The 57,424-nt window shown below is 71.0% G+C and carries 46 protein-coding genes and 6 pseudogenes (1 of these 52 cut by a window edge); 33 read left to right on the forward strand and 19 right to left on the reverse strand.

The features are described from left to right. Window positions 1-211 precede the first annotated feature (211 nt). Window positions 212-1,258 (forward strand): magnesium transporter CorA family protein, encoded by a 1,047-nt coding sequence (locus Pflav_RS10855; RefSeq protein ID WP_173035885.1) that lies wholly within the window; start codon window positions 212-214, stop codon window positions 1,256-1,258. A gap of 6 nt (window positions 1,259-1,264) precedes the next feature. Here the strand turns inward: Pflav_RS10855 and Pflav_RS10860 are convergent, their stop codons facing one another. The 4 genes from Pflav_RS10860 to Pflav_RS10875 form a co-directional block, all read right to left on the reverse strand. Further along, the gene (locus tag Pflav_RS10860) at window positions 1,265-2,056 is read right to left on the reverse strand and encodes an ABC transporter permease (RefSeq protein WP_173035887.1); all 792 of its coding nucleotides are present in this window, start codon (window positions 2,054-2,056) and stop codon (window positions 1,265-1,267) included. Then, window positions 2,053-2,994, reverse strand: coding sequence for an ATP-binding cassette domain-containing protein (locus Pflav_RS10865; protein ID WP_173035889.1), 942 nt, complete (start codon window positions 2,992-2,994; stop codon window positions 2,053-2,055). The genes Pflav_RS10860 and Pflav_RS10865 overlap by 4 nt, the downstream gene beginning before the upstream one ends. A 29-nt stretch (window positions 2,995-3,023) precedes the next feature. Then, the gene (locus tag Pflav_RS10870) at window positions 3,024-3,869 is read right to left on the reverse strand and encodes a DUF4097 family beta strand repeat-containing protein (protein WP_173035891.1); all 846 of its coding nucleotides are present in this window, start codon (window positions 3,867-3,869) and stop codon (window positions 3,024-3,026) included. 71 nt (window positions 3,870-3,940) lie between these two features. Next, window positions 3,941-4,465, reverse strand: coding sequence for a hypothetical protein (locus Pflav_RS10875; RefSeq protein ID WP_173035893.1), 525 nt, complete (start codon window positions 4,463-4,465; stop codon window positions 3,941-3,943). A 221-nt stretch (window positions 4,466-4,686) separates the two neighbouring features. Here Pflav_RS10875 and Pflav_RS10880 point away from each other — a divergent pair, with 221 nt between their 5' ends. Together Pflav_RS10880 and Pflav_RS10885 are read left to right on the forward strand one after the other, a co-directional pair. Further along, on the forward strand, window positions 4,687-5,088 hold the full coding sequence (locus Pflav_RS10880) for a hypothetical protein (RefSeq protein WP_173035895.1): 402 nt from the start codon (window positions 4,687-4,689) through the stop codon (window positions 5,086-5,088). Between the two features lie 628 nt (window positions 5,089-5,716). Next, window positions 5,717-6,787 carry an IS110 family RNA-guided transposase gene (locus tag Pflav_RS10885; protein WP_173035897.1) on the forward strand — a complete coding sequence of 357 codons (1,071 nt, stop codon included), beginning with the start codon at window positions 5,717-5,719 and terminating at the stop codon, window positions 6,785-6,787. An 85-nt stretch (window positions 6,788-6,872) separates the two neighbouring features. Here the strand turns inward: Pflav_RS10885 and Pflav_RS47330 are convergent, their stop codons facing one another. After that, complete coding sequence (locus tag Pflav_RS47330) at window positions 6,873-7,331, reverse strand: diaminopimelate decarboxylase family protein (RefSeq protein ID WP_269474616.1); 459 nt, start codon at window positions 7,329-7,331, stop codon at window positions 6,873-6,875. Next, a pseudogene (locus Pflav_RS47335) lies at window positions 7,314-7,958 on the reverse strand (diaminopimelate decarboxylase family protein); the annotation flags it as partial. The pseudogene Pflav_RS47335 and the gene Pflav_RS47330, both read right to left, overlap by 18 nt. A gap of 320 nt (window positions 7,959-8,278) precedes the next feature. Between Pflav_RS47335 and kdpF the strand changes: the two are divergent. From kdpF to Pflav_RS10920, 6 genes and pseudogenes are all read left to right on the forward strand, one after another. Continuing rightward, entirely contained in the window at window positions 8,279-8,368 is a 90-nt protein-coding gene (gene kdpF / locus Pflav_RS45250) for a K(+)-transporting ATPase subunit F (protein WP_173035901.1), read from the forward strand. Beyond that, complete coding sequence (gene kdpA, locus Pflav_RS10900) at window positions 8,368-10,011, forward strand: potassium-transporting ATPase subunit KdpA (RefSeq protein WP_173035903.1); 1,644 nt, start codon at window positions 8,368-8,370, stop codon at window positions 10,009-10,011. The genes kdpF and kdpA overlap by 1 nt, the downstream gene beginning before the upstream one ends. Next, window positions 10,008-12,091 (forward strand): annotated as a pseudogene (gene kdpB / locus Pflav_RS10905) (potassium-transporting ATPase subunit KdpB). Before kdpA ends, kdpB begins: the two are co-directional and overlap by 4 nt. 2 nt (window positions 12,092-12,093) lie before the next feature. Next, window positions 12,094-12,950: pseudogene (locus tag Pflav_RS10910) on the forward strand (potassium-transporting ATPase subunit C). A gap of 17 nt (window positions 12,951-12,967) precedes the next feature. Continuing rightward, window positions 12,968-15,502: pseudogene (locus Pflav_RS10915) on the forward strand (sensor histidine kinase); the annotation flags it as partial. A 117-nt stretch (window positions 15,503-15,619) separates the two neighbouring features. Further along, window positions 15,620-16,291, forward strand: a pseudogene (locus Pflav_RS10920) (response regulator); the annotation flags it as partial. Between the two features lie 68 nt (window positions 16,292-16,359). Here the strand turns inward: Pflav_RS10920 and Pflav_RS45255 are convergent. Continuing rightward, window positions 16,360-16,701 carry a hypothetical protein gene (locus Pflav_RS45255; RefSeq protein WP_232071237.1) on the reverse strand — a complete coding sequence of 114 codons (342 nt, stop codon included), beginning with the start codon at window positions 16,699-16,701 and terminating at the stop codon, window positions 16,360-16,362. A 138-nt stretch (window positions 16,702-16,839) separates the two neighbouring features. Here Pflav_RS45255 and Pflav_RS10925 point away from each other — a divergent pair, with 138 nt between their 5' ends. Next, window positions 16,840-17,262 carry a hypothetical protein gene (locus tag Pflav_RS10925; RefSeq protein WP_173035905.1) on the forward strand — a complete coding sequence of 141 codons (423 nt, stop codon included), beginning with the start codon at window positions 16,840-16,842 and terminating at the stop codon, window positions 17,260-17,262. 28 nt (window positions 17,263-17,290) lie between these two features. Here Pflav_RS10925 and Pflav_RS10930 read toward each other — a convergent pair whose 3' ends face one another. Continuing rightward, window positions 17,291-20,281 carry a 3-keto-alpha-glucoside-1,2-lyase-like domain-containing protein gene (locus Pflav_RS10930; protein ID WP_173035907.1) on the reverse strand — a complete coding sequence of 997 codons (2,991 nt, stop codon included), beginning with the start codon at window positions 20,279-20,281 and terminating at the stop codon, window positions 17,291-17,293. A 380-nt stretch (window positions 20,282-20,661) separates the two neighbouring features. On the opposite strand from Pflav_RS10930, the gene Pflav_RS10935 reads away from it, so the two are divergent. Then, complete coding sequence (locus tag Pflav_RS10935; RefSeq protein WP_377310742.1) at window positions 20,662-21,186, forward strand: hypothetical protein; 525 nt, start codon at window positions 20,662-20,664, stop codon at window positions 21,184-21,186. Window positions 21,187-21,378: 192 nt separating this feature from the next. Here Pflav_RS10935 and Pflav_RS10940 read toward each other — a convergent pair whose 3' ends face one another. Both Pflav_RS10940 and Pflav_RS10945 read right to left on the reverse strand, forming a co-directional pair. Continuing rightward, complete coding sequence (locus Pflav_RS10940) at window positions 21,379-22,101, reverse strand: acetoacetate decarboxylase family protein (RefSeq protein ID WP_232071239.1); 723 nt, start codon at window positions 22,099-22,101, stop codon at window positions 21,379-21,381. 433 nt (window positions 22,102-22,534) lie between these two features. Then, a complete protein-coding gene (locus tag Pflav_RS10945; protein ID WP_173035911.1) occupies window positions 22,535-23,443 on the reverse strand; it encodes a cyclase family protein in 909 nt (302 codons plus the stop codon). 155 nt (window positions 23,444-23,598) lie between these two features. Between Pflav_RS10945 and Pflav_RS10950 the strand changes: the two genes are divergently transcribed. Then, window positions 23,599-24,753: a magnesium and cobalt transport protein CorA gene (locus tag Pflav_RS10950; RefSeq protein ID WP_232071241.1), complete on the forward strand. Its 1,155-nt coding sequence runs from the start codon at window positions 23,599-23,601 to the stop codon at window positions 24,751-24,753. Window positions 24,754-24,893: 140 nt separating this feature from the next. Here the strand turns inward: Pflav_RS10950 and Pflav_RS10955 are convergent, their stop codons facing one another. Further along, a complete protein-coding gene (locus Pflav_RS10955) occupies window positions 24,894-27,689 on the reverse strand; it encodes an immune inhibitor A domain-containing protein (RefSeq protein ID WP_232071243.1) in 2,796 nt (931 codons plus the stop codon). Between the two features lie 358 nt (window positions 27,690-28,047). Between Pflav_RS10955 and Pflav_RS10960 the strand changes: the two genes are divergently transcribed. The 3 genes from Pflav_RS10960 to Pflav_RS10970 all read left to right on the forward strand — a co-directional run bounded on the left by Pflav_RS10960 (window position 28,048) and on the right by Pflav_RS10970 (window position 30,728). After that, window positions 28,048-28,230 (forward strand): hypothetical protein, encoded by a 183-nt coding sequence (locus Pflav_RS10960; protein ID WP_173035915.1) that lies wholly within the window; start codon window positions 28,048-28,050, stop codon window positions 28,228-28,230. Between the two features lie 138 nt (window positions 28,231-28,368). Further along, window positions 28,369-29,754 (forward strand): hypothetical protein, encoded by a 1,386-nt coding sequence (locus tag Pflav_RS10965; protein ID WP_173035917.1) that lies wholly within the window; start codon window positions 28,369-28,371, stop codon window positions 29,752-29,754. A gap of 140 nt (window positions 29,755-29,894) precedes the next feature. Then, window positions 29,895-30,728 carry an alpha/beta fold hydrolase gene (locus Pflav_RS10970; RefSeq protein ID WP_173035919.1) on the forward strand — a complete coding sequence of 278 codons (834 nt, stop codon included), beginning with the start codon at window positions 29,895-29,897 and terminating at the stop codon, window positions 30,726-30,728. 66 nt (window positions 30,729-30,794) lie between these two features. Here the strand turns inward: Pflav_RS10970 and Pflav_RS10975 are convergent, their stop codons facing one another. Beyond that, window positions 30,795-31,463, reverse strand: coding sequence for a phosphoribosyltransferase (locus Pflav_RS10975; protein WP_173035921.1), 669 nt, complete (start codon window positions 31,461-31,463; stop codon window positions 30,795-30,797). Next, window positions 31,456-32,145, reverse strand: coding sequence for a dienelactone hydrolase family protein (locus tag Pflav_RS10980; RefSeq protein ID WP_173035922.1), 690 nt, complete (start codon window positions 32,143-32,145; stop codon window positions 31,456-31,458). Before Pflav_RS10980 ends, Pflav_RS10975 begins: the two co-directional genes overlap by 8 nt. 95 nt (window positions 32,146-32,240) lie before the next feature. Here Pflav_RS10980 and Pflav_RS10985 point away from each other — a divergent pair, with 95 nt between their 5' ends. The 10 genes from Pflav_RS10985 to Pflav_RS11025 all read left to right on the forward strand — a co-directional run bounded on the left by Pflav_RS10985 (window position 32,241) and on the right by Pflav_RS11025 (window position 40,342). Beyond that, window positions 32,241-32,594 (forward strand): glyoxalase superfamily protein, encoded by a 354-nt coding sequence (locus Pflav_RS10985; protein WP_173035924.1) that lies wholly within the window; start codon window positions 32,241-32,243, stop codon window positions 32,592-32,594. A gap of 12 nt (window positions 32,595-32,606) precedes the next feature. Beyond that, window positions 32,607-32,948, forward strand: coding sequence for an ArsR/SmtB family transcription factor (locus Pflav_RS10990; RefSeq protein ID WP_173035926.1), 342 nt, complete (start codon window positions 32,607-32,609; stop codon window positions 32,946-32,948). Next, window positions 32,941-33,417 (forward strand): SRPBCC family protein, encoded by a 477-nt coding sequence (locus Pflav_RS10995; RefSeq protein ID WP_173035928.1) that lies wholly within the window; start codon window positions 32,941-32,943, stop codon window positions 33,415-33,417. Before Pflav_RS10990 ends, Pflav_RS10995 begins: the two co-directional genes overlap by 8 nt. A gap of 68 nt (window positions 33,418-33,485) precedes the next feature. Next, window positions 33,486-33,815, forward strand: coding sequence for a Gfo/Idh/MocA family protein (locus tag Pflav_RS43495; protein ID WP_197938327.1), 330 nt, complete (start codon window positions 33,486-33,488; stop codon window positions 33,813-33,815). Then, on the forward strand, window positions 33,770-34,561 hold the full coding sequence (locus tag Pflav_RS11000; protein ID WP_197938329.1) for a Gfo/Idh/MocA family protein: 792 nt from the start codon (window positions 33,770-33,772) through the stop codon (window positions 34,559-34,561). The genes Pflav_RS43495 and Pflav_RS11000 overlap by 46 nt, the downstream gene beginning before the upstream one ends. Continuing rightward, window positions 34,552-35,448 (forward strand): DUF6807 domain-containing protein, encoded by an 897-nt coding sequence (locus Pflav_RS11005; protein WP_173035930.1) that lies wholly within the window; start codon window positions 34,552-34,554, stop codon window positions 35,446-35,448. Before Pflav_RS11000 ends, Pflav_RS11005 begins: the two co-directional genes overlap by 10 nt. Beyond that, window positions 35,445-36,158, forward strand: a complete 714-nt coding sequence (locus tag Pflav_RS11010) for a cupin domain-containing protein (RefSeq protein ID WP_173035932.1) — start codon at window positions 35,445-35,447, stop codon at window positions 36,156-36,158. Before Pflav_RS11005 ends, Pflav_RS11010 begins: the two co-directional genes overlap by 4 nt. Before the next feature lie 56 nt (window positions 36,159-36,214). Continuing rightward, complete coding sequence (locus Pflav_RS11015; protein WP_173035934.1) at window positions 36,215-36,688, forward strand: GNAT family N-acetyltransferase; 474 nt, start codon at window positions 36,215-36,217, stop codon at window positions 36,686-36,688. 202 nt (window positions 36,689-36,890) lie between these two features. Beyond that, window positions 36,891-38,153 (forward strand): pectate lyase, encoded by a 1,263-nt coding sequence (locus Pflav_RS11020; protein ID WP_173035936.1) that lies wholly within the window; start codon window positions 36,891-36,893, stop codon window positions 38,151-38,153. Window positions 38,154-38,263: 110 nt separating this feature from the next. Further along, window positions 38,264-40,342, forward strand: coding sequence for a cellulase family glycosylhydrolase (locus tag Pflav_RS11025; RefSeq protein WP_173035938.1), 2,079 nt, complete (start codon window positions 38,264-38,266; stop codon window positions 40,340-40,342). Window positions 40,343-40,738: 396 nt separating this feature from the next. On the opposite strand, the gene Pflav_RS11030 is transcribed toward Pflav_RS11025, so the two are convergent. Next, entirely contained in the window at window positions 40,739-41,266 is a 528-nt protein-coding gene (locus Pflav_RS11030; RefSeq protein ID WP_173035940.1) for a hypothetical protein, read from the reverse strand. A gap of 189 nt (window positions 41,267-41,455) precedes the next feature. Here Pflav_RS11030 and Pflav_RS11035 point away from each other — a divergent pair, with 189 nt between their 5' ends. Together Pflav_RS11035 and Pflav_RS11040 are read left to right on the forward strand one after the other, a co-directional pair. Continuing rightward, window positions 41,456-42,694: an SAM-dependent methyltransferase gene (locus Pflav_RS11035; protein ID WP_232071245.1), complete on the forward strand. Its 1,239-nt coding sequence runs from the start codon at window positions 41,456-41,458 to the stop codon at window positions 42,692-42,694. Window positions 42,695-42,782: 88 nt separating this feature from the next. After that, window positions 42,783-43,307 (forward strand): hypothetical protein, encoded by a 525-nt coding sequence (locus Pflav_RS11040; RefSeq protein WP_173035942.1) that lies wholly within the window; start codon window positions 42,783-42,785, stop codon window positions 43,305-43,307. A 4-nt stretch (window positions 43,308-43,311) separates the two neighbouring features. Here Pflav_RS11040 and Pflav_RS11045 read toward each other — a convergent pair whose 3' ends face one another. Further along, entirely contained in the window at window positions 43,312-43,629 is a 318-nt protein-coding gene (locus Pflav_RS11045) for an STAS domain-containing protein (protein WP_173035944.1), read from the reverse strand. Then, the gene (locus tag Pflav_RS11050) at window positions 43,626-47,348 is read right to left on the reverse strand and encodes a SpoIIE family protein phosphatase (protein ID WP_232071247.1); all 3,723 of its coding nucleotides are present in this window, start codon (window positions 47,346-47,348) and stop codon (window positions 43,626-43,628) included. Before Pflav_RS11050 ends, Pflav_RS11045 begins: the two co-directional genes overlap by 4 nt. A gap of 167 nt (window positions 47,349-47,515) precedes the next feature. Here Pflav_RS11050 and Pflav_RS11055 point away from each other — a divergent pair, with 167 nt between their 5' ends. After that, window positions 47,516-47,686 carry a hypothetical protein gene (locus tag Pflav_RS11055; protein WP_173035948.1) on the forward strand — a complete coding sequence of 57 codons (171 nt, stop codon included), beginning with the start codon at window positions 47,516-47,518 and terminating at the stop codon, window positions 47,684-47,686. Here Pflav_RS11055 and Pflav_RS11060 read toward each other — a convergent pair. Genes Pflav_RS11060 through Pflav_RS11070 form a run of 3 tightly spaced genes read right to left on the reverse strand, consistent with a single transcriptional unit; the run spans window position 47,683 to window position 53,167 of the window. Next, on the reverse strand, window positions 47,683-50,724 hold the full coding sequence (locus Pflav_RS11060) for an alpha-mannosidase (protein WP_173035950.1): 3,042 nt from the start codon (window positions 50,722-50,724) through the stop codon (window positions 47,683-47,685). The two genes, Pflav_RS11055 and Pflav_RS11060, sit on opposite strands and share 4 nt — an antisense overlap. A gap of 9 nt (window positions 50,725-50,733) precedes the next feature. Continuing rightward, complete coding sequence (locus Pflav_RS11065) at window positions 50,734-52,071, reverse strand: 6-phospho-beta-glucosidase (RefSeq protein WP_173035952.1); 1,338 nt, start codon at window positions 52,069-52,071, stop codon at window positions 50,734-50,736. Between the two features lie 4 nt (window positions 52,072-52,075). Beyond that, a complete protein-coding gene (locus tag Pflav_RS11070; RefSeq protein ID WP_173035953.1) occupies window positions 52,076-53,167 on the reverse strand; it encodes an AI-2E family transporter in 1,092 nt (363 codons plus the stop codon). A gap of 197 nt (window positions 53,168-53,364) precedes the next feature. On the opposite strand from Pflav_RS11070, the gene Pflav_RS11075 reads away from it, so the two are divergent. From Pflav_RS11075 to Pflav_RS11095, 5 genes and pseudogenes are all read left to right on the forward strand, one after another. After that, entirely contained in the window at window positions 53,365-53,706 is a 342-nt protein-coding gene (locus Pflav_RS11075) for a YciI family protein (RefSeq protein WP_173035955.1), read from the forward strand. A 404-nt stretch (window positions 53,707-54,110) separates the two neighbouring features. Continuing rightward, window positions 54,111-54,551 (forward strand): annotated as a pseudogene (locus Pflav_RS48625) (transglutaminase-like domain-containing protein); the annotation flags it as partial. 103 nt (window positions 54,552-54,654) lie between these two features. Further along, entirely contained in the window at window positions 54,655-54,987 is a 333-nt protein-coding gene (locus Pflav_RS11085; protein ID WP_173035959.1) for a YciI family protein, read from the forward strand. Next, entirely contained in the window at window positions 54,980-56,224 is a 1,245-nt protein-coding gene (locus Pflav_RS11090; protein WP_173035961.1) for an RNA polymerase sigma factor, read from the forward strand. The genes Pflav_RS11085 and Pflav_RS11090 overlap by 8 nt, the downstream gene beginning before the upstream one ends. 169 nt (window positions 56,225-56,393) lie before the next feature. Continuing rightward, on the forward strand, window positions 56,394-57,424 hold the 5' portion of the coding sequence (locus Pflav_RS11095; protein ID WP_173035963.1) for a vWA domain-containing protein. The gene runs 445 nt beyond the window's last position; the window shows 1,031 of its 1,476 coding nt (coding positions 1-1,031); the start codon lies at window positions 56,394-56,396; its stop codon lies beyond the right edge, outside the window.

Here is a 57,424-nt window from a genome sequence, read left to right on the forward strand (position 1 = left end):
CCCCGGGAGCCCGGGGCAGGAGGGGTCCGCGAAGGACCCGCTGATCTCTGCCCGGCTCACCGCGGAAATCAGCGTAGGTCAATGCGCCAGCCGCGCGCAACGCCCCCATCTGGGCCAGACCGCCGGTTAGGGTCTGGGATCATGCGCAAGAGCGAACCACGCACCGACCGACGCGCCCGGATCCACGTGGGCGGCTGACAGGGGTACAGCCATGGACGTCCGACTCATCACCGAGGACGGGATCGAGCAGCGGCCGGCCGCCGACCTGCCCGCGCTGCTCGCCGACGACACCGCGCTGATCTGGGTCGACGTGCCGAGCTGCGACCCGACCGCGGCGAAGGTGCTCCGGGACGTCTTCAAGTTCCACCCCATGGCCGTGGCCGACTGCGTCGAGCGCAACCGCGTACCGAAGGTGCACGCGTACCCCGACCACGTCTTCGTGGTACTGCACGCACCTGAGCGCGGCAGCCGCGGCCACGTGCACTACCTGGAGCTCGACCAGTTCGTGGGGGAGAACTACCTGGTCACCGTCCACGGCCCGCTCAACCCGGCGGTCGAGCCGCAGGCCGCGCTCCGCGAGACCGGCGCGGTGCTGGCCCGTATCGAGTCGGGGCGGCTGCGCCCGCGCACCCCGTTCGACCTGTCGCACGCGATCGCCTCCGCGCTCACCCGTAACCAGGAGGCGTACATCGAGACGGTCACGACCGACGTGTGGCAGCTTGAGCAGCGGGTAACCGGCGGCAACGTCGGCGAGCCCGAGGAGTTTCTCAACGAGCTCTTCCGGGCCCGGCACGGCCTGCTCGCGGTACGCACGATGAGCGCGCTGAGCAGCGCCATCTACGGCCGGATGGCGGCTTTCACCGGGATCTCCGAGGACGGCCACCAGCGGGTCGCCGACATCGCCGACCGCTTCGAACGGGTCCGCAGCCTCGCCGACGGGGAGCGTGAATACCTGCAAGGCGTCATCGAGTTCTACCAGACGATCCTCGTCATCAAGGCGGCGCTCGTCGGCCAGGCGCAGAACGAGGAGGTCAAGCGCCTGACCGAGGCGAGCTACGCGCAGAACGAGGAGGTCAAGAAGATCTCCGCGTGGGCGGCGATCCTTTTCGCGCCGGCCCTGGTCGGCACCGTGTACGGCATGAACTTCGAGCACATGCCCGAGACGAAGTGGCTGCTCGGCTATCCGGCGGCGCTCGCGGTGATGTTCATTGCCTCGTTCGTCCTCTATCGCGTCTTCAAACGCCGTGGGTGGCTCTAGGACTTGTCAGCGCGCGGTGTTGCGGTTGTACCGCGACTTGGCCCACCAGAAGCTGAGCACCGTGATGGCCGCGCACCAGGCGGCCGCGCCGATGGCGTTGGCGCCGATCCCGGTACCGAGCAGCAGCCCGCGCAGGGTTTCCATGATGGGTGTGAACGGCTGGTACTCGGCGAACCAGCGCACCGCCGTGGGCATCGAGTCGGTGGGGACGAAGCCGCTGCCGAGGAATGGCAGCAGCACCAGCGGCATGGGCAGGTTGCTGGCCGACTCGACGGTCTTGGCGACGAGGCCGAGGGCGACCGACAGCGAGGTGAGTGCGAGGGCGGTCATGGCCAGTACGCCGGCCGCGGCGACCCATTCGACCAGGTTGGCGTTCGGGCGGAAGCCGACGAGCAGGGCGATGCCGACGACGACCGCCAGGCCGAGCATGGTCTGGATGACGGCGCCGACGACGTGGCCGGTCAGCACCGACGGGCGGAAGATCGCCATCGTACGGAACCGGGCGATGATGCCTTCGGTCATGTCCATGGCCACCGTTATCGCTGTTCCCTGCGCGGTGCCGGCGATGGCCATGAGCAGGATGCCGGGTACGACGTAGTTGGCGTAGGCCGCGCGGCCGCCCGAAGCTCCGCCGAGGCCGTTGCCGAGCGTGCCGCCGAAGACGTAGACGAACAGCAGCAGGAAGATGACCGGCATACCGATCACCATGAACGTCAGCGACGGGTAGCGGCGCATGCGCAGCAGGTTGCGCCGCAGCATCGTGTTGGAGTCGCGCACGGCGAGGGGCAGCGTGGTCACGGCGTGGTGGTCCTTTCGCGGTTTGGGTGACCGGTGAGGGCGAGGAAGACGTCGTCCAGGTCGGGCAGGTGCATCGACAGGCTCACGGCGTCGACGGAGGCGTGGTCGAGTTGGTCGAGCAGGGCGCGCAGGGAACGCACGCTGCCGTCGTTGGGCAGCTGGATGGTGAGGGCCTCGCCGTCGCGTACGGGTGCGTCGAGCACCTGGGACGCGAACTGGAACTCGTCCGGATCGGCGAACTGAAGGCGTACGTGACCGCCGGGGACCAGGCGCTTGAGCTCGTCGGGGGTGCCCTGGGCGACCAGGCGTCCGTGGTCGAGGACGGCGACGTGGTCGGCGAGTTGGTCGGCCTCTTCCAGGTACTGCGTGGTGAGGAAGATAGTGACGCCATCGGCGGCGAGGTCTCGGATGACGTCCCACATGCCGCGCCGGCTGCGCGGGTCGAGGCCGGTGGTCGGCTCGTCGAGGAAAATGACGCGGGGTCGCCCGACGAGGGTCATGGCGAGGTCGAGCCGCCGACGCATGCCACCGGAGTAGGTGGATACCGGTTTGCCCGCCTCCTGGGTCAGGTCGAAGTGCTGGAGCAGCTCCGCGGTGCGCCGGCGGCGGGCCGCCTTGTCCAGGTGGTGCAGGTCGGCCATGAGGTTCAGGTTTTCCTGGCCGGTGAGCAGGTTGTCCACGGCGGAGAACTGGCCGGTGACGCCGATCAGGTCGCGTACCGCGTCCGGCTCCCGGGTCACGTCGTGGCCGAGGATGGCGGCGTCGCCGCCGTCGGCGTTGATCAAAGTGGACAGGATCTGCACGGTGGTCGTCTTGCCGGCGCCGTTGGGGCCGAGCAGCGCGAAGATCGTGCCTTCGGCGATCCGGAGGTCGATGCCGTCGAGCACGACCTTGTCGCCATAGGACTTGCGCAGGCCGGTCAGGGTGATCGCGGTCATGGTTCCTCGTTTCTTGACGAGAGGGGTGGTCAGGCGGCCCGGCGGACGAGGATGTCGCCCCAGTGCGTGCTCGCCCGGATCTCGACGGTGTCGTCGTCCTGGCCCGGCCCTTCGGTCGACTCCAGCGCGTTGTGCACCCGGCCGCGGCGGGAACTGAGTTCGAGCCATGCCGCGCTGCCCTGGCGGACGCCGATCTCGACGCCGCCGTAGCCCGTCTGTACGTCGACCGCTCCGCGCGCGACTTCACCGATTCGGACGCTGCCGTGGTTGCTACGGGCCGTGACCGAGGCCATCGCCCGGTCGATGGTGACGTCGCCGTACGCGGTCTTGGCACGCACGTCCCCAGTGCTCTGCCCGATCCAGCAGGAGCCGGACGAGTTTTTGACCTCGACGGCGCCGTCGACCTCGCTGAGGCGCACGTTGCCGGACGAGGACGTGACCCGGGCCGCGCCGTCGACCCGCTCTACCACGACCTCGCCGTGGCTGCTATCGACCTCCAGCGGCCCGGTCTGGTCGAGCCGGACGGCGCCGCCGGTCTTGACCCGGCACTCGCCGAGGCGTCCTTCGCACCGGAACGCCGCCCAGAACGCCTCAGCCTGCACCGTCGATCCGCTCGGCAGCTCGACCCGCACGTCAACTGACGGGCCGTTGCCGAGACCGAATCGGCGCCAGCTCTTGGGTGCCCTGATCGTCAGCTGACCGGCCGAGTATTCGACGGTGGTCTGCTCCGCGGCGTTCACGTCGGCCTTGCTGGACGCGTTGCGGGGACGGACCCGCACCACGGTGTCGGTCCGGTCGGTGGCGGTGATCCACGTGTCGCCGACCGACAGGTCGAACTGCACGGCAATCGGTTCTGGCGTGTCGAAAACAGGCATGGTGGTCTCCCGAAGGTGTGCCCGGTGGATGTTGTTGCTGGTCAGAGGGTGGGAGCGGATCGGCTGCGCGGCTAGCGCGCCCAGCCGGTGAACTGCTGGCCGGAGCTCGGCCCGCCACGGCGCGGTGGCAGTCGCTGCGGATCGCCGGACTCGACCGCCGCGGCGGCGGCGCGCACCAGCCAGGCGTTGACCGACAGCCCGGCCCGGCCGGCGGCCTGCTCGATGCTGGCCTTGAGATGGTCGGGCAGGCGCAGGTTGATCCGCGACGTGCCGCCCTCATCACCGTCCGGTGCCAGCATGGGTGCCGGTGGCGCGGCCGGAGCGGCGGCCCGCTCGTCGTCGTCCAGCGGTGAGCTGGGCAGCGCCACCACGAAGGTGGGCTCCCGACCCCGGAGCCGCACGTGAACCGACCCGGGAGCGAGCTCGCGGGTGATCTCGTCGGTCGCATCGGACAGCGCGTCGAGCAGCGTCAGCCGGGTCGCCGCTTCCAGTTGCGTGACGAGCCGCTCGGCCAGCGCCCGGCCCGCAGGGTCGGCCCCCTCGGCGGCCACCGCGAACTCGTTGCGCAGCTGTTCGATGTACGGCCTCAAGTCCATGGCACCATAGTGGCACCATGATGGCGCCATCACAACCTTGATGTGGCTCACAGAGGTGCCGTCGTGGCGGCGACCAGGTGGCGTGCCGCGTCGAGGGCCGCGTCAAGAGTCCGCTGTCATCTCGTACGTATCCCGTCAAGAACGTCGTCACGTGCGGAGCCACGGCGTTTCTATGGCTTGGCGCGGCCGATCAGCGGCCGCGAAGAGGTCAGGAGTGCGCGGTGCGGACCCCGTTCGGCATCGGAGTGGCGACCGGCGCGGCGGTGACGATGGCCGCCACCATCGGCGCGGCAGTGCTCTTTCCGCGCGGCGACACGTCGGGACGGCTGCTCGTCGTGGCGGTCGCGGTGGGCGCATACGCCGCCCTCAGTACGAGCACGCGCGCGACCCTCGCCACGGCGTTGGTTGGCTACCTGATTTTCAACGGTTTCCTCGTCAACCGGTTCGGCGAGCTGAGCTGGGACGGCGGGGCCAGCGTCGGCCACGTGACGGTGCTCGCCGTCGCGACCGCGCTCGGCCTCGGGCAGCGCTGGATCCGGCACGCCCGGCACGAGTTGGACGGCGAGCAGGAGCGCGGCGAGCCTAAGCCGAATATTCGGCCAGCCGCGCGCGAACCCCGATAGGTATGGCCCGACCCGTACCTCACCGTCGGTGGCGTACGGGTCGGATGGCTTGTGGATCGCGGAGGGTGAGGCCGCGGGAGAGCACCCCAAGAAACGCTCCGCTGCGCTCCACGTTTCCCCGGGGACCCCGCGCCCGCGCGGCAGATCGTGGTATCCAGCTGCCCCTGTGGGGGCGGTTGGGTACCACGATCTGCCAGCCGGTGTCCGGTTGTAGGGTCGATCAAGGCAAGCCGCGTGTCTGTCTTGGACGGACCTGTGCCCAACCGCCTGGCTAGGTCAAGGTCGGTCCGGAGCGCGGACCCGGCAGTGAAGGTCGCGGTCGGCCGACCGCGGCCCGGGGGTGAGCTTGCCAACCGCGAAGGGTGAGGCCGCGGGAGCGACGGTCTGGACCACGGCGGACAGAGATGATGTTTGTGAGCACCTCCCGTCCGGGGTCTGACCCGACGGCGGACTGACCTTGGGGTCTTGGAAGATGATCTGTCGGCCCTGGTCGGGAGGTGCTCGTGCACTCACTGGACGTGGCGTTGTGACTTCATAGGAGCCTGGCTAGAGGCCCCGTCTCTGTCTTGTCCGCGTTGCCCGGCTGGTGCGTGCCGCCCTGCCCCCAGTCACGAACGACAGGACGACGATGCCCTCTATTACACCCGACACCGCCGCGATCGAGGTCGTCGGTGGCGTGGACACCCATCTCGACACGCACACCGTCGCGGTGATCGACCTGGTCGGACGGGTGCTCGGCACTGAGCAGTTCCCGGCCACCACAGCCGGCTACACGGCCCTGCTGGCCTGGATGCGCGGACACGGACGACTGGCCCGCGTGGGGGTGGAGGGCACCGGCGCCTACGGCGCCGGCCTGACCCGCCAACTACGCAACGCCGGCGTCGAGGTGATCGAGGTCGACCGCCCGGACCGCAAGACCCGCCGCTCGCAAGGCAAGTCCGACCCGATCGACGCCGTCCAAGCCGCCAAGACCGCCCTGGCCGGCCACCGCACCGGAACCCCCAAACAACGCGACGGCCGCGTCGAAGCCCTCCGCAACCTACGCGTGGCCCGGCGCAGCGCGGTCGAACAACGCGCCGACACCCAACGCCAGATCAAAACCCTGATCGTCACCGCCCCCGACGAACTACGCGCCCGACTGCGTGGCCTGAACGTCAAGCAGTTGATCGCGACCTGCGCCACCCTGCGGCCCGACCGGGCCGACGCCGCCACGCCGGCCACTGCCGTCAAGCTCGCCCTACGCTGCCTGGCCCGCCGTCACCAGCAACTGTCCGCCGAGATCACCGACCTCGACGAACTACTTGAACCCCTCGTGGCCGCCATCAACCCCGACCTGCTCGCTGTCCACGGCGTCGGCCCCGACGTCGCCGGCCAACTACTGGTCACCGCCGGCGAAAACCACGACCGACTCACCTCCGAAGCCGCGTTCGCCATGCTCTGCGGCGCCGCCCCCATCCCCGCCAGCTCCGGCAAAACCAGCCGCCACCGCCTCAACCGCGGCGGTGACCGACAAGCCAACGCCGCCCTCTACCGCGTCGTACTCACCCGCCTACGCTGGGACCCCCGCACCCGCGCCTACGCCGAACGACGCACCAAGCAAGGCCTGTCCAAGAAAGAAATCATCCGATGCCTCAAGCGATACGTCGCCCGCGAGCTCTACCAACACATCACAACAAACGATCTTGAACTAGCCGCTTGACATCCATAGGAGCATCATCGCGGTAGCTCAAACCTCCATTGTGGAGCCTCTAAGCGTGAAGGAGGCCCGGCGACGGCATGAGTGGTCAGTCGCGGGCCGAGATGGGGTCGAGGTCGCGGAGCAGGATGTCGTCGATGGTCTCCCGCCGTACCAGCAGCTTCGACTGTCCCTCGTGGACGGCGACCAGCGGCGGCCTCGGCACAAGGTTGTAGTTGGAAGCCAGCGGCAGGTGATAGGCGCCCGAACCGGGCACCGCCAGCAGGTCGCCGGGGCGGAGGTCGCCGGGCAGCCCGGCGTCCCGCACGATCACGTCGCTTGCCTCGTCGTGCCGACCGACCACTGTGGTGGGTCGGGTGCTGTCGCGGCTGACGCGGCCGACAAGCGCGGCGGTGTAGCGGGCGCCGTACATGGCCGGTCTGGGGTTGTCGCTCAGCCCGCCGTCCACGGCGACGAGCTGGTGGCCGTCCGGGTCCCGGCGAACCGCCAGGACCCGGTACAGCGCCACGCCGGCGCGCGCCACGATGGCCCGGCCGGGTGTGACCACCAGTCGTGGCACGGGAACCCCGTACCGCTGGCTGGAGATCTGGAGCATGGTGCGCACGCGGGCGGCGAAGGCCTGGAGCGCGAACTCCGCCTCGGCCTCGGTGCCGGGCACCGCGTGGCCGCCGCCGAGGTTGATTTCGCGCAGCGGCAGCCCGGACCGGGCGGCCACCGCGACGAGCTGGTCGATGGCGCGTTCGTAGCCGCCGAAGCGGGCGACCTGGGAGCCGAGGTAGAAGTCGAGGCCGGCCAGGTCGAGCGCGGGCTGGTCGGCGATCCGCCGCAGCATCCCGGCGAGGGAGTCGGCCGGTAGGCCGAAGCGGTCGGCGTCCGGGCCCGGGGGTAGGGCAGCGGCCGGGTCTGCGCCGGGACCGGGCAGCACGCGCAGCAAGACCTTCTGACGGCGCGGGCAGAGCGCGGCCAGCCGGGCCACTTCGGAGGGAGACTCGATAACGGTGGTGCCGACGCCGTAGGCGAGTGCGCGTTCCAGGTCGGTGGGGGTCTTCGCGTCGCCGTGCAGGACGATCCGCTCGGCCGGGAAGCCGACCGCCGCCGCGGCGGCGAGCTGGCCGGCTGAGCAGACGCTCAGGCCCAGCCCCTCCTCGGCGATCCAGCGCAGCACCGCGCGGCAGGTGAGCGCCTTGCCCGTTTCGCTACGCGATCACTACGTCGCGGCGCACAATCTTGACGGCTGCTTGACGGCGAGCGGCGTTTGACCAGGGCCGCGTCAGGAGCGCGTCAAGAAACGCGACCGGCCCGTATGGATGGCGTCAAGACCCCTTACAGGGCGACCGCCGCGAGGTTTCTATTGCCCGGCGCGACCGATCGGCGGTCGCGCGAGAGCTCGACGCTTTTCTGAAGGGGGCACGCGGTGGCTGACATAGCCCTGGTGCTGTTGACGGTGGCGCTCTTCGCGCTACTAGCGCTGGTGGTGCGGGCGGTGGAGCGGCTGTGAGCGCCGTCAACCTGATCGGTCTGATCATTTCCGCCGCCCTCGCGATCTTCCTGGTCGCGGCACTTCTCTTCCCCGAGAGGTTTTGATGGGCGCGGTATTCGTCATCTCCCTCGTCGTCGCCCTCGCGGTGGCGTACCGCTTCGTCGGCGACTACATGTACCGGGTCGTCGCGGGCACCAAGCACTCCGCCGTCGAGCGGGTCGCCTACCGCCTGGTCGGGGTCAACCCGAGCGGCGAGCAGACCTGGGGCGTGTACGCCCGGAGCGTGCTCGCGTTCTCCGCGATCTCGATCCTGTTCCTGTACGCCTTCACGCGCGTGCAGGACAAGCTCTGGCTCTCCCTCGGCTTCGACCCGGTCACCAACCACGTCGCGTGGAACACCGCGGTGAGCTTCGTGACAAACACCAACTGGCAGGCGTACTCGGGTGAGTCCACGATGGGCCACCTGGTGCAGATGGCCGGCCTCGCGGTGCAGAACTTCGTCTCCGCCTCGGTCGGTATCGCCGTCGCGGTCGCGCTGGTGCGCGGCTTCGCCCGGTCCCGCACCGAGCAGCTGGGCAACTTCTGGGTGGACCTGACCCGCATCACGATCCGCATCCTGCTGCCGATGGCGGTGCTCGGCGCGGTCGTGCTGATGGTCGGCGGCGTGGTGCAGAACCTCTCCGGCGGTACCGACGTCACCACCCTCACCGGCGGAAGCCAGCACATCACCGGCGGCCCGGTCGCCTCGCAAGAGGTGATCAAGGAGCTGGGTACGAACGGCGGCGGCTTCTACAACACGAACTCCGCACACCCGTTCGAGAACCCGACCACCTGGACGAACTGGTTCGAGATCTTCCTGCTGCTCGTGATCCCGTTCAGCTTGCCCCGGGTCTTCGGCCGCATGGTCGGCCAGAACCGCCAGGGGTACGCCATCCTCGCGGTCATGGCGACGCTCGCGATCGCCAGCATCGTGCTGACCAACGTCTTCGAGCTCGCCCACAACGGCACGGTGCCGCAGGCGGTCGGCGCGGCGATGGAGGGCAAGGACGTCCGGTTCGGCGTCTCCAACTCGGCCACCTTCGCGGCGGCGACCACGCTCACCTCGACCGGCGCGGTCAACTCGTTCCACGACTCGTACACATCCCTCGGCGGCATGATGCCGATGATCAACATGATGCTCGGCGAGGTCGCGCCCGGCGGTGTCGGTGCCGGCCTGTACGGCATGCTCATCCTCGCCGTGCTGACGGTCTTCGTGGCCGGTCTCATGGTCGGCCGCACGCCCGAGTACATCGGCAAGAAGATCGGCGCCCGCGAGATCAAGTTCGCCTCGCTGTACTTCCTCATCACACCGGCGCTCGTGCTGGTCGGCGTGGCCGCCGCCATGGCGACAGGCAACAACAGCACGGCGCTCAACGTGGGCCCACACGGCTTCTCCGAGGTCGTGTACGCGTTCACCTCGGCGAGCAACAACAACGGTTCGGCGTTCGGCGGCATCACCGTCAACACCTGGTGGTGGGACATCGCGCTGGGGCTGGCGATGCTGCTCGGCCGGTTCCTGCCGATCATCATGGTGCTCGGCCTGGCCGGCTCCCTCGCCCGGCAGGTGCCAACGCCCGCGTCTGCCGGCACGCTCCCGACGCACAAGCCGCTCTTCGTCGGCATGGTCGTCGGCGTCGTGCTGATTCTGATCGCCTTGACGTTCCTCCCCACGCTCGCGCTCGGCCCCCTCGCGGAAGGACTCTCATGAACGGCGTAGCGATGCGCCCTGCCCAGCTGTGGCAGTCGACCCCGGATGCGCTGCGCAAACTCGACCCGCGCACGCTGTGGCGCAACCCGGTCATGTTCATCGTCGAGGTCGGCGCGGTGTTCACCACCGTCCTGGCCGTCACCGACCCGTCCTTCTTCGCCTGGCTGATCACCGTGTGGCTCTGGCTCACCGTGGTCTTCGCCAACCTGGCCGAGGCCGTCGCCGAGGGCCGGGGCAAGGCCCAGGCCGCCGCGCTGCGCAAGGCCAAGCAGGAGACGGTCGCCCGCCGTCTCGTCGGCTGGGGTACGGCCGACGTCCGCGAGGAGCCCGTCGACGCGGTACAGCTCAAGCAGGGCGACATCGTGGTCGTCGAGGCGGACCAGGTCATTCCCGGTGACGGCGACGTGATCGAGGGCATCGCCAGCGTCGACGAGTCGGCGATCACCGGCGAGTCGGCCCCGGTGATCCGGGAGTCCGGCGGCGACCGGAGCTCGGTGACCGGCGGTACCAAGGTGCTCTCCGACCGCATCGTCGTGAAGATCACCCAGCGGCCGGGGGAGAGCTTCCTCGACCGGATGATCTCGCTGGTCGAGGGCGCCGCCCGGCAGAAGACGCCGAACGAGATCGCGCTGAACATCCTGCTCGCCGCGCTCACGATCATCTTCCTGCTGGCGGTGGCCACGCTCCAGCCGATGGCGATCTTCGCGAAGAACTACAACGCGGCCGCGCCCGACTCGCTCACCATCAACGGCGACGGCGTCACCGGCATCGTGCTTGTCTCGCTGCTCGTGGCGCTGATCCCCACCACGATCGGCGCGCTGCTCTCCGCGATCGGCATCGCCGGCATGGACCGGCTCGTCCAGCGCAACGTGCTCGCCCTGAGCGGGCGCGCGGTCGAGGCCGCCGGTGACGTCAACACGCTGCTGCTGGACAAGACCGGCACGATTACGCTGGGTAACCGGCAGGCATCCGAGTTCATCCCGGTCGGCGGCGTCACCGCCGCGCAGGTGGCGGACGCCGCGCAGCTCTCCAGCCTCGCCGACGAGACGCCCGAGGGGCGGTCGGTGGTCGTGCTCGCCAAGAACGAGTACGGGCTGCGCGCCCGGGACGAAGGCGTTATGCCGCACGCGCACTTCGTGCCGTTCACCGCGGAGACCCGGATGTCCGGTGTGGACATCGACGACCGGAAGATCCGCAAGGGGCGGCAGCGGCCGTCATGAGGTGGGTACGCGAAAACGGTGGGCTCGCCGTCACCGACGTCGAACCGGTGGTCGACGGCATCTCGTCCACCGGCGGTACCCCGCTCGTGGTCGCCGAGCAGGTCGGCGGCGAGCCGGCCCGCGCCCTCGGCGTGATCCACCTCAAGGACGTCGTGAAGGCCGGCATGCGCGAGCGGTTCGACGAGATGCGGCGCATGGGCATCCGGACCGTGATGATCACGGGCGACAACCCGCGCACTGCCAAGGCGATCGCGGACGAGGCCGGCGTGGACGACTTCCTCGCCGAGGCCAAGCCGGAGGACAAGCTCGCCCTGATCCGCAAGGAGCAGGAGGGCGGCCGGCTCGTCGCGATGACCGGTGACGGCACCAACGACGCCCCGGCCCTGGCCCAGGCGGACGTGGGCGTGTCGATGAACACCGGTACGTCGGCCGCCAAGGAGGCCGGCAACATGGTCGACCTCGACTCCGACCCGACCAAGCTGATCGAGATCGTGGAGATCGGCAAGCAGCTGCTCATCACCCGTGGCGCGCTCACGACGTTCTCCATCGCCAACGACATCGCGAAGTACTTCGCGATCATCCCGGCGATGTTCGCGGCCGTGTACCCGTCGCTGGACGCGATGAACATCATGCGGCTGCACTCGCCGGCCTCCGCGATCACCTCGGCGATCATCTTCAACGCGTTGATCATCATCGCGCTGATCCCGCTGGCCCTGCGCGGCGTCCGGTACCGGCCGTCGAGCGCCAGCCAGCTGCTCACCCGCAACCTGCTGATCTACGGCCTCGGCGGCATCGTCGCACCGTTCATCGGCATCAAGCTCATCGACCTGCTCGTCGTCCAGTTCCTCCCAGGGATGTAGTGATGCGCCTTCCCGCATGGCTCGGCCAACACCTCGCGGCGCTTCGCGCGCTGCTCGTCTTCACCGTTCTGCTCGGCCTGGCGTACCCGCTCGTCATGGTCGGCGTCGGCACCATCCCAGGGCTGCACGGCCGGGCCGAGGGCTCCCTCGTGGAGAACGCCTCCGGCCAGACAGTGGGCAGCCGACTCATCGGCCAGGCGTTCACCGACGCCGACGGCAACCCGATCCCGAGGTACTTCCAGTCCCGGCCCTCGGCCGCCGGCGACGGGTACGACCCGACGTCCACCGCGGCCAGCAACCTCGGCCCGAGGATGTGATCGACACGGCGGACCGCCAGAGCCTCCTCACCCAGGTGTGCGCGCGAAGCGTCGCTGTGGGCGAGCTGGAGGGCGTCGACGGGAGCCGGCCGTACTGCACTACGGACGGCGTGGGCGCGGTCCTGGCCGTGTTCCACCGGGACGGGCTCACCGGCCCGATCACCCGGGTGGTCAGCGTCAACCAGACCGGTACCCCGTTCATCGCCACGTACCAGGGTGTGCCGGTGCAGAGCGCCCAGGTCGGGGTCGACTACGTCGCCGAGGGCGGCCTGATCGTCCCGATCCGGGGTGACGCACCCGCCAAGCCGGCGGTACCCGCGGACGCGGTCACCGCCAGCGGCAGCGGCCTCGACCCGCACATCAGCACCGCGTACGCGCAGCTCCAGGCGGCCCGCGTCGCACGGGAACGGGCCACCGACGTCGCCGCGGTCCGGCGGCTGATCGACGAGCACACCGACGGTCGGGCACTCGGCTTCATGGGTGAGCCCGCGGTCAACGTGCTTCAGCTCAACCTGGCCCTCGACCGCGAGTTCCCCCGGTAAAGCGAGAAGATCGAGTCATGGCACGTGGTCAGCTGCGCATCTACCTCGGCGCCGCCCCGGGGTGGGCAAGACCTTCACGATGCTGGAGGAGGCCCACCGCCGTAAGAGCCGGGGCACCGACGTGGTGGTCGGGTTCGTGGAGACGCACGGCCGCAGGCACACCGCCGACATGATCGGCGACCTCGAGGTGGTGCCGCGGGCACAGGTTCCGTACCGCGGCACCACCTTCGAGGAGATGGACGTCGACGCGGTCCTGGCCCGCCGGCCGGAGGTCGCGATCGTCGACGAGCTCGCGCACACGAACGTGCCGGGCTCCCGCAACACCAAGCGATGGCGGGACATCCAGGAGCTGCTCGAGGCCGGCATCACGGTGCTGACCACGGTCAACATCCAGCACCTGGAGTCGCTCAACGACGTGGTACAGCAGATCACCGGCGTCGTACAGCAGGAGACCGTGCCCGACGCGATCGTGCGCGGCGCCGACCAGGTCGAGCTCGTCGACATGACACCGGAGGCGCTGCGCCGGCGGATGGCGCACGGCAACGTGTACAAGCCCGACAAGGTCGACGCGGCGCTGGGCAACTACTTCCGGGTCGGCAACCTCACCGCGCTGCGCGAGCTGGCGCTGCTGTGGCTGGCCGACAAGGTCGACGAGCAGCTCGACAGGTACCGCGCCGAGAACCGGATCGGCGGTACCTGGGAGACCCGCGAACGCGTCGTCGTCGCGCTCACCGGCGGGCCCGAGGGCGACACGCTGATCCGGCGGGCGGCCAGGATCGCCGCCCGCAACAAGGGCGCCGAGCTGCTCGCCGTACACGTCACCCGCGCCGACGGCCTGGCCGGTGCCGACCCCGCGCTGCTGGCCCGCCAGCGGCTGCTCGTGGAGGGGCTCGGCGGCACGTACCACCAGGTCGTGGGCAACGACGTGTCCGACGCGCTGCTCGCCTTCGCCCGCGGCGTCAACGCCACCCAGCTCGTGCTCGGCGCCAGCCGCCGCGGCCGGCTCGCGCAGATCTTCGCCGCGGGCATCGGCGTGACGACCACCGCGCGGTCCGGCGCGATCGACGTACACCTGGTCACCCATGAGGAGATCGGCCTGGGCCGCCGCCGCCCGATCATCTCCAGCCGGGCCGCGCTCTCCCGCCCGCGCCGGCTCGCCGGCTTCGGCCTCGCCGTCTTCGGCCTGCCGCTGCTGACCCTCCTGCTCTGGGTCGAGCGCGGCGAGCTGGCGCTGGCCAGCGACATCCTCTTCTACCTCGCCTGGGTCATCCTCGTGGCGCTGGTCGGCGGGATGTGGCCGGCGCTGCTCACCGCCGCGGCCGGCTCGCTGCTGCTCAACTACTTCTTCACGGCACCGATCCGCCGGTTCACCATCGCCGAGACGGAGAATCTGCTCTCCCTCGCCGTGTTCCTGATCATCGCGGTCGCGGTCAGCGCGGTCGTGGACACCGCCGCACGCCGTACCCGGGAAGCCGCCCGGGCCAGCGCGGACGCCTCCACCCTCGCCACCGTCGCGGGCAGCGTGCTGCGCGGCGCCCGCCCGCTGCCGGCCCTGCTGGAACGCCTGCGCGAGCTGTTCGGCCTCGGATCGGTCACCCTGCTCGAACGCCGCCCCGACGTGCCCGTGGCCCCGGACCGACAGCGCGACCCGGACGCCTGGCAGGTCGCCGCGACGGTCGGCGACAAGCCGTGCGCCGCGCCGGGGGAGGGCGACGTGGACGTACCGGTCGACGACAACCTCGCGCTCGTGCTGCGCGGCCGCCCGCTCGCCGCCGAGGACCGGCGCGTCGTGGAGGCGTTCGCCGCGCAGGCCGCGCTGGCGCTGCGCCAGGAACGCCTCGCCGCCCAGGCAGCCAAGGCCCAGCCGCTCGCCGAGGCGGACAAGATGCGCACCGCGCTGCTCGCCGCGGTCAGCCACGACCTGCGTACCCCGCTCGCCTCCGCCAAGGCCGCGGTGACCAGCCTGCGCAGCCACGACGTCGACTTCTCCGACGACGACCGCGAGGAGCTGCTCGCCGCCGCGGACGAGTCGCTGGACAAGCTCGGCCGCCTTGTCGCCAACCTGCTGGACATGAGCCGCCTCCAGGCCGGTGTACTCGGTCTCACGCTCGCCGAGATCGGCATCGAGGACGCCGTACCGCGCGCGCTCGACGAGCTGGGCGACCGGGGCGGACGGTGCGCATGCGGTACCCGGACGACCTGCCCGCCGTCCGCGCCGACCCCGCGCTGCTGGAACGCGTCCTTGTCAACGTCATCGGCAACGCGCTCCGCTACAGCCCGCCCGACCGCCCGCCGACCGTCACCGCCAGTGACCTGGACGGGCAGGTCGAGCTGCGGGTGGTGGACCACGGGCCGGGGATACCGGAGGACCAGCGGGGCAGCATGTTCATGCCGTTCCAGCGGCTCGGCGACCGGGACAACCACAGCGGCGTCGGTCTCGGCCTCGCCCTGTCCCGGGCCTCGCCGAGGCGATGGGCGGCACCCTGACCCCGGACACCACGCCCGGCGGCGGCCTGACGATGGTGCTGCGCCTGCCGTCGGCCGAGCCGCCGGTCGCGGCCAGCGAGGAGGAGGCCACCGCGCTGGCGGACCGGGCGATTCTCGAACGCATCCAGCGCCGCCCCCGCACGGCTTCCGAGCCTGCCAGCGACGGACGTGAAGGAGGCTAGATGGCCCGCATCCTGGTCGTCGACGACGAACCGCAGATCCTGCGTACGCTGCGCATCAACCTGCGCGCCCGCGGCTACGACGTGGACACCGCCGCAGACGGCGCGACCGCGCTGGAGGCCGCCGCCCGCCGTCCGCCCGACCTTGTCGTGCTCGACTTAGGACTGCCCGATGTGGACGGTGTCGAGGTCATCCGCCGGCTGCGCGGCTGGACCGCCGTTCCGGTGATTGTCCTTTCCGGACGGGCGAGCAGCGCCGACAAGGTAGCCGCGCTCGACGGCGGCGCCGACGACTACATCACCAAGCCCTTCGGCGTGGACGAGCTTCTGGCCCGCATCCGCGCCGCCACCCGCCGCGTATCCTCGCCGGCCGGTGGCGACAGGTCACAGCTCCACATCGGACAGCACACAGTGGACTTCGCCGACCGCGTGGTACGCGCCGCGGACGGCAGCGCGGTCCGCCTCACCCCGACCGAGTGGCACCTGCTGGAGATCCTGGCCCGCCACCCGGGCAAGCTGGTGAGCCAGCGGCAGCTGCTGGAGCAGGTGTGGGGCCCGACGTACACGAACGAGACCCACTACCTGCGCCAGTACATGGCCCAGCTACGCCGCAAGCTGGAGGCCGACCCGGCCCACCCCAAGCACCTGCTCACCGAGCCCGGCATGGGCTACCGCCTACAAAGCGGCCGCCCCGAATCCACCCCGACTGAGCCCGACCCGCGCCTACCCACGCGGTCCCGAGGTCATGCCGCAGGACGCAGCCGCGGGTGGCGGGTCTCCCAGGCTTGCCGGACGGGACGCGGCAGGTTGAGCTGTGGCCAGACCCGGGCCAGGACGCGCCCGTTGATCCACTGGCGTAGCTCGTCGCGGCGGATCGCTTCGCGCAGCACGTTCTCGTACATCCACAGGAGCAGGTCGGGGTCGTCGAGGTCGAAACGCCGGTTGGGATTCCACATCAGGCGCTGCGGAAGCTGAACCCCACCGTGGTCGGGGCCGACGAGCTCGTCGAGACTGTCGGCAACGAGCACAGGGCGGTTGGGCCGCGCCAGATGGATGACGCGACCGGTGCTGGTACCACCCGCCACGAACCTCACTTTACCGGCCCCTCAGCCCGCAACGGCCCCCGACGGTTGCGCGGACACCCCGACCGGTACTCCCGAACGGCGCCGACCGCACAAGTGGAGCGGGTTAGTGGGCGGGCAGTCGTGGGTAACCGGCAAGCAATGGGACCGAACACTGCACCAGCAGGTGAAACCCGGTTCGCGTTCGACTTCCTCACGTCGGCGCGGTTGCCGCTGGCGGTGATCGGCGTTACCCCGGCGACCGCGTGGGTGGTGCTGGCGGACGGCAGGTTCGAGATCAGGTTTGGCTTCTGGCGGCTGACGACCACCCGGGCGAACGTGGTCTCCGCCCGGCGGACCGGCCCGTACCGGTGGTGGCGGGGCCTCGGTCCGCGGCTCTCGATGGTCGACCGGGGTGTCACCTTCGGTACGAGTACCGGCCCGGGCGTCTGCGTCAGCTTCGCCTCCCCGGTGCCCGCGCTCGCGCCCGGCGGGTGGCTGCGCCATCCCGCGGTGACGGTCACCGTCGCCGACCCGGACGCGCTCGTCAATGCCTTGACCCGCGGCGAGCGTGCCGGGCCGTGAGCCGGCCCGGCACGCTACCGCTGAGCGGTCAGGTGAGGGGTTCGATCCAGATGTTGCGGTACTGCACGGTGTTCTGGTGGTCCTGGAGCCGGATCGACCCGGTCGCCGGGCCTTCGGGGATGCTGCCGCCGGTGGGTCCGGTGATGGCGACGTTGTCGTGGACGACCACGCCGTTCCAGGTGACGGTGACCCGGGCATCCTCGGTCTTGGCGCCGTCGCTGCCGTAGCGGGCGGCGCGGAACTCGATGTCGTACGCCTGCCAGGTCTCCGGCGCCGTGGCCGCGTTGACGTCGGGCGGCTTCTGGAGGTAGATGGCGCCGGCCTCGTTGTTGTCCAAGGTCGGGTCGCCGTACGAGTCGAGGATCTGGACCTCGTACCGTTCCTGGAGGTAGACGCCGCTGTTGCCGCGGTTCTGCCCGGTCACGTCGGGCGGCAGGAGCGGCACCTTGAACTCGACGTGCAGCCGGAAGTCACCGAACGCCTGCTTGGTGCGCAGGTCGCCGTTGCGGACCTCCATCGCATCGCCGGGTACGAGCGGCCAGCTCGCGGTACGCCCGTCGGTGTGCTGCCACTCCGCGCGGGAGCCGCCGTCGAACAGGACGATCCGCTCGCCCGGCTTGCGCACCGAGATCAGGTCCAGGTTGACGTGGCCGGTGTCGGTGGCGTCCACCCGGTACTGGATGGCGTTGACGCCCCGGCGCAGCGTGAGCCGTTCCGTCTTGGTGGCCCATTCGTCCCAGGTGACCGTCGTGGGCAGCACGGTCTGTCGCACTTTGCGGCTGTTGACGTGGATGCTCACCGACTTGTCGCCCCGGAACGGGTTGGGTCCGTTGCTGTAGCGGAGCCCGACCTCGTACTCGCCGGCCTCGCTCACCTCGACGTGCATGGTGGTGGCCGCGTTCAACGAGCCGTACCCGTCAACGAAACCGACGCCCGAGTAGCCGCGGTGGTCCGTGTTCAGCCCGGCGCCGCCCTCGCGGTGGCCTTCCTCGGCCTCGTAGAAGACCCGGTCCGGCTGGGGGCCGGGGATCTCGTTCAGGGTGTACCAGGCCTCGGTGTTCCACAGCTCCTCACCGTTGGCGGCGGTGAACGGGCGGGGCGAGCGCAGGTGCACCACACGGTCACGCTGGAGGCCGTCGACGGTCAGCGTGACGATCTTGCGGTCGGCGGAGACCTTCACACCGGTGACGGTCAGCGCCTCCTCGTCGATCTTCGGGCCGCCGTACGCCGGGGTGGGCGCGTACCGCCACTGCGCGAGGCGGTAGCCCTGCGCGATGCTCTCGATGGTGGCGGTGGAGAGCGGGCGGGTGTACTCGATCTTGAAGCCGTCGCGGGTCGCGCTCATCGACTTCATGTCGAACACGTTGGTGCCGTTCGGGGTCAGCTTCTGAAGCCCGTACGCGAGCTTGCCGGGCTGTCCCCAGTTGCCGCCCGCGCCGAGGCCGCCGACGTAGATCGCGCCGTCCGGGCCGATGTTGACCTCGTTGACGCCGGCCTCGAGTCCCTGGGTGTGCCGGAAGACCGCGCCCTGGTACTCGCCGTGCACCTGCTCCAGGTACGCGCGCTGAAGCCCGCCGTACGTGACGTCGCCGATCAGGAGCTGGCCACGGTACGGCCCCGACTTGAGCAGTACCGGCGTGCTGGGGGAGTTGGCGATGTCGTTCTGTGGCAGCCACAGGATCGGGCGGGTCACCGGGTTGGCGTCGAACGGCCCAGCCGGGTTCGTGTAGTGGTTGAAGAACGTGTCCTGCTCGATCCGGACGAGCTTGGAAGCGGGCAGCCAGCCACCCTGGTTGTCGGTGACGAGCAGGTCGTTGTCCGGGCCCCAGCCGATGCCGTTCGGGGTGCGCAGGCCGCCGGCGGCGTAGCTGATCTTGCCGGTGCGCCGGTTCACCACGATGCTGGTACCCCGGTTCGGCGCGGGCTGCGGGTTGGTGGTGGCGCCGCCCAGGTTGATCGCGACCGAGAGGTTGAGGTAGAAGTTGCCGCCCTTGTAGAGCAGGCCGAACGCGAACTCGTGGAAGTTGCCGCCGAACGGCCAGGTGGCCAGCGTGCGGTACTCGTCGGCGACCTCGTCACCGTTCGTGTCGCGCAGCTCGGTGAGCTCGTGCTTCTGGGACACGTAGACGATGCCGTCGACGACCGCCACGCCCATCGGCTCTTTCAGGCCGCTCGCGATCCTCTTGTACGTGACCTGGGCGGGGCCGGTCGCGCCGGTCGCACCGTCCACGATGTACACCTCGCCGAGGAGCTTGTCGCTGCCGCCCCAGGTGCTGATGACCAGCCGGCCGTCGGCGGTCCAGGCCATCCCGGTGACCTGCGGCTCGAAGCCGGCGGGCCGCAGGTCGGTCAGGGTGTAACCGGGGTGCACCGACTCCAGCGGGAGGCCGTCTCCCGGCGCGTCGGCGACACCCTGGCACGCCTTGTACCCCGGCGCGGTCACCCGGACGACGCCGGCGTCCGTGCTCAGCACCGAGTTGGGTACGACGGCGAACGCCGCGGCGCCCGGCGGCTGCCACGACAGGGTGAGCTGCTGGCCGCCGCCGGCCTCGAAGTGCTCCACCCGCAGCGCGTGGTAGCCCTCGGTCAGCGTGACCGTGCCGTCCTTCGGCGTGGCGCCGTGCAGGCCGTCGTGGTCGACCACCAGCGCGTCGTCGATGTACAGCCGGGAGCCGTCGTCGCTGGTCAGGCGGAACGTATACGCACCCGCGGCCGGGATGTCGATGTTGGCCAGCGCGTGGGTGAGGAAGTTGTCCTCGAAGCCGAAGTCGGCCGCGCTGGACCAGTCGATGACCGGCATCAGCTTGTCGACGTTCGGTGTCTGTCCGGGCTTGAGGGTGCAGATCTCGGCGAGCGGCACCCGTATGTCGTACGTGCGCAGGGTTACGCCGGGCTCCTGAGGCGGCAGGTCGGCGGCCCGGGCAGGGGCCGGCGACGTGCCGGTGGCCATCAGCGGGCCGAGGAGCGCGGCACCGAGAAGCGCGACGAGGCGGCGCGCTCGTGGGGGGCGAAGGGGCATTTCCTTCCTCCTTGGAACGGTGCTCGTGGGCGATCGCCGTCGAGACCGCGCCGAGGGTGCCTGCCCGGTGGCGGAGAGATGAACCTCGATCATGGCGATAGGGGACATCATCGACCACATTCGTCGGCGCCGCCACATCTTTCGATCGAAAGACTCAAACTTTTATCTACGTGAGCGAAACCGAGGGTCCCGTGGTGTTGGGGACTTTGGTCCCGCCGAGGTGGGGAGTCACGGCCCGGGTGCCGGCGGCCGGTGAACGCGAGGCTGTAGGTGTCAACAAGTCAAGGACTTCCATCCCGGAGGCGACGATGTCCACCACCAACAGCGGTCAGGTCAAGGTGCCGGCCCACACTCTGGAGAAGGCCGAGGCTCCCGGCCACATGCTCACCACTTCCGCGGCCCGTGCGCTGGCTGTGCTGCGGGTCGGTACCGGGTTCGTGTTCTTGTGGGCGTTCCTGGACAAGACGTTCGGGCTCGGCTTCTCGACCGCGAGCGAGCGGGCTTGGGTCAACGGCGGTTCGCCCACCAAGGGCTTCCTGTCCCACGTCGGGGTTGGTCCGTTCCAGTCGATCGCGCACAGCATCGCTGGCGCCTGGTGGGCCGACACCCTCTTCATGGTCGGTATGGGCGCGGTCGGTATCGCGTTGATCGCCGGTGTCGGCCTGCGCGTCTCGGCGGCGGCTGGTTCGCTGATCATGGTGATGATGTGGGCGGCGGAGTTCCCGCCCGACCGGTTCACGGCGGCTGGTGAGGCGTCGGGGTCGACCAACCCGTTCATGGACTACCACCTGATCTACGCGCTCGTCCTGGCCGTGCTCGCGCTCACCTACGCCGGGCACACCTGGGGGCTGGGCCGGGTTTGGGCCCGCTTGCCTCTCGTCCAGAAGAACCGCTGGATGATCTGACCCCCTCCGGGAGCGTGGCCGGGCCGCCATTGGCGGCCCGGCCACGTGCGCGCCTACCGCCCTTCGGCGGCCTGCCCGGGCGGTGTGTCCAACCGCTGTCGACCACCTGGCCGGACGTGCGGTCTACCTATCGTCGGGCGGCCCGGCCGGGTGTCGCCTAGCCGCTGTCGGCGGCGTTGCCGGGCGTGTGGCCTACCGGCCGCCGCCGGCGGCCTCGCCGGGCGCGGGCCGCCGGCCGAATACCAGGCGGAAGTCGTGCAGAGCGAACGTGAGCAGGGGACGCCGTCCGGCGAGGTAGGCGAGCGGCCCGTCCGGCGCTACCCGCCAGGCCGCCTTCGCGAGGCGGACGGTGGCGCGGGCGCGGACCGGCGTGGTCTTCGTCCGGTCGCCGACTACCTGGATGACCGAGAACCCCGCGGGCCAGCGCCCCGGCAGGCGTAAGCCCGCCCGCAGTTCGGCCTCGGCAATCCCACCGGCCGAGTCGCCGGTTGCGGCCCCCGCGTCAAGCCCGGCCCGGGCGTCCGCTACGGGTCGCGCGTCCGCTGTGGCGCGGGCGTCGAGACCGGGGCGCGTGGTGGTGCGGAAGTCGAGGTCGGCCAGTTCCTTCGGGATGCCCCACAGCTCGCGCCCGCCGTCCCGCGAGGCGGTGCTGTCCACCCAGATGTCCACGATGGACACCAGCGGCCGCCCGGCGCGGCGGACCAGCACGGCGGAGAGCAGCTCGCGGTACTCCAGCACCCCGCCCGGTCCGTAGTCCACCCACGCGGTACCGATCAGGCCACGGCCGGCGACGATTAGCGGCCGCACCTCGGCGGCGAGCGTGGCGGGCAGCGGCGGGAGCAGGGCGCGGGGGAGCGGCCAGACCGAGACGTACATCTGGCCGCGCAGGTCCCAGGGCTCGGGCGGGTAGCTCACCGCTCCATGCTGACGCCCACACCCGAACAATGCCCGGCAAGCCCGAGAACCCCTGAACCAAACCGGTGGATCTAGAGAGGGCAGATCATGGTACTTAGTTGCCCCTGGAGGGGCAGTTCGGTACCACGATCCGTCGCGTACACCAACCCGACCGCGCCGATCAAGGAAGCGTCTGCGCGGTCGCCGCGGGACCAGCATCTGCGCCTGCGCACCCACCTCTACCCCGCGTCCGGCAACACCCCCGGGGGGCTTGGACCGCGGACGTGGCAGCGGAGGTCGGGGATCTCGGCGAGCGCCAGCGAGCCGCCGGCCTGCGCGGTGCCCGCGGGAGCAAACGGTCAGCGGCTGACGCGGACCGGGGCAAATACCTTGTCTCAAGAAATCGAATGTGACCCCTACCCCAGAAGATCTCGAAATCCAGAGCGTGGCCGTCCTATTCGGACAGTATGGCGTACGCGCGCACCGGGAAGGTGCCGAAGTCCCGTACGCGCGGCGGTGCGGCGTGCAGGCGGGCGCCGGTGGGCGGCAGCTTGTCGAGCCCGGTGAGGTGCTCCAGCACCGGGATGCCGGCGGCGAGCAGGATCGAGTGGGCGGGGCGGGTGTCGCCGGCGGTGCTGTCGATGTTGACGCTGTCGATGCCGACGAGGCGGGCTCCCGCGGCGGCGAGCGCCTTGGCGCCGTCCTCGGTGAGGTATGGGGCGTCGGACGCGCCGTACTCCTCGGTGCCCCAGTGCCGGTCCCAGCCTGTGTGCAGCAGCACCGCGGCGCCGGCCACCTCGTACGGGGCCAGGGCCCGCGCGCTCACTCCCGGCTCGGCGCTACCGGTCACCCGGACGAGTACCACGGACAGGTCGGCGACCGCGTCGAGCGGGAGACCGGCCAGATCGGTGCCGTCCGCGTACCGGTGGAAAGGGCTGTCGAGGTAGGTGCCCGTGTTGCCCACCATGCTGATGCGGTCGATGCCGAACTCGGTGCCGGGCGCGTAGCGCCCGCGCGACTCGGCCCGCGTCAGGTGTGGCGTGATCTCCGGTCCGGGCAGGCCGGGATAGGTGGTCATGCCGGCGCTGATCACGTGGTTGAGCTCGACGAGCCGTCGCCCGCCGCCGCCGACAGCGGACCGCGACGCGACACGCGTGCCCTTGTGCGCCTCGGCGACGACCCGCACGTCGCGCAGCCGCACCTCGCCGACCATCAGCAGGCCCAGCTCGCGCACGAACAGGTCGGCGAGCACGTCCTCGGCGACCTCGGCGCCGGGCACGTCCAGCCGGAAGCCCCGCACCCGCAGGTCGCCCCCGTTGGTAAAGGTCACGTCGGCGTCGAAGGCCGCCCGGTACTCCGTCATGGCCTGATCGTCCCGTGCTCAGGCATTCAGCGGTAGCGCATGCTTCTACATCCCGCGTTCAGAATCCCTGAATTCCGGAGAGAACCCGGCGCCGGGCGGGTATCTCTGGCACGCGACGGCGGCCCAACCGCCGGCGGGGGAGGGCGGAGGCGGTCATGGGGGACAACTGGCGCACCAAGGTACGTCCGCGGCTGTTGCGGCGCTCCGAAAGCCGTACCCCGACCGGTCCTCCGCCGGAGCTCTCGATGGACCCCCGGGCGGCCCAGGACGGCCAGGTCCCGCCGGTGGAGGAGAGCGTCGTCACGTCGGCGATCTACGCCGGCGGGCGGCGGATGGATACCCCACAGACCGTGGCGGGGACCTCGGAGTGCATGCGGAACACGCCGAACGCGATGGCTTGGATCGGGCTGTACCGGCCGGCGGAGGCGCAGCTGCTGACCGTGGGTGAGGAGTTCGGGCTGCACGAGCTGGCGCTGGAGGACGCGATCGTCGCGCACCAGCGGCCGAAGCTGGAACGGTACGGCGACACGCTCTTCGTGGTGCTGCGCGCGGCGCGCTACCTGGACGACCTGGAGGAGGTCGACTTCGGCGAGTTGCACCTGTTCGTCGGGCCCGAATTCGTGGTCACCGTGCGGCACGGCGCGGCGCCGGACCTGCCTGCCGTGCGCCGGCGGCTGGAGGGGGACCCGAAGCTGCTGGCGCGGGGTCCGGAGGCGGTGCTGTACGCGATCCTGGACACGGTGGTGGACGGGTACGCGCCGGTGATCGCCGGCCTCCAGAACGACATCGACGAGATCGAGACCCAGGTGTTCGGCGGCGACCCGAAGGTGTCCCGCCGCATCTACGAGCTGTCCCGCGAGGTGGTCGAGTTCCAGCGGGCCACCCGGCCGCTGCTGGAGATCCTGGCGGGACTGACCGCCGGGTTCGACAAGTACCGCACGGACCCCGAGTTGCGCCGCTACCTGGCGGACGTGGCCGACCACGCGACGACGGCGGCCGAGCGGGTGGACGGGTTCCGGCAGGCGCTCGCCGACATCCTCACCCTCAACGCGACGCTCGTCTCGCAGTCGCAGAACGAGGAGATCCGGCAGCTGACCCGCGCGTCGTTCGCGCAGAACGAAGAGATAAAGCGGGTCTCGGCCTGGGCGGCGATCCTGTTCGCGCCGACGCTGATCGGCACCATCTACGGGATGAACTTCGACCACATGCCGGAGCTGCACTGGCTGTTCGGCTACCCGTTCGCCCTCGCCCTCATGGCATTGACGTGCGCCACCCTGTACAGCTTGTTCCGTCATCGCGGCTGGCTCTGAAGAAATTGAGCTACCGCGGCGTTCGTCGTGGTCCAGACCGTCGCTCCCGCGGCCTCACCCTTCGCGTTTGGCAAGCTCAGCCCCCAAAGGTGGGGCCGCCGCCAGCGGCGCTGGCGGCGGCCCCGAAAGGTGGTGCGGGGTTACGGCGCCGCGGGCGGCGGGGTCACCTGGACGGTGACCCACTTGTTGCCGTGGCCGGGGTAGAGCAGCCGGAACCCGACGCCGAAGTTGACGCCGGCGTCACCGGGGTTGCCCGTGCCGGTCAGGACGCCGCCACCCAGGTCGAGGCCGTACTGGCCCTTCGCCGGCTTGCCGTTCTTGTCCACGATCCGGACGGTGTACGGCGTGTTGCCCTCGGAGGGCAGCACGACCGACGCGTCGATGTCGCGGTAGAAGTACGGGTTGGCGGCGTTGAGGTCGGGCCGGTACTCGATACCGGGGTACCAGGTCTTGGCGTCGGTGAAGCTCGTGACGCCGGGCTGCGACTTGAACTTCGTGCAGTACGCGCTGAACGGCTCGTTCGGCGCCTCGTAGCAGTCGGTGAACGGGTACGTCTTGCCGAATCCGAACGCCGCGTTCGACGACTGCGGCCGGGACGGCAGGTTGTTGAGCCCCGACGGGTCCTTGTCGGCGGCCAGGCCCTGCCGGCGCAGCGGATCGAAGTGCGAGTCGACGATCAGCAGGCCGCCCTTGCTACCGATGCTCGGCGGGTCGCCCAGGTTGTTGAGGACCAGGTTGAGGTTGCCGTAGCTGGTGTCGCGGTACCACACCAGCAGACCCGGCGCGTTGTAGGGCACCCGCTCGACCTTCCAGGCACCGTCCCGGTTGTAGTTCGTGTTGTACGCGTACTTCAGGCCCTCGTCGAAGCCGTCGTGGTTGCGCCACTCGGCGAGGTAGTAGTGCGCGTACGAGAACTTGCCGGGCGAGATGCTCCAGCCGGTGCCGGTCGTGTTGGTGAACGAGGTGACCGTCGGCGTCCAGCCGTTGTTGCCGCTCTCCGCGTCGTCCGACCAGGTCGTGGTGCCGTCCGCGGTGACCGAGAAGTCGTCCGTGAACCAGCCGACGTCCTCGAACGCCTCGTCGGTGGCGTACCGCAGCCGCAGCTGGACGGTCTGCCCCGCGAACGGGGTCAGGCTGACGTAGTCGTGCCGCCAGTCGCCGCCCGTGTTGCCGGTGAGGCCGTACTTCTTGTCGCCGAAGTCGTGCATCCGGCCGTGCGGGTCGGCGTAGCCGTCGTCCGTGGAGACGAGGGTGCCCGCCGCGTCGAAGACCTTCTGCTCGGCCCAGGTGGCGCCACCGTCGGTGGACACCTCGACGAAGCCGAAGTCCCAGTCCTCTTCGATCTGGTAGTGGTTCCACAGCCAGAACCGAATGTCGCCGCCGGCCGGAACCGCCAGCTCGCGGGTCATGCGGATGTCCGCCCACGCCTGGTCGTTGTTGGTCCACCACTGGCCCGTGCCGCTGTGCGGTGTGGAGAGGGCGACCTCCTTGGTGGGCAGGTTGACCCGGACGCCGTCCTCGGTGCCCACCGGGGTGCGCGACGTCTGGCCCACCTTGACCCGGGCCGGGTCGTCGCCCGGGTTGAGGATCAGCGGGTCGGCCCAGCCGAGCACGAACTTGTCCCAGAGGCCCATGTGCGTCGGGATGCCCTGGAAGATCGGCCCGGTGTGCGAGCCGGAGGACATCAGGTCCCAGAAGTCGACGTCGGACTCGCCGCCGGACGCGATGTCGTACAGGTCCGGCAGGCCGAGGTCGTGGCCGTACTCGTGGGCGAAGACACCGACGCCGGAGTCCTCGGGCTGCACGATGTAGTTGCTGATCATCGTGTTGGTACCCGGGATCGTGTGACCGGGGACGACGGTGGAGGAGTGGGCCCAGATCGCGTACGGACCCTGGGCACCGCCGCCACCGGACTTGTCCTCACCCGCGTGCACCAGCACCAGGTGGTCGACGACGCCGTCCGGCTCGTTGATGTTGCCGTCGCCGTCCGCGTCCGACACGTCCTCGAGGTCGTAGTCGGCCCACGGGAAGTTCGGGTTCTGCGCCGCGAGGACGTTGACCGCGTCGATGCCCAGCGTCGCCGCGCCGCCCGGGTTGTCCGGGTGCCCGTTCATGTCCTGGCTCTGGCCGGCCACCCACTCGCCGTCGACGAGCGTGCAGGTGTCGGCGCCGTACCACGCCTCGGAGTGCGGAACCGTCACCCACGGGGTCGCCTCACCGTCTACGGTGTACGCCCCCTTCGACATCTCCAGGTACATGTTGTGCATCGTGTACCCACGCAGGTTGATGCCCCGCTTGCCGTCCGGGCCGCGCAGGTCCTTGCGCACTCGGTCGGTGATGCCGTCTCGGGTGTAGAGCATCTTGTTGTACAGGTCCGGCGAGAAGTCCGGCACCCAGAAGCTGTTGTTGTCCGGGTGGGACGCGTTGGCCGGGTTCGGGATGTTGTTGTGCAGCGGCCCGCTCTGTACGTTGCCGGGCACGCAGTCGCGTTCGTTCTGCGGAGTGGTGGCGTCGTCGAATGTCGCCTGCGGCACCATCACACCGGAGAAGTCGTCATTCGCGTTCGGGTTGAACTCGACGAGAATTGTCAGCAGCTTCGCGACCTGGGTCTCGTCGGCCTGCTTGTAGCGGATGTGCCGGGGGTTCTTGCCGGTGCGGATCGCTTCGGCCTCGGTCCTGGCCAGGCTGCGGGCGGCGACCGGGTTGCCCTCGGAGAACTTGCGACCGTACTGGGTCACCGGGTCCGGCTGCGCCTGCTTGACCTTGTGCTTGCCGGCCGTGGTCACGACTTCTTTGCCGTCCGAGGCGCGCTCCACCTTCGGCTCGACATAGTTGATGTAGAAGTCACGGTCCGTCGGGATGAATCTGGCGGGGCGGTCAGCCGCCGCTGGACCGGCCGAGGTCACCGACACACCAGCGATTGCGACGACCAGCATGGGTACCGAAATCAGTGCCCGTCTTTTCCTGCTTGTCCACATAGTCCCCCGCTGGATGTACGACGTAACAACGTCCTCCCCTTTCCGCGCGCGTCAGTGCACGAGGTGATCACCGCACGTACCCGGTCGGACACGCGGGCGACGAGAGGACGCTATGCCACACCCGGTCCATGGACAACCACCGTTGCCGATTGAGCGGCGGGCGAGTTCGATCAACCGGACAGTTGGTGCTTGTCCGTCATGCCGGGCTCGTCGACCCGGCCGACCCGAGCCTGGGGCGCCGTGCTGCCACTACTCCGCCGCGCCTGAAAAGCGTGGACTCCGGGCACGGGGGTACCTGCCAAAGGGGGTGAGAGCTATGACGGACAACAGTGCGGAGCGGCGGCGGGAGAAGCAGCCGCGGACCGGTGCGGAGCAGCCGTGGGAGCCGGAGGACCTGGTGATCTCGGAAGGGAAGGATCCCACGCCGGAAAGGCTCGAGGAGGCGCGGCGCCGGCTGGCCGACGAAGGGCCCTCGGCGATCGAGCGGTCGGCGCCGTAACGGCCGGCTACCGGGCGTTGCCTGGCCCTGAGGGCTGCTGTACCGTCGCCTACGCCCTAAACCGGCACGGGGCCGGTGGCAGGGCTTCGGGGAATAGTGCTGTGGCGCCTGTTGCGCGGTCATTGGCCATTTCTCGTGGTGGTCGCCGCGGGTGCGGCATTCCGCGTGCTGGCGATGATCGGGTATTCGCCGGGGTTCTGGTTTTTCGGTGACTCCACCATTTACGTCAATGGTGCGTACACCCATGTTCCCAACCCGTCCCGGCCGTACGGGTACTCGTTCGTACTTTCGGTACTGTCGCCGCTGCATTCGGTCCGCCTGATCATCGGCCTTCAGCACCTGCTCGGCCTCGCGGTGGCGATACTCATGTACGCCTTCCTGCGCCGCCGCGACCTCGCCCGGTGGCTGGCCACGATCGCCGTCGCGCCGATCCTGCTGGACGCGCGCACCGTGCTGCTGGAGCACTTCCTGATCGCCGAGTCGCTCTTCATCGCGCTGCTGGTGGGCGCGGTGATCGCGCTGTGCTGGTCGGAGCGGCCGGGCTGGTGGGCCGCGGCCGGCGGCGGGACGCTGCTCGCGGCGGCCGCCCTGACCCGTACGATCGCGCTGCCGCTGGTCGTCGTCGTGGCGCTCTACCTGCTGGTACGCCGTGCCGGGCTGCTGCGCGTCGGCGCCTTCGCCATGGCGTTCGCCATACCGCTGGCCGGGTACGCGGTGTGGTACGAGCACCACCACGGCACCTACTCGCTGGGCACGTTCACCGGCCGGTTCATGTGGGCCCGCACCATGTCGTTCGTCGACTGTGCCAAGGTCCACAACCTCACCGCGCGGGAGCGGCAGATCTGCCCGCCCGAGCCGCTGGGTGAGCGGAGGGCCGTCGACCTGTACATCTGGTCGCGCGCCTCGCCGGCCGCCAAGTTTCAGAAGCGGGAGCACGACGCGATGTTCGCGTCGTTCGCGCGCAAGGCGATCATGGCCCAGCCGCTCGACTACGCCCGGACCGTCGCGGTCGAGACGTGGTTCATGGTGCGCGTCGGCCCGGATCCCGACGACCGGTATTCGTGCTTCGACCAGCTGTGGAGCTTTCCCACCGCCGGGCTGACCAACTGCCAGCCGATCATGGCGCCCGAGGACATCGCGACGCGGCGCGAGGGGGTCAACGGGTCGGAGCACCGGACCGCCCTCACCGGCCCGCTACACACTTACAGCCAGGTGGGGACGCTGCCGGCCACGTTCACCGCGCTCTGCCTCCTGCTCGCGATCGCCGCGCCGCTGGTCCGGCGCTGGCGGCGGGTGGCGCAGGACCGGCGGGACGTGATCGACGGGCTGTTCCTGACCGGCGTCGCGTTCGGCATGATCGTCATCTCGGTCGCGACGTCGGTGATGGAGCCCCGGTACACGGTGCCGTCGATCCCGCTGGCCGCCATGGGCGCGGCCCTCGCGCTCAGGCGCGGACACCGCGCCCGCGCACCGGAGCCCACGCTCACGCCCGCGGCCGCGCCGGCGGAGCAGATCGCGGCCTGAGACGGCCGTCGCCGGGCGGGGAGTATCCCGTCCGGCGAAGTGGTGGCGCAGGCGATAGGGAAAGCCGGTAAACGCCAGAAATCGGGACGGTTCCGTGCGGAGGATAGGGCGCAGGCCGTCACGAGAGAGGCAGGGCCACCATGTCGTTTGTGAAGGTCGGCGCCGAGAACGGCGCCGACATCAAGCTCTACTACGAGGACCACGGGCAAGGACAGCCCGTGGTGCTGATCCACGGGTACCCGTTGAACGGGCGCTCGTGGGAGCGGCAGCACCGTGAGCTTCTGGACGCCGGCTACCGGGTGATCGCGTACGACCGGCGCGGGTGGGGCATGTCAAGCCGTCCCACGCTGGGGTACGACTACGACACCTTCGCCAGCGACCTGAACATGCTCATGGAGCAGCTCGACCTCAGCGACGCCGTGCTTGTCGGCTTCTCGATGGGCACCGGCGAGGTGACCCGCTACCTGGGCAACTTCGGCTCGTCCCGGGTAACCAAGGCGGCGCTGCTCGGCGCGATCCCGCCGTTTCTGCTGAAGACCGGCGACAACCCCGAGGGCGTCGACCAGCAGGTGTTCGACGACATCAAGAGCTCGATCCTGGCTGACCGGTACGCGTACTTCAAGATGTTCTTCGACAACTTCTACAACGTCGACAAGCTGGCCCCGACCCGGATCAGCCCGCAGGCGTGGCAGGCCAGCTTCAACGTGGCCGCGGACGGCTCGCCGTGGGCCTCCTACGTGTGCGTCGACTCGTGGCTGACCGACTTCCGCGGCGACCTACCGAAGATCGACGTGCCGGTGCTGGTCATCCACGGCACCGAGGACCGGATCCTGCCGTTCCCGAATACCGCCCAGCGGCTGCCCGCCCTGCTCAAGGACGTGCGGCTGGTACCGGTCGAAGGCGGGCCGCACAACGTCGGGTGGACCCACCCGGAAGAGGTGAACCCGGCGCTGATGGGCTTCCTGGCGGAGTAGTGGGCGCTCGCCTCATGTGGCTGGCGGGGCGGGTTTCCCTCCCGCTCCGCGGGGCCGGCCACAGCCTCAGCGGCGCGCGCGGTGCAGCGCCGCGGCCAGCGCCTCTTCCACGTCCGCGTCGGTGAGCTGGGCGAAGTCCGTGTACCACTCGCCAACCGCGACGAAGTCCGCCGGCTGCATCACGCAGTAGACGTCGTCCGCCTCCTCGCTCAGCAGCGGGGCGGCCTGTGCCGCGCAGACCGGCGCCGCGAAGTCCAGCCGGGACGGCTCCCGCGCCCGTATCGCGCGCAGCGCGGCTCGCGCGGTGACGCCGGTGGCGAGGCCGTCGTCGACGATCACGACGGGCCGGCCCTCGACCCGGGGCGGCGGGCGGTCGCCGCGGTACCGGAGCAGCCGCCGCTGGGCCTCGGCCCGCTCCCGTTCCACCTCCGGTTCGAGGCGCTCGGGGTCGAGGCCGAACTGGTACAGCGAGCGGTGGTCGAAGACCGCCGGCCCGCCCGCGGTGACCGCGCCGATACCGAGCTCGGGCTGGCCGGGCATGCCGATCTTGCGGGCGACGAGCACGTCGAGCTCGCCGTCGAGCGCCTCCGCGACGTACCGCGCCACCGGTACGCCGCCGCGCGGCAGGCCGAGCACCAGCGTGCCCTGGCCGACCAGCTCCGGCGCCCGGGTCGTGACCGCCTCGGCGAGGACCCGTCCGGCCTCGTCGCGGTCGGTGAACTGTGACTCACGCATGGCCGCCACCTTCCATGATCACGCCTTCCGGCTCCTGGACATCGCCGCCGCGCTCGTCCAAGTGGACGTTGAACCACGCCGTTGCCGCGTTCGCCACCTCCTCCAGCGCGCCCGGTTCCTCGAAGAGGTGGGTGGCGCCGTCGACGACCCGCAGTCCCCATTCGCCACCGATCCGGGTCGCGGCCGACCGGTTGAGGTCGAGCACCTCCTCGTCCTGCCCGCCCACGATCAGCAGCGTCGGCGCGGCCACGCCGGCCAGGTGGTCGCCGGCCAGGTCGGGGCGGCCGCCGCGGGAGACGACCGCGTCTACCCGGGTGGGCCGGGCGGCGGCGGCCACCAGCGCGGCGGCCGCGCCGGTGCTCGCGCCGAACAGGCCGATCGGCAGATGGCGTACCTGGGGCAGCTCGGGGAGGCGGTCGATGATCGCGTTCAGTCGGCCGGCGAGCAGCTCGATGTCGAACCGCAGCTCCGCGGTCGCCGCGTCGACCCGCTCTTCCTCATGTGTGAGGAGGTCGGTCAGCACCGTGCCGAAGCGTTCCGCGTTCAGCCGGCTGGCGACCATGCGGTTGCGCGGGCTCAGCCGCGAGCTGCCGCTGCCGTGTGCGAAGAGCACCATCCCGCGCGGCTCCTCCGGCACGACCACGTCGGCGTCGAGAACGGCGCCGGCGGCATCCAGCTTCATGCCGAAGGTGTACCCAGCGTCACGGTCGCTATGCGCGCGGCCGGACGCGGCACCCGGCTTGACGTGTAGGAAATCTCCTACGTATTGTCTCCGGCATGACGATCGACAGCGTGCGGACGATGACCGTATTCGTTTCCGACCAGGACAAGGCCCGCGACTTCTACGTGGACGTGCTCGGCTTCGAGGTGAAGGCGGACCGGGCCTTCGGCGACAACCGGTGGCTGGAGGTGGGCCCGGCGGGCGGCACGTCGCTGGTCCTGCACCGGCCGTTCCCGGGTACGAGCGCGGGCGCCGCCCAGGGCACCGTGCTGGCCAGCTCGGACGTCGAGGCCGACGTGGCGCGGCTGCGAGGTGCCGGCGTGGCGGTCGAGGGCCCGACGGACATGCCGTGGGGCCGCCAGGCCACGTTCGCCGACCCGGACGGAAACGGGTACGTCCTCAACGGATGAGATGCTGGCGCCGTGCCCCGACGCGTCAAGGAAAGCCCGCTCGACCAGCTCTTCGGTGCGCTGGCCAACCCGACGCGCCGGGACATCCTCGACGCGCTGCTGGACGGCGACCGGAGCGCGGGCGACCTGGCCCGCCTCTTCGAGATGAGCCGGCCGAGCGTGTCGGAGCACCTGCGGGCACTGCGCGAGGCCGGGCTGGTGGAGGAGCGGGCGGTGGGCCGGCAGCGGATCTACCGGGTCACCGCCACGCCCCTCGCCGGCCTGGTCGACTGGCTGGGCCCGTACGAGCGCTTCTGGCGCGACCGCCTCGCGGCGCTCGGCGAGGTCGTCGACCGGATGGATCGCGATGAGTGACGAGTGGACGGTCCCCGAGGACCTGAAGGCGATCCGAGTGGACCAGTTCTACCCGCACCCACCGGCGAAGGTGTGGCGGGCACTGACCACACCGGACCTGATGGCGCAGTGGCTGATGCCGAACGACTTCCGCGCCGAGCCGGGACACCGCTTCACGTTCCAGGCCCGCCCGGTCGGCGCGACCCGCTTCTCCGGCGTGATCGCTTGCGAGGTCCTCGAGGTCACGCCGCCGCACCGGCTGCGGATCAGCTGGACGGACGCCGCCCGCCCGGACGCCAACCGCACCGAGGTGTCCTGGACCCTGACGGCCGAGGGCACCGGTACACGGGTGCTGCTCGAACACAGCGGCTTCGACCCCGACGACCCCACCCAGCAGCTCGCCCGTCGCATCATGGGCGGTGGCTGGCGCGGCCAGATCCTCCGCCGCCTCGCCGAGGTGCTCGACGGGCCGGGTGCGGGTATGACCTAGCCGACACACTTCCCGGAACCTGAGTTTTCGCTTGGCCGGCTCACGATTACCCACATAGGGTCAGGTGGATGGCGCAGCGCACGTACCGTATCGCGATCGTCGGCACCGGTGGCATAGCCGGCGCCCACGCGCGGGCGGTGCGGGACTCGGGCCGGGGCCGCCTCGTCGCGGCCGTCGACGTGGACGCCGACCGGGCCCGCGCGTTCGCCAAGGAGTGGGACGTGCCGCGGGTGTTCGCGAGCCTGGACGAGCTGCTCGGCGCGGAGGAGCTCGACCTCGCGCACATCTGCTCGCCCCCGGATCGCACGCGTCGCTGGCGGCGCGGTGCCTCGCGGCCGGCGTCACCGCGCTGGTGGAAAAGCCGCCGGTCGTCTCGCTCGACGAGCTCGACGAGCTGATCGAGGCCGAGCGCGGCTCGGGGGCGTATGTGACGACGGTGTTCCAGCATCGGTTCGGGCCCGGCGTCGCACGGCTGCGCCGGATGGCCGCGGCGGGCGAGCTGGGCCGGCCCCTCACCGCCACATGCCTCACCCAGTGGTACCGAGGCGACGCCTACTACGCCGTCCCCTGGCGCGGCTCCTGGGAGACCGAGGGTGGCGGGCCGACGATGGGGCACGGCATCCATCAGTTCGATCTGCTCCTCTCGACGCTCGGACCGTGGCGCGAGGTCACCGCCGTGGCGGCCCGCCTCGCCCGGCCGGTGAAGACGGAAGACGTGTCGATGGCGCTTGTCACGTTCGAGAGCGGCGCGGTCGCCACGGTCGTCAACTCCGTGCTCTCGCCCCGCCAGGTGACCGCGCTGCGCTTCGACTACGAGTACGCGAGTGTGGAGCTCGAGCACCTCTACAGCTACAGCGACGCGGACTGGCGGGTGACGCCGGCGCCCGGACACGAGGCGGTGGCGGCCCGCTGGGCGGCCGACCCGGTGCCCGGCGAGAGCGGCCACAGTGGACAGCTCGCGGCGGTGTACGACGCGCTCGACGCCGGCGAGCCACCGCCCGTCACGCTCGCCGACGCCCGCCCGACGGTGGAGTTCATCGCCGCGCTCTACGCCTCCGCCTTCACCGGCGAGCGGGTGCGCGGCGGAGCGGTACCAGCGCCGTTCGCGGCACGGATGGACGGGACGGGCGCCCCATGGGGCTGAAGGCACACCACGACACCGGCCGGTCGGTCACGGTCACGGCCGGCAACGTCGACCTCCTCACGTACGTGTACGCGCCGGACACCCCCACGCTCGAGTCGCCGAAGCCGTACCTGCACCCGGTACGGACGCTCGCCGGTGACGTGGTGACCGCGTTCCGCCCCGACGACCACGTGTGGCACAAGGGCATCGCGTGGTCGCTGCCGTACGTGGGGAAGCACAACTTCTGGGGCGGTCCGACCTATGTGGACGGCCAGTACGTACAGCTGGCCAACAACGGCAGCGCCACGCACCAGGAAATGACCGCGCTCACCACCGACGGCGACAAGTTGGCGGTCGCGCACCGGCTGGACTGGCGCACCGAGGCGGGGGAGCCGGTCTTCGACGAGCGGCGCAGCCTCGCCGTTACCGTGCTGGACGGGCGCGCCTGGGCGCTTGTCTTCGCCACCGAGATGGCGAACGTCTCCGGCTCCACACTGGACATCGGGTCGCCCACCACCAAGGGCCGGCCGAACGCCGGCTACGGCGGGCTCTTCTGGCGCGGCCCGCGCTCGTTCACCGGGGGTACCGTGCAGTCGCCGGAGCGCACCGGCGGCGGCAACGACCTGCGCGGTACCCGGGCCGAGTGGCTCGCCTACCGCAGCGACGGCGGGCGCGGCTCGACGATCGTGATGGTGGACGACCCGGCCAACCCTCGGCACCCGACACCGTGGTTCGCGCGCAGCGAGGAGTTCGCCTGCCTCTGCCCGGCCCCGTTCTTCCACGAGGAGGTCGCCGTGCCGCACGGCGAGACAGTCGGCTTCCGGTACGCGGTCGTGGTGGCCGCCGGTGACCACGGCGACGAGGGCACGCGGAAGCTCGCCGAGCGCGGCCGGAAGGTGCTGGCATGAACACGCCGGCCTTCCCGGGCGGTACCTCGGTCAGCCGGCTCTCCGTCTACAGCGGACAGTGCGCGGACGGCCTCGAGGGCGGTACCCCGCACGTGCACACCGCATCCACCGAGGGCTACGTGGTGATCGGCGGCCACGGCGCGCTACAGACCCTGTCCGGCGCCGGCTTCGCGGAGACGCCGCTGCGCGCCGGCACGACGGTGTGGTTCACGCCCGGCACGATCCACCGCGCGGTCAACCACGGTGGTCTGGAGGTCGTCGTGGTGATGTCGAACGCCGGTCTGCCGGAGGCCGGCGACGCGGTGATGACGTTCCCGGACGAGGTGCTGGCCGACCCTGAGGCGTACCGTGCCGCGGCGATCCTCCCGGACGAGGGTGTCGAGGCCGCCGTCGCGGTGCGGCGCGACCTCGCGGTCGAAGGCTTCCTGCGGATCGCGGACGCGCTGCGCGCCGGCGACCCGGAGCCGCTGGCGCGCTTCTACGCGAGCGCGGTCGCGCTGGTCCGCCCGGCGGTCGCCGGCTGGCGGCGGATCTGGGAGGAGACGGTCGCCCGCGAGGCCAGCCGCACCGCCGGCATGCTTGACGCCCTGGCGCGGGGCGACGCGGCCCACCTTGGCGACGCCGCGGTGCTCGAAGCGCCGAACGGCGCGCGGTGGGGGATGTGCGGCCGCCTCACCACGCACGACACGGCCCACCCCGAGGTCCGCTAGGCCGGCCCGGGGGCCCGCAGGCCGGCACCGCCGGCCCGACCAGGCAAGATGGGGTCGTGGAGAAGATCGAGATCAGGCGGGTCGGCTACCTCGACCCGGACGCGCAGGCGCTCGTCGAGGCCGCTCTGGCCGACCTGCGCGAGCGGTACGGGGACGGGGACGGCGACGGTACCCCGATCGACGCCGCCGACTTCGACCCGCCGCGCGGCGCGTTCTTCGTGGCCTATCTCGACGGCGAACCTGTCGCGTCCGGTGCCTGGCGCGGGCACGGCCCGGACGGCACGACCGCGGAGATCAAGCGGATGTACACCGCGCCGGCCGCCCGAGGGCGCGGCCTCGCGCGGGCGGTACTCGCCGAGGTGGAGCGCTCCGCCCACGAGCACGGGCGGCGCCGGGTGGTACTGGAGACCGGCATCCGCCAGCCCGAGGCGATCCAGCTCTACCTGACCTCGGGGTACGGCCGTATCGCCGACTTCGGCTTCTACCGGGACGCGCCGGACGTCCGCTCGTTCGGCAAGGAGCTCTCCTAACTCTGGGTCACGGCCCACCGATGGTGGCATAGCGGCGCGAGTAAGTAAAGACGTCAAACTATCTCTTGCATCGACGCTGGTAATGGGCGTATCTCTGTAGCAGATCGATTCTCTTCATTGTCTGCTGTTGTTCCGGAGCGTCTACCCGGGTGCCGCATCTGCCACGGCGCCTCGCTCACCGTGACCACAGAGGAGTCCCAGGATGATCCAACTGAGACGTACCGGCCGGCGCCGCCTGGCGCTCGTAGCCGGTGCGACCGCCCTCGTCGCCGCCGGTGCGATCACCACCGTCGGCATCACCTCGGCGTCGGCGGCGAACGTCAGCACAAGCGTGAACTACGTGTTCGTCAACCGGCACAGCGGCAAGGCGATGGACCTGTACAACTGGGCCACGAACGACGGTGCCCCGATCGTGCAGTTCACCCGCAACAACCTCGCCGTACAGCAGTGGCGCTTCGTCGACGCGGGGAGCGGCTACTACAAGATCAGGTCGGCGCACAGCGGCAAGGTCCTCGAGGTGCCGAACGCCACCGACGGCGCCCGCCTGGTCCAGATGACCGACAACAACAACACCCGCCAGCACTTCCGGCTCGCCGACTCGGACAGCGGCTACGTGCGGTTCATCAGCCGGCACAGCAACAAGGCCCTCGACCTGTGGGAGTGGTCCACAGTGGACGGTGCGCCGATCGCCCAGTTCACCGACCTGAACGGGTGGAACCAGCAGTGGCAGCTGATCAACGTGGGCGGCGGCAGCACGCCACCACCGACCACCGGGCCGCCGCCGTCGGGCAGCTGGCCGACCCCGACCGGGCAGGTCTCGGTGAACGGGACGATCAACGTCTCCGGCACGCTCGACGGCGGGATGCGGCGCTACTGCTGTATCGGTGACGGTGGGCAGGAAGAGGACCAGGACCCGATGTTCAGCCTGGCCTCCGGCGCCACCCTCCAGAACGTCATCATCGGCGCCCCGGCCGGCGACGGCGTGCACTGCGCCGGCCCGTGCACGCTGCGCAACGTGTGGTGGGAGGACGTGGGCGAGGACGCGGCCACGTTCCGGGGCAGCGGCTCGCCGAGCTTCCTGGTCGACGGCGGTGGCGCACGCAGCGCCAGCGACAAGGTCTTCCAGCACAACGGCCCGGGCACGCTGACCATCCAGAACTTCCAGGCGTCGAACTTCGGCACGTTCTACCGGTCGTGCGGCAACTGCTCCTCGCAGTACCAGCGCAACGTGGTGATCCGGAACGTGACGCTCACCCGGCCCGGCAACACGATCGCCGGCGTCAACGTCAACTACGGGGACACCGCGCGGTTCAGCGGGATCACCATCGTGAACGACTCGTCGCGCGCGATGGTCATCTGCCGCAAGTACAACGGGAACAACAGCGGTGACGAGCCGTCGCAGGTGGGCACCGGCGCGGACAGTACCAACTGCTTCTACGCCAGCTCGGACCTCACGTACCGGTAACGCTCGCATCGGTACTCACCGATTGACAAAGTTTGCCGACCCAACTTAATGTTCACGGCGCGCGCGGGTGGCGCCCGGCTCCCCGCGCCGCCGTGACCTGGAGGGCACCTATGAGGCGTACCCGTTGGCGGCTCGGACTCGCGGCGGCCACCGCCGGACTCGTCGCGGTGGCCGGCATCGTCGTGGCAACCAGCGCGCAGGCGGCGGCCGGCTGCCGTGTCGCGTACACGGCCGGCAGCCAGTGGCCCGGCGGCTTCACCGCGAACGTCGGCATCACCAACCTCGGCGACCCGGTCAACGGCTGGAGCCTGGTCTGGACGTTCCCGTCCGGACAGCGGGTGACCCAGGCGTGGAACGCGACCGTGACGTCCTCGGGTGCCCAGGTCACCGCGACGAACGTCGGCTACAACGGCGCGATCGCCACCAACGCGACCGTCTCGTTCGGGTTCAACGGCTCGTGGACGGGCACCAACACCGCGCCCACCTCGTTCACCCTCAATGGCGTCACCTGCACGGGAAGCGTGGGCGGCACCACACCGCCGCCCACGACCAGCGTGCCGCCCACCTCGCGGCCGCCGACCACGCCGCCGCCGGCGGGGAACGCGATGGCCGCCGTGGCCGCGATGCAGCCCGGCTGGAACCTGGGCAACTCGTTCGACGCGGTCGGCGCGGACGAGACCGCGTGGGGCAACCCTCGGGTCACCGAGGCGCTGCTGGACAACATCCGCGCGCAGGGCTTCAACAGCATCCGCATCCCGGTCACCTGGAGCAACCACCACGGCGGCGCGCCTAACTACACCATCGACGCGGCCTGGCTCGCCCGGGTCCGCGAGGTGGTCAACTGGGCCCTCGCCGACGGCTTCTACGTGATGATCAACCTGCACCACGACTCGTGGCAGTGGATCAACACGATGCCCACCGACCGCACGAACGTGCACAACCGGTACAACGCGCTGTGGACGCAGCTCGCCGCCGCGTTCCGGGACGCCTCACCTCGGCTGACCTTGGAGAGCGTGAACGAGCCGCAGTTCACCGGCAGCTCCGGCGACGCCCAGAACGCACAGCTGCTGAACGAGCTCCACACCTCGTTCCACCGCATCGTGCGCCAGTCCGGCGGCGGCAACGCGACCCGGCTGCTCGTGCTCCCCACGCTGCACACGTCGGCGGACCAGCCCAGGGTCGACGAGCTTTTGAACACGTTCAACACATTGAACGACCCGAATCTCATCGCGACCGTCCACTTCTACGGCTACTGGCCGTTCAGCGTGAACGTCGCCGGCGGCACCCGCTTCGACGCCACCGCGCAGCAGGACCTGGTCGGCCAGTTCGACCGCGTCTACAACGCCTTCGTGTCGCGGAACATCCCGGTCATCATCGGCGAGTACGGCCTGCTCGGCTTCGACCGGCACACCGGGACCATCGAGCAGGGCGAGAAGCTGAAGTTCTTCGAGTACCTCGGCTGGTACGCCCGCAGCCGGCGGCTCACCACCCAGCTGTGGGACAACGGCCAGCACTTCGGCCGCACGTCTTTCCAGTGGAGCGACCCGGAGCTGATCGCCCAGGTCAAGTCGAGCTGGACCACCCGCTCCGGCACCGCGTCGAGCGACCAGGTGTACGTGCCGCGTACCGGCTCGGTCACCAGCAAGAGCCTGACGCTCAACCTCAACGGCCTGTCGTTCCAGGGGCTGCGGCAGGGGAGCACCGACCTGGCCAGCGGTACCGACTACACGGTCTCCGGCAGCACGCTGACGCTCACCGCCGCCGCGGTCACCCGGCTCGTCGGCTCCCGGGCGTACGGCGTAAACGCGAACATCCAGGCCCGCTTCTCGGCCGGCGTGCCATGGCGGATCAGCATCATCACGTACGACCCGCCGGTGCTCGGCGCCGCGACCGGCCAGACCGGCGCGTTCAGCCTGCCGGCACAGTTCCGCGGCGACCAGCTAGCCACGATGGAGGCGAGGTACGCGGACGGCAGCAACGCCGGCCCGCACAACTGGACCTCCTTCAAGGAGTTCGACGTCGCGTTCGCGCCGAACTACAGCGCCAACACCATCACGCTGAAGCCCGAGTTCTTCGCCGAGGTCAACGACGGCCAGCGGGTGACGCTGACATTCCACTTCTGGAGCGGCACCACGCTCACGTACTACGTCACCAAGTCCGGCAGCAACGTCACCGGCACCTTGAGCTAAGGACCTTTGGGGCCGCGGTCATCAGGCCTGTCCACAATGGTGGCCGCGGCTCTTTACGAAAGAGACTTGAGCTACCGCGACGTCCGCGGTGGTCCAGACCGCCGCTCCCGCGGCCTCACCCTCCGCGCTTCACAACCCAACCTGCCCGGCTCCCAGCCGGCATCACGAAAGATCGTGGTATTTTAGCTGTCCTACAGCGACAGCCAAATACCACGATCTGTTGGATCGCCTCCGGCGCCGCCGCGACGGCTGGCCGTGGCGGAGGGTTTGGTTGTGGGACGCGGAGGGTGAGGCCGCGGGAGCAGCGGTCCGGACCACAACGGACGTCGCGGTAGCTCGAGTCTTTGTCCTGATTGGATCCGCGGACACCATTGTGGACAGCCGCGAGGCCGACCGTTATTCGAGGAGGCTGGGTGGGACGGGGGCGCCGAGGTGTTGGAGGAGCGCGGCGACCTTGCGGTCCAGCTCGACGCCGACCTCGGCGATGCGGCCGTCGCTGAACGAGGCGAAGGCCGCGCCCGGGCGTTCGATGGTGAATTTGGTGGGTCCGCCGTCGCGCTGTGAGATCACCGGGCGCAGCGGTGCGTACATCATCGCGGCCGGGTCGTACCGGTACATCCGCTCGGCGATGATGTGGTTGCCCATCAGGTACGCCGCGCACTCACCGGGGTCGCCGGCCAGGCTCATGAGTGGCCCGGGGTTGCTGGTCCAGTACCTGAGGAAGCCCTGCGGCGCCGAGCCGTCCACGAAGGTGGTCATCTCCGACCAGTCCGCCTTGCGGCCCACGAGCGCGTCCAGCGTCGCGTCGTCGATGGCGGGGACCGCCGTCTCGAACCGTCGCCTGAACTCGTCGAACGGCACGTCGACGGAGACCTCGAGCCGATGGGTCTGGTACGTGGTGTCGGAGATTGGACCGGTTGCCATCAGTGGCTGCTCCCGACGCGGTGAGGTGAGTGGCGCAAGACTATCGCCGCCCCGGCTGCCGCCGGGGCGCAACGCGAATCGCCGGGAGCGCTGCCAACGTGGCCGGTCCGGACCCGGTCGTAGCGGCCGACCTCCGGTCATCTCCCAGGCAGTACCTCTAGGATCCCTGCGGACTGGGAGGAGCAAGTGGTGGCTGAGACCTGGGTAACGGACGACGAGCTGCGCGAGGCGCATCAGCGGTACGCGGCCGGCATTCCCGGCTACGTCGCGCCGGCCGCGCACGGCGTGGCCCGCAAGGACGGCGACGACCTCACGTTCGGCCACATCAACCCACCCGGCGCCGCCCGCCCGCTGCCCTCGGTGGTCATGGCATCGGTCTGCGGGTACGTGTCGACGACCGGCGTCTTCCGCCTGGACCGTGAGCGGTTCGCCGAGGCTGTCGCGCGTCTCACACCGGCCGAGTCGGCGACCCACATCCCGCACCCCAACCTGTGGACCTGGCGCGAGCTGCTGGCCGGCGGCGACGCGGACAGCGAGTTCCTCGCCTTCTACCTGGCGGACGAGGACGACCCGGTCGTCGACGGCGACGACGCCCGCTTCCGCGAGCGCTTCCCGGCGCCGGCGGACCAGCCGTCCTGGGCGAAGGGCGTCGACCTCTCACGGCCCAGCCCGGCCCGGGTGTACGACTATCTGCTGGGCGGCGGGCACAACTTCGCGTCGGACCGGGCCTTGGCTGAGCAGTTGCTGGCGGTCGAGCCGGAGGCGCGGCGGTGGGCGGCGGCGAATCGCAGCTTCCTGGGCCGCGCTGTCGAGTACCTGCTGGACGCGGGCGTGCGGCAGTTCATCGACCTGGGCGCGGGCATCCCCACGGTGGGCAACGTGCACGACATCGCGCTCGGGGCGACCTCGGACGCGCGGGTGGTGTACGTGGACGTCGACCAGGTGGCGGTCACGCACAGCCGGCACCTCGTGGCCGACGTCGCGGACCGCGTGGGCGTGGTGCAGGCCGACATGCGGTCGCCGCACGCCGTTCTCGCCGATCCGGAGACCCAGCGCCTGATCGACTTCGACCGCCCGGTCGGCATCCTGATGGTCGCGGTCCTGCACTTCGTCTCGGACGCGGACGACCCGTGGGCGGCGCTGGCGGCGTACCGCGACGCGGTGCCGTCCGGCAGCGGCCTCGTCATCTCGCACATTAGCCATCCGGCGGAGATGACCGACGAGGTGAAGCAGAGCGTGCGCACCTACAGCTCCAGCGCCGCGCCGCTGACGCTCCGCTCGCAGCCCGAGGTGGAGGCATTGTTCGCCGGCTGGCAGCTCGCCGACCCCGGCGTGGCCCGGGTGTTGCGGTGGCGCGCCCCGGCGGCCGCGGACGCCGACAGCACGCCGGACATCCCCGGCCTGGTCGGCGTCGCCCTCAAGCCGTAGCCGCGCGCGTTGCTGTATCGCGCAACGAAGTTCGTCGACGAGGTTGCGCGCGACGGACAGGCATGGGCGGCTGTGCTTGGATCGGTGCGTGTCGTACGTAGCGTTACCGAAGCGCGCCCTCGTGGCGCTGATCGCCGTCGCGGTCGGGGTGCTGTCGTCCGGTCCGGCGATGGCCGCGGACCCGGTGTGGCACCGGGCGCGGTGCTTCTCCGGGGCCATCGACGCGGTCGAGGTGTCCGAGCGGGGGCAGGCGTTCCTGACGCTGCGGGGCCATCTCGACTGCTCAGTCCATAACAGGCAGGCCCGGTTCGGGTACGCCCGGTACGACGGCGACAGCGAGTCGGGGCAGCTGCGCGCGGCCGACCTGAGGCGGTACCGGCATGCGGCATGGGTGCCGTTCGAGGAGGGGCGGTACGTCGAGGACGGCCCGGTGTACTTCGCGATCTGCGTGGTCACCGACTACGACGTGGCGGTCGACTGCGTCGGGGTGCTCCGCGAGAGCGCGGCGGCGCCGCTCGAGGTGACGCCGTTGCCGAGGAAGGACGTCGCGTACAGCCGCGACATCCGGTACGGCCACGGCGGTGGCCGCCCGGCGTGCGGCGGCTGCTGGTAGCGGCTCAGCCTGGCGGAGCGGGGGGATCGCCGGTCGGTACACCGTGGACGGTGGCCAGCTCGGTGAGTCCGGAGATGGTCAGGACCGGGCCCAGCTGGGCGTTGGCGATCAGCGTGAGGCCGTCGGCGTGGGCGAACAGGACGGCGAGGCCGGCGCTGTCCAGGTAGTCGACGGCGGTCAGGTCGACGACCACGCGGTTCGGTACGCCTTCCAGGGCTATGGCGAGCGCGCCGGCGTTGCTCATGTCGATCTCGCCGGCGACGGTCAGGACGGTGGCGCCGTCCGGGCCCTGGCTGGCGCTGATGGCAAGCGGTGCGCTCATCCTGTGATCCTCGTGTCCATGTCGACGACGGTGCCGCCGGTGCCGGCGTCGATGGCGACCCGCCGCATCATCGCGCGCATCAGCTTCAGGCCGCGACCCCGGTAGGCGTCCGGCACCGGTGCCTTCCACCGGCCGCTGTCGGTGACGGTCAGGTGCAGCCGGTCGACATAGGCCTCGGCCCGTAGCCGGATCGGGCCGCCGGGTGCGTCGCGGTGGCCGTGCTCGATCGCGTTGGCGCACGCCTCGCCCACGGCGACGAGGACGTTCTGCGCGGTCGGCGCCGGCACGCCGCACAGGTCCAGCCACCGGCGCAGCGCCCCGCGGACGGGTGCCAGCTGGTCGGCGTCGGCCGGGAACGTCACGTCCAGGGGACCGGGGTGTCGGTACAGCAGCACGGCCACGTCGTCGTGGTACCCACCACCCGACGCGAGCTGCGCCATGAGGCCGGTGGCCAGCTCGTCGAGGCCGCGGTCGGCGCCGTCGAGGACCGAGCGCCCCGCCAGGTCGATGCCGTCGGTCAGCGGGCGCCGCCGCCGCTCGACCAGACCATCGGTGTACAGCAGCATGGTGGCCCGGGCCGGGACGACGTGCTCGGCCTGGCGGCGCACCCGGCCGGGCCGGACCGCCAGCGGCAGCGAGCGGCCGCCGTCCAGCAGATGCCGGGTGCCGTCGGCGTGGGCGAGGATGCCCGGCGGGTGTCCGGCGCTGGCGTAGGTCAGGTGCCCGGTCGCCGGGTCGAGGACCCCGCAGAAGACGGTGGTACAGGCGGCGCCCGGTACCCCCGCCGCGAAGTGGTCCATCGTCATGAGCGTGCGGGCCGGGCTGGGATCCTGGAGCAGCAGCGCCCGGCAGGCGCTGCGCAGCTGGCCCATGACCGCCGCCGCGGCGAGGCCGCGGCCGACGCAGTCGCCGACGACGATGCCGATCCGGCCGTCGGTGAGGGTGACGATGTCGTACCAGTCGCCGCCGACTTCGAGGGGGCGGGCGGCCGGCTCGTAGCGGGCGGCGAAACCGGGCGGGAGCAGGGACGGCCCGAGGATGGAACGTTGCAGCGCGATCGCGGTCTCGCGTTGCTGGCCGATCTGCTGGGCCCGCGCCAGGCCCTGGGCGAGGTGTCCGGCCAGCAGGGACAGCAGCAGCCGGTCGTCAGCGGTGAACGGGCGGCCCGGCCCGAGGTCGAGCCAGAGCGCCAGCGTCCCGTCCGGATGCTCCAGGGTGATGCCGGCCGCACTGCCCTCGACGGGTACGGCGGTCAGCGTCGGACCGTCCCGCAGCGCGGCCAGCGCGGTCCGCCGTTCGGTGGCAAGCTCGCCCCAGCCGGCGACCTCCGGTCCGCTCACCGTCACGGCCGGCTCCCCGCCGGCGGTGAAGACCGCCGCTGTCACCCGCTCGGCGTGCCACAGGCCGCGCAGCTCGTCCAGCGCGCCGGCCAGCGCCTCGTCGAGCGTGGCCGCCCCGGAGAGCCGTACGCTCAGCGCGGCCAGCGCCGTCTCCCGCTGGGTCGCGTGGTGGTTGCGCAGCCGCGCGAGCTGCACGTTCGCCCGGACCCGGGCCAGCAGCTCGGCGGCGGCGAAGGGCTTGACGAGGTAGTCGTCGGCGCCGGCCTGGAGGCCCTCGATGGAGGCCTCCTGCCCGGCCCGCGCGGAGAGCAGCAGGACCGGCACGGCCGCCGTGCGCGGGTCCGCGCGCAGCGCGCCGAGCAGCGACAGGCCGTCCCGGTTGGGCATCATCACGTCGCTGACCACCAGGTCCGGGGCGGACGCGCGGACCGCGTCGAGGGCCTGCTGGCCGTCGGCGACAGCGGCGACCTGGTAGCCGGCGCCGGAAAGCAGCCGGGTCAGGTACTCCCGCATGTCGGCGTTGTCGTCGGCGACCACGAGCGTCCCGGCGGCCGGCTCGACCACGCCGGGGTCGGGACCGGCGCGGCCGGGCAGCCAGCGCAGGGCCTCCTGCACGTACGGGCCGGCGGTGGCGGAGACCGCGGTGGCGCTGCTGGCGGGTACGACCGAGTCGGCCGGCAGGTGTGCGTAGCCGAACGGCAGGCGGATCACGAACCGGGTGCCGCGCCCCTCGACGCTGTCCGCGGTGATGGTGCCGCCGTGCAGGGCCACCAGCTCGCGGACCAGCGCCAGGCCGATGCCGCTGCCCTCGTTGGAGCGGGAGCGGCGGTTTTCGACCCGGTGGAACCGCTCGAACAGCCGCGGCAGCTGGTCGGCCGCGATGCCGATGCCGGTGTCGGCCACGGTCACCACCGCCTCGTCACCGACCGCCTGGACCGCGACACTGACCGAGCCCTCGAAGGTGAACTTGAGCGCGTTGCTGAGCAGGTTGAGGACGACCTTCTCCCACATGCCGAGGTCCGCGTACACCGGCTCGGCGAGGGGTGGGCAGTCGACCGTGAGGGCGAGCCCGGCCCGTTCCACCGCGGAACGGAACACGCTGGCCAGCTCGGCGGTGACCCCGGACAGGTCGACGGGCTCGTACCGCGCCCGCACCCGTCCGGCCTCGATACGCGAGAAGTCGAGCAGCGTGTTGACGAGCTTGCCCAGGCGCAGCCCGCTGCGGTGGATCGCGTCGAGCTCGTCACGCACCCCCTGGTCGGCGCCGGCCAGGCGGCCGCGCAGCTCCTCCACCGGTCCCATGATCAACGTGAGGGGGGTACGGAACTCGTGGCTGACGTTGGAGAAGAAGGCGGTCTTGGCGCGGTCGAGTTCGGCGAGCTCCTCGGCCCGCCGCTGCTGCGCCTGGTAGCTGCGGGCGCTCGATATCTCGGCGGCGACGTGCCCGGCGACAAGCTCGACGAACGAGCGGTAGCCCTCGTCCAGCGGCCGGTAGCGGTTGAGCGCCGCCACCAGGAAGCCGTTCGGCGCGCTGCCCTGCTGAAGCAACGGTACGACGAGGGCCTGCTCCGGCGGCTCGGCCCAGTCGCCGGCCGGCAGCCCGGTGAACGGCGCGCGATCCAGGTCGACCAGGACTGCCTCGCCCTTGCCCAGCGCGGTGCTCGGCCACACCCGGTCGGGGTCGTGCGGCGGCAGGACCGCTGGCGCGGCCGGGTGCTCCCGCGCGATACCCGTCGTGGCCGCCAGCCGGGCCGTGCCGTCCTCGAACAGGTACGTGAGCGTGAACGGCAGGTCGCGCCGGTTGCGTTCGAGCTGCCGGCCGGCGGAGGCCAGTATCTCCTGCTCGCCGCGGACGACGCCCGGGTCCGCGCCCAGGTCCCGCAGCGTTTCCAGGCGCCGCTCGCCGATGACCCGCTTCGTGTCCTCGCTGACTACGCAGAGCATGCCCACCGGTACGCCGTCGTCGTCGCGGAGCGGGCTGTAGGAGAACGTGTGGTAGGTCTCCTCCGGGTAGCCGGACCGCTCCAGGAACAGCAGCAGCGCCTCGTCCCAGGTGGCGCTGCCCGTGGTCAGGACCGACTCGATCCGCGGGCCGGCGTCGGTCCAGACCTCCGCCCACACTTCGCTCGCCGGCCGGCCCAGCGCCCAGGGGTACTTGCGGCCCAGCGTGTCCCGCCGGTACGCGGCGTTGCAGAAGAACGTCAGCTCCGGGCCCCACGCCATCCACATCGCGAAGCGCGACGACAGCAGGATGCTGACCGCGGTGTGGAGGCTCTGCGGCCAGGTGCCGGGTGGGCCCAGCGGGGTCGACGCCCAGTCGACAGCCGCGAGGTCCCGGCCGACCTCCTCGTCGGCGCCGAACACGCCGAGGCCAGCCACCGGCATCCTCCCCACACGGGCCCTGGTCCCAAGGCCCCCCGGCTTATTCTGCACCCTCGCCGCCGAGCCGGCCGGCTGAGAGCGGCGCATCTGATCAAGCGTCCACAGTGGTCAGGCGTTTGGGACGGGCTTCACGGGGGCACGGCGGCGCTGCGAGAATGCCGGTCATGGATGACACGGAGCGGGGCTCGGTGGACGAGCGCGCCGAGGCCACCATCGGCCGGCGGGCCTTTTTCGGCCGGGCGTTCATGGCGACCGGGGCCGCGGTGGGGCTGCTGACGCTCACCGCCTGCCCGGGCGGCGAGAGTGACGACGATGACGACGATGATGACGACTAGGTCGCGGTTCGTCCGGGTCTGAGCCGCAAGGTAACGATCTGGAACGGGCGCAGCGACAGCCGTACGGCGCCCCCGGCATCCAGCTCCAGGCCGGATCCGGGGGTCTGCCGCTCCAGGAGGTCGACCACCGCGGCGGTGACCAGCGGAAACCCGGTGCGCAGCACGGCCTCGGCCCGGCCGCCCAGTGACTCGTAGAGCCGTACGACCACGTCCCCGGAGCGGTCGTCGGCGAGCTTGACCGCCTCCACGACCACGGCCGCGCTGTCGCAGGACACCAGCGGCGGCGGGACCGCGGCGGACGCCGGCCCGTCGCCGGTCACCCGCAGCGGCAGGTTCAGCGCGTAGCCCTCGGCCACCGCGTCGGCCACCGTCGCGCCCGGCACGATGGCGTACGTGAAGCGGTGGTGCCCCTGGTCCGCGTGCGGGTCGGGGGAGCGGGGCGCGCGCACCAGGCTCAGCCGTACGGTGGTGGTCGTGCCGCCGCCCTCGCGGGTGTTCCGGCTGGCGTCGTGCCCGTACGTCGAGTCGGTGACCAGCGCGACGCCGTAGCCGGGCTCGCCGGCGTGTACCCACCGGTGTGCCCACACCTCGAACCGGGCCGCCTCCCAGCCGGTGTTGGTGTGCGTGGGCCGGTACACGTGCCCGAACTGGATCTCCGACGCGACCCGGTCCGCGTGTACGTCCAGCGGAAACGCGGCCTTGAGGATCTTCTCGGTCTCGTGCCAGTCGACCTCGGTGAGGACGTCGACGCGGCGGCTCCCGGCCCGTACCTGGATTGTCTGCGACACCCGCGAGGAGCCGAAGCTCCGCTCGACCCGGATCTCACCCACCAGCGGCCCGGCGGAGACGACGGTGATCGCGTCGGCGGCGGTGAGGTCCACCCGCTGCCGCCGGTAGTGCTCGTCGATGTCCCACGCGTCCCACTTGTTCGGCAGGTCGGCGTGGAGTTGTAGCAGGTTGCCGCGGGTGCCGGGTGCGAGCGCCTCCCGGCCCGTGGCCAGGTCGCGTACCGACGTGAACAGGCCGTCGTCGTCGATCTCGACCCGGACGAGGCCGTTGTCCAGGCCGCGCGGCGTGACCGTCACCGGGGCGGGCGGCTCCGCCGGCGTCAGCGGCGCGGCGCCCAGCGCGGGCACCGCCACGAAGGCGTCCCCGACCACCTCGGCGCGCGCGTGCGGTGCGGCGTTGAAGACCGTCGCAGTCGCGCCCAGTGCCGCGATCGAACCGTCGACAATGGACTCCAGCTCGGCGATGACCCGCGCGTACGTCCGCTCGGCCTCGTGGTGCACCCAGGCGATCGAGCTGCCCGGCAGGATGTCGTGGAACTGGTGCAGCAGCACGATCTTCCACAACCGGTCCAGGTCGTCGTACGGGTAGGGACGTCCGGTGTGGACGGTCGCGGTCGCGGCCCACAGCTCGGCCTCGCGCAGCAGGTGCTCGCAGCGCCGGTTGCCGGCCTTCATGTGCGCCTGCGTGGTGTACGTGGCGCGGTGCAGCTCCAGGTACAGCTCGCCGGACCAGACCGGGGCGTCCGGGTACTCCGCCTCGGCGGCGCGGAAGAAGTCGGACGGCCGCTCGACGACCACCTTCGGCGAGCCTTCGAGGTCACGCAGGCGCCGGGCGCGCTCCATCATCTCCCGGGTCGGGCCGCCACCGCCGTCGCCGTACCCGAACGGGACCAGCGACCGGGTGCCGCGCCCCTTCTCCGCGTAGTTGGCGACCGCGTGGGCCAGCTCCTTGCCCGAGAACTCCGCGACGTACGTGTCGATCGGCGGGAAGTGGGTGAACACGCGCGTCCCGTCGATCCCCTCCCACCAGAACGTGTGGTGCGGCAGCTGGTTGGTCTGGTTCCAGGACAGCTTCTGGGTCAGGAACCAGCGCATCCCGGCCAGCCGGGCGATCTGCGGGAACGCGGCCGTGTAGCCGAACGAGTCGGGCAGCCACACCTCCTCGCACTCCACGCCGAACTCGTCGAGGAAGAACCGCTTGCCGTGTACCAGCTGCCGGGCGAGCGCCTCGCCGCCGGGCAGGTTGGCGTCCGACTCCACCCACATCCCGCCGACCGGCACCCACTGTCCACTCTCGACAGCGGCGGCGATCCGGGCGTAGACCTCCGGCTGGTGCTCCTTCACCCACGCGTACTGCTGGGCCTGGGACGCGGCGAAGACGAACTCCGGGTACTCGGCGGCGAGCGCGGTGACGCTGGCGAACGTACGCGACGACTTGCGGATCGTCTCCCGCAGCGGCCACAGCCAGGCGCTGTCGATGTGCGAGTGGCCGGTGGCGGAGAGGATGTGCGCGCTGCGGTGGGCCGGGCGGGACAGGGCGTCGGACAACTCCTTGCGGGCCCGGACCGCGGTACCGGCGACGTCCCGCAGGTCGAGCACGTCGATCGCGCGTTCGAGGGCGCGCAGGATCTCGTGGCGGCGTGGCTCACCCGTCGACAGTTCGAGCATCAGCTCGCCGAGCACCTCGATGTCGAGCGTGAGGTGCCACACCTCCTCGTCGAGGACGGCGAGGTCCGCGCGGAGCAGCCGGTAGAGCGGCGCGTCGCCGGCCGTGGCCAGGTCGCCGAGCGGCGTGGGCAGGAAGCCGTTGGCGAGGATGTCCGGGTTGGCGGCGGCCTCGACGAGCAGCTGCACCTCGCCCTCGGAGGGGACAGGTACGTACTGGTTGCGCGGCGCGACGCCTTTCAGCGGGTGTCCACTGTGGTCGTACACGAGCGCCTCGGCCTGGTTTCCCGGCCAGCCGGGCCCGAATCCGAGGTCGAAGACCGCCTCCACCCGCCGGCCCGCCCACGCCGGCGGCACCGTTCCGTGTACCCGGAACCAGGTGGTGGACCACGGCGGACCCCAGGCGTCGCCGACCGTGAAGGGTGTGTAGCCGGCGGCGAGCGCGTCCGCGACCGGCACCGGCTCGCCCGGGACCGGCCACGCCTCGACCCGCAGCGGTACGGCGGCGGCATACCGCGCGGGCTGGATCCGCTCGCGCAACGCGCGGGCGATGCGTTCCTCGACGATCCTTCGGTTGTCGTGCACGCGGCCTCCTCAGCTCAGATACGCCAGCTGCGGGTGATGTCGGATGTACGCGTCGAGCAGGCGCCGGGCGACCGTGACCGAGTCGACCAGCGGGTGCAGCGCGATGGCCTGGAGAGCCGCCGCGCGGGAGCCGGTGTCCGCGGCCTCGATCGTCGCCCGCTCCACCGCCTTGACACCGCACACGAGCCCGGCCGCGTGCTCGGGCAGCGGGTCCACCGGAAGCGGGTGGGCGCCGGCTGCGTCGACCGCGCAGGGCACCTCGACGACCGCGTCGCCGTCGAGGATGCCGAGCGTGCCGCGGTTGCGGACGTTGAGGATCAGCGTGGTGCGCTCGTCGTGGGCGATGGCGCGCATGAGGGCGAGCGCGACCCGCTCGTAGCCGCCGCCGTCGAGGTCGCGGGAGTCGCGCGGGCCGGCGCCGGTGGCGGCCCGGCTCTCCGCGCCGTACGTCCGCTCGCGCTCCAGGCGGGCTTCCTCCCAGACGGCCAGCGCCGAGCCGGCACCGCCGGCGGCCGAGTAGAAGCGCTCCTGCTGGTTCAGGAGGAGGGCACCGCGGGTCCGCTCGCTCGCCCGCCCGGCGGCGACCGCCTCGCGCGTGTAGTAGTAGTGGTGCAGGTACTCGTTGGGCAGCGTGCCGAGCGTGCGCAGCCAGTCGGCGCCGAAGAGCCTGCCCTCCTCGAACGAGGCGAGCGCCTCCGGGTCGGCCAGCAGCCGGGGCAGGTGGTCGACCCCGCCGGCGTACACCGCGCGCAGCCAGCCCAGGTGGTTGAGGCCGGCGTAGTCGAACCGGACCTCGGCGGGGTCCAGGCCGAGCGCCCACGCGACGCGGCGGACCAGCCCGACCGGTGTGTCGCAGATGCCGATGACCCGGTCGCCGAGGTGCGCGGCCATCGCCTCGGTCACGACGCCGGCCGGGTTGGTGAAGTTGACGACCCACGCCTCCGGCGCCAGGGCGGCGACTCGCCGGGCGATGCCGGTCGCGACGGGCAGGGTGCGCAGCGCGTACGACACGCCGCCGGCGCCGACCGTCTCCTGGCCGAGCACGCCCTCCTCCAGGGCCAACCGCTCGTCGGCCGCGCGGCCGGCCATGCCGCCGACCCGGATCGCGGAGAAGACGAAGTTGGTACCGCGGACGGCCTCGTCCAGGTCGGTGGTGGCGGTGACGCCGGGCGGGGCGGCGACGCCCTCGGCCTGCTCGGCGAGGACCCGCCGGATCGCCGCCAGCCGGCCGGCGTCGACGTCGTGCAGGACGACGTCGGTGACCCGCCCGTCCCGGACATCGTCGAGGAGGGCCCGATACACAAGCGGGACACGGAAGCCGCCACCGCCGAGGATGGTCAGCCGCATGCGGCTAAGTATCACTCGACTTTTGCTTAGGGCCGATCGGTCGTTGGTCGCCGAGCCGCGCTTTGTGCGCCTCCCACATGTCGCGGCCGATGATCTGGATCATGCTGGCGACCGGGATGGCCAGGAGCGCGCCGAGGATGCCGGCCAGCTGGGCCGCGAGCAGGACCGCGATAAGCACGGTGAGCGGGCTCAGCTTGACCGTCCGGGAGAAGACAACGGGCTGTAGCAGGTGGTTCTCCAGCTGCTGGTACACGATGAAGAAAGCGATCAGGACGATGCCGGCGACGACCGAGTGGGTGAAGCCGGCGAGTATGGCGACGGTGGCGCCGATGGTGGCGCCGACGAGCGGGAGGAGGTCGGCGATCGCCACGAACAGTGCGATCAACCCGGCGAACGGCACACCGAGGATGAACAGGACGATAAAGGTGAGTACGCCGGCGACGAGGCTGATCAGCAGGTTGCCGGTGATGTATCCGGTGATGGTCCGGGCGCAGGCCGACCCGACCCGCCGGATCCGCCCGGCCAGCCGCGGTTCGAAGGCGCCGAGGAACCCGTCGACGAGCCTCGGCGCCTGGAGCACCATCAGGTAGGCGAGCACGAAGACGCTGATGGCGCCGATGACCGTCGCCGCGATCCCGGTCAGGAACGCGATCGCGGGCGGGGCGAGGTCGGTCGCGCGCTGGCGGATCTGTTCGGAGTGGCTTTCGACGTAGTCCAGGACGTGGAACCGCTCGGCCAGGCGGCCGGCCGGGCCTCGGCCCGCCTTGACATCCTGGGCGATCTGGGGAAGGTCGTCGTACAGCTGGATCCCCTCGCGGATCAGCGGCACCACGAGCGCCGCCACCAGCCCCGCGAGCAGCAGGGAGACCGCGAGGAACACCATCAGCGCGGCCAGCCACCGCCGGCACCACGCCAGCTTTCGCTCCGTCCAGCTGACCGCGGGGTAGAGGGCCACCGCGAAGAACGCGGCGACGATGATCCAGACAAGCACGCGGGCGGTGTGCGTGATGAAAAAGATCAGCAGCGCCGTCAACAGCAGCAGGCCGATGACGACCAGCGTGTGCCGGGCGGTGGTGCGTGTGTCGGCCGAAACCATGTTGCCGGCTACCCGCGAAGCACGCGGTCAACCGTCGGTGCCCCGCCCGCTGCGGTGGCTGCGGCGTAGCTCCGGAGGCATACCGCCGTACGTTCCAGAGCGCGCGGAAATAATGTTTTGGCGGGCTGTCGATTCCGGCCGACCCCGTCCGTCGGCGAGACGTAGGAACACAAAGAACGAGAAACCAGGAGCAGACGATGCCGCAGTACGCCATCCTCATCCACTCGCCCGCGCCGGCCGACCCGATGACCATCACGCCGGAGTACCTTGAGCAGCTCGATCGCTACCCGGCCCAGGTCACCGAGCTGGGCGGCAATATCGTGACCGGCTTCGCGCTGGAGCCGAGCACCAGGGCCACCTCGATCCGGGGTGACGTGGTCACCGACGGGCCGTTCATCGAGGCCAAGGAGGTCGTGGCCGGGTTCTTCATCCTGGAGGCGCCCGACTACGACACCGCGGTGGCGATCGCCAAGCTCAACCCGGCCACGATCGACGGCGGCGTGGAGGTGCGGCCGCTGTTCTTCCCGCCGGCGGAGTAGCACCGCGGTGCTACCGCCAGACGAGTAGCGTGCGCTCGCTGTACGGCTGGCCGACAATTGCGGCCATGCGGGTTGCCAGCACCCTGTCGTACGACGTCGCCGGGCCGGCGGAGGTCGCCTTCCAGGTGGCCGTCGCCGGCCCCGTCACGTCCGAGGTCCTGACCGTCACGCTCGACGGCGCCGCCGTGCCGGTGACCGCGGTCGACCGTACCCACCTGGTGCGCGTCGGGGCGACGGGGCGGCTTGTCGCCGCCTACGCGGCGGAGCTGCCCGACCGCCGGGAAGGACCCCCGCCGCCCTCCGACCGTGACCGGCTCGTCGCGCTGCGGCCGAGCCGCTACTGCCCGTCCGACCGGCTCGCCGGGTACGCCACAAGTCGCTTCGGCACGCTCTCCGGCGCGGATGCGGTACGAGCCATCGTGGATCACGTGCACCGGCACCTGGTGTACACCCTGGGAGCGAGCGGGCCCACGACGGACGCCGCGGACACGCTGCTGGCCGGCCAGGGGGTGTGCCGCGACTACGCCCACCTGGTCGCCACCCTGTGCCGGGCGGTCGACGTGCCGGCCCGGGTCGCCGCCGTGTACGCGCCCGGCCTCGACCCCATGGACTTCCACCTCGTCGCCGAGACCGCGCTCGACGGCGGCTGGTGGGTGTGGGACGCGACCCGGCTGGCGCCGCGCCCGGCGCTCGCGCGGATCGCGACGGGGCGGGACGCGGCGGACGTCGCGTTCGCCACGATGCTCACCGGCACGCTCAACCCGATCGGCCAGGAGATCGTCGCGACGACCGCCGCCGACCTGCCCGAAGACGACCACACGTCGCTGGTCGCGCTGCCCGGCTGAAATTTTCGACGTTTCCGGGTGCCGGCTGTCCGGATTCGCGCGGACCGTTCGTCAGGGTGGTGAGATCCAGACGAGTGAGATCCAGACGAGGAGGAGAGCTGAGATGAAGTACATGATGTTTGTCTGCACCGACACCGAGCCGGACACCGACAAGAGCGCCGAGCCGGACATCGAGGTATGGGTGGCGGAAAACGACGCGAGCGGCCGCCGCCTCGACGGGTACCAGCTCGCGTCGGTCAACGCCGCGACGACGGTGCGGGTGCGCAACGGCGAGCTGCTGGTGTCGGACGGGCCGTTCGCCGAGACCAAGGAGGTGATCGTGGGCTACGACCTGCTGGAGTGTGCCGACCTGGACGAGGCGATCGAGATCGCCCGGGCCCACCCGATGGCGCGGGCCGGGCGGATCGAGCTGCGCCCGTTCGCCGACCTTGGCTGACGGCGGCGCCGTCCGGGCCGCGCCCGCGGTAGCGGCGGAGGCCGCCGCGCACGCGGCGCGGGACTCGCATGCCCAGATCGTCGCGACGCTCATCCGCGTGACCGGCGACTGGACGCTCGCGGAGGACTGCGCCCAGGAGGCCCTCGTGCAGGCCCTCCAGCGCTGGCCGGCTGCCGGCGTCCCCGCCAACCCGGCGGCCTGGCTCATGACCGTGGCCCGCAACCGGGCGACCGACGTCCTGCGCCGCGCCACCGTGGAACGCCGGAAGCTACAAGAGCTCGCCACCCTCGCGCCCACCGACGCGGAATCGCCGGCGGCGGGAGAGGAGGAGGTCGTGGACGACCGGCTGCGGCTCATCTTCACCTGCTGCCACCCCGCGCTCGCCCTCGACGCCCGGGTGGCGCTCACGCTCCGGACGATCTGCGGGATCCCGACCACCGACATCGCGCGCGCGTTGCTGGTCACGGAGTCGACCATGACCCGCCGCCTCACGCGAGCCAAGACGAAGATCGCGGACGCCCGTATCCCGTACCGCGTGCCGTCCGGCCCGGCCCTCGCCGAGCGGCTGCCCGGCGTGCTGGCCGTGCTGTACCTGCTCTTCACCCGTGGGTACAACGCGGACGGTGAGCCGGCGTTCGCGGACGAGGCGATCAGGCTGGTCCGGCTGCTGGACGACCTGATGCCCGGACAGCCCGAGATCTCGGCGCTGCTCGCCCTCTTCCTCTTCCAGCACTCCCGCCGCGATGCCCGCCGCGACGGCGACGGCAACCTGGTGCCCCTCGACCGGCAGGACCGCGACCGCTGGGACCACGCCGCGATCGCGGAAGGGCTGGCCGTGCTGGGCCGGGTGCGGGAGGACGGCCCGTACGCGCTCCAGTCCCGCATCGCCGCCTGCCACGCGACCGCCACCTCGTTCGACGCCACCGACTGGCCGGCGATCGCCGCTTGGTACGACGCACTGGCCGCCCGCTCGGCGTCGCCGGTGGTGGCACTCAACCGTGCGGTCGCGCACGGCTACGCGTACGGGCCGGCGGCTGGGCTGGCGTTGCTCGCCGAGGCGCGGGCGGGTGGGGCGCTGGACGGGTACCCGCTCGCGGTGGCCGCCGAGGCCGACCTCACCGCCCGCCAAGGCGACCGGGAGCGGGCGGCGGCGCTCTTCCGGGAGGCCGCCGCGCGGACCCACGCCGAGCCCGAACGCCGCGCACTCCTCGACCGCGCCGCCGACCTTTCTCAGTAGCACCGCGCGGCCTGCGGTCTCACTCGCAACCATGGTCCGATCACGGCTTCCGTACGACCCGGTCACGAGGCTCACGCTTGAGTATCGGCTTGGCTACGGCGGAGTCCTCCCTGCCCTTCGACCTGTCCCAATTGCCATCAGGTCACCCGTACACGGGGAGGGAAGGAAGATGGTCAAGCTTAGACAGTTCGCGTTGGTCGTGGGGGTCGCCGCGGTGCTGGGCGTCGCGGCATGCGGGGGAGGCGGGCGCAGCGACAGCCTCGTCGCACCGGAGCCGTTGCCGGACCGGCACGGCCCGGCCACCCCGCGCACGGACCGGGACGGCGAGACGAGCGTCACGGACGATCCACAGTCGACATTCGCGATCGACGTGGACACCGCGTCGTACGGCTACGCCCGCCGGCTCATCACCGAGGGCCGCAAGCCGGATGCCAGCCAGGTACGGCCGGAGGAGTTCGTCAACTCGTTCGAACAGGACTACCCCGAGCCGAGCGGTGACGGCTTCGCGGTGCACCTCGACGGCGCGCGGTTCCCGGAGTTCCACGAGGCCGGCACCGATACCCGGCTGATGCGGGTGGGCCTGCGCACGCGCGGCGAGGACCCCACGACGCGGGAGGACGCCGCGCTGACGTTCGTGGTCGACGTCTCCGGCTCGATGGCCGAGCCCGGCCGGCTCGACCTGGTACAGGACTCCCTGCACACGCTCATCGACGAGCTGCGCCCGACCGATTCGGTGGCGATCGTGGCGTTCAGCGGCGAGGCGGAAGTGGTCACCGAGATGACCCCCGTCTCGGACGCGCGTGCCCTCCACGAAGCGGTCGACGCGCTGCGCACGCGGAGTAGCACCAACCTCGAAGCCGGGCTTGTACTCGGGTACCAGGTGGCGCGCGAGGGCTTCCGGCCCGGCCGTACCAACCGGGTGATCGTGCTCTCCGACGGGCTGGCGAACACCGGCGACACCGACGCCGACGCGATCCTGCGGCGCGTGAGCGAGGAGGCCGGCAAGCAGATCGCGCTGCTCGGCGTCGGCGTGGGCAGCGAGTACGGCGACGCGCTCATGGAGCGGCTCGCCGACCGCGGCGACGGCTTCGTCGTGTACGTCAGCGAACGCGAGCAGGCCCGCGGGGTCTTCGTCCGCGAGCTTCCGGCCACGCTCGCGGTACGGGCACTGGACGCTAAGGTCCAGGTTACCTTCGACCC

The organism is Phytohabitans flavus (assembly GCF_011764545.1).
GTDB classification, from domain to species: domain Bacteria; phylum Actinomycetota; class Actinomycetes; order Mycobacteriales; family Micromonosporaceae; genus Phytohabitans; species Phytohabitans flavus.

Excerpts from the sequence above, each read along its gene's own strand:
- Pflav_RS10855 (WP_173035885.1), top strand. The coding sequence starts at position 212 with ATGGACGTCCGACTCATCACCGAGGACGGGATCGAGCAGCGGCCGGCC.
- Pflav_RS10865 (WP_173035889.1), bottom strand. The coding sequence starts at position 2,994 with ATGACCGCGATCACCCTGACCGGCCTGCGCAAGTCCTATGGCGACAAG.
- Pflav_RS10870 (WP_173035891.1), bottom strand. The coding sequence starts at position 3,869 with ATGCCTGTTTTCGACACGCCAGAACCGATTGCCGTGCAGTTCGACCTG.
- Pflav_RS10875 (WP_173035893.1), bottom strand. The coding sequence starts at position 4,465 with ATGGACTTGAGGCCGTACATCGAACAGCTGCGCAACGAGTTCGCGGTG.
- Pflav_RS10885 (WP_173035897.1), top strand. The coding sequence starts at position 5,717 with ATGCCCTCTATTACACCCGACACCGCCGCGATCGAGGTCGTCGGTGGC.
- kdpA (WP_173035903.1), top strand. The coding sequence starts at position 8,368 with ATGGGCGCGGTATTCGTCATCTCCCTCGTCGTCGCCCTCGCGGTGGCG.
- Pflav_RS10925 (WP_173035905.1), top strand. The coding sequence starts at position 16,840 with ATGGGACCGAACACTGCACCAGCAGGTGAAACCCGGTTCGCGTTCGAC.
- Pflav_RS10930 (WP_173035907.1), bottom strand. The coding sequence starts at position 20,281 with ATGCCCCTTCGCCCCCCACGAGCGCGCCGCCTCGTCGCGCTTCTCGGT.
- Pflav_RS10935 (WP_377310742.1), top strand. The coding sequence starts at position 20,662 with ATGCTCACCACTTCCGCGGCCCGTGCGCTGGCTGTGCTGCGGGTCGGT.
- Pflav_RS10945 (WP_173035911.1), bottom strand. The coding sequence starts at position 23,443 with ATGACGGAGTACCGGGCGGCCTTCGACGCCGACGTGACCTTTACCAAC.
- Pflav_RS10950 (WP_232071241.1), top strand. The coding sequence starts at position 23,599 with ATGGGGGACAACTGGCGCACCAAGGTACGTCCGCGGCTGTTGCGGCGC.
- Pflav_RS10955 (WP_232071243.1), bottom strand. The coding sequence starts at position 27,689 with ATGCTGGTCGTCGCAATCGCTGGTGTGTCGGTGACCTCGGCCGGTCCA.
- Pflav_RS10960 (WP_173035915.1), top strand. The coding sequence starts at position 28,048 with ATGACGGACAACAGTGCGGAGCGGCGGCGGGAGAAGCAGCCGCGGACC.
- Pflav_RS10970 (WP_173035919.1), top strand. The coding sequence starts at position 29,895 with ATGTCGTTTGTGAAGGTCGGCGCCGAGAACGGCGCCGACATCAAGCTC.
- Pflav_RS10975 (WP_173035921.1), bottom strand. The coding sequence starts at position 31,463 with ATGCGTGAGTCACAGTTCACCGACCGCGACGAGGCCGGACGGGTCCTC.
- Pflav_RS10980 (WP_173035922.1), bottom strand. The coding sequence starts at position 32,145 with ATGAAGCTGGATGCCGCCGGCGCCGTTCTCGACGCCGACGTGGTCGTG.
- Pflav_RS10985 (WP_173035924.1), top strand. The coding sequence starts at position 32,241 with ATGACGATCGACAGCGTGCGGACGATGACCGTATTCGTTTCCGACCAG.
- Pflav_RS10995 (WP_173035928.1), top strand. The coding sequence starts at position 32,941 with ATGAGTGACGAGTGGACGGTCCCCGAGGACCTGAAGGCGATCCGAGTG.
- Pflav_RS43495 (WP_197938327.1), top strand. The coding sequence starts at position 33,486 with ATGGCGCAGCGCACGTACCGTATCGCGATCGTCGGCACCGGTGGCATA.
- Pflav_RS11005 (WP_173035930.1), top strand. The coding sequence starts at position 34,552 with ATGGGGCTGAAGGCACACCACGACACCGGCCGGTCGGTCACGGTCACG.
- Pflav_RS11010 (WP_173035932.1), top strand. The coding sequence starts at position 35,445 with ATGAACACGCCGGCCTTCCCGGGCGGTACCTCGGTCAGCCGGCTCTCC.
- Pflav_RS11020 (WP_173035936.1), top strand. The coding sequence starts at position 36,891 with ATGATCCAACTGAGACGTACCGGCCGGCGCCGCCTGGCGCTCGTAGCC.
- Pflav_RS11025 (WP_173035938.1), top strand. The coding sequence starts at position 38,264 with ATGAGGCGTACCCGTTGGCGGCTCGGACTCGCGGCGGCCACCGCCGGA.
- Pflav_RS11030 (WP_173035940.1), bottom strand. The coding sequence starts at position 41,266 with ATGGCAACCGGTCCAATCTCCGACACCACGTACCAGACCCATCGGCTC.
- Pflav_RS11045 (WP_173035944.1), bottom strand. The coding sequence starts at position 43,629 with ATGAGCGCACCGCTTGCCATCAGCGCCAGCCAGGGCCCGGACGGCGCC.
- Pflav_RS11055 (WP_173035948.1), top strand. The coding sequence starts at position 47,516 with ATGGATGACACGGAGCGGGGCTCGGTGGACGAGCGCGCCGAGGCCACC.
- Pflav_RS11065 (WP_173035952.1), bottom strand. The coding sequence starts at position 52,071 with ATGCGGCTGACCATCCTCGGCGGTGGCGGCTTCCGTGTCCCGCTTGTG.
- Pflav_RS11070 (WP_173035953.1), bottom strand. The coding sequence starts at position 53,167 with ATGGTTTCGGCCGACACACGCACCACCGCCCGGCACACGCTGGTCGTC.
- Pflav_RS11075 (WP_173035955.1), top strand. The coding sequence starts at position 53,365 with ATGCCGCAGTACGCCATCCTCATCCACTCGCCCGCGCCGGCCGACCCG.
- Pflav_RS11085 (WP_173035959.1), top strand. The coding sequence starts at position 54,655 with ATGAAGTACATGATGTTTGTCTGCACCGACACCGAGCCGGACACCGAC.